54 protein-coding genes (2 of these 54 only partly in view) are annotated in these 56425 nt (G+C 68.6%); 20 read left to right on the forward strand and 34 right to left on the reverse strand.

The window, feature by feature from the left end; all coding sequences use genetic code 11:
* Together AC04ME_RS13985 and AC04ME_RS13990 are read left to right on the forward strand one after the other, a co-directional pair.
* Positions 1–694, forward strand: partial view of an aldehyde dehydrogenase family protein gene (locus AC04ME_RS13985; RefSeq protein ID WP_475435550.1) — the end only. The gene continues 752 nt to the left of window position 1, outside the view; 694 of the gene's 1446 nt are visible here — the last part of the coding sequence; the start codon falls outside the window, past its left edge; its stop codon occupies positions 692–694.
* Positions 691–2154, forward strand: coding sequence for a GMC family oxidoreductase (locus tag AC04ME_RS13990; RefSeq protein ID WP_475435552.1), 1464 nt, complete (start codon positions 691–693; stop codon positions 2152–2154). Before AC04ME_RS13985 ends, AC04ME_RS13990 begins: the two co-directional genes overlap by 4 nt.
* A gap of 78 nt (positions 2155–2232) precedes the next feature.
* Here the strand turns inward: AC04ME_RS13990 and AC04ME_RS13995 are convergent, their stop codons facing one another.
* The 3 genes from AC04ME_RS13995 to AC04ME_RS14005 are packed head-to-tail and all read right to left on the reverse strand — an operon-like array spanning position 2233 to position 6211.
* A complete protein-coding gene (locus tag AC04ME_RS13995) occupies positions 2233–3876 on the reverse strand; it encodes an amidohydrolase (RefSeq protein ID WP_475435553.1) in 1644 nt (547 codons plus the stop codon).
* A gap of 1 nt (position 3877) precedes the next feature.
* Positions 3878–4717, reverse strand: a complete 840-nt coding sequence (locus AC04ME_RS14000) for a molybdenum cofactor biosynthesis F family protein (protein WP_079112447.1) — start codon at positions 4715–4717, stop codon at positions 3878–3880.
* Positions 4718–4753: 36 nt separating this feature from the next.
* Complete coding sequence (locus AC04ME_RS14005) at positions 4754–6211, reverse strand: APC family permease (RefSeq protein ID WP_079112448.1); 1458 nt, start codon at positions 6209–6211, stop codon at positions 4754–4756.
* Between the two features lie 185 nt (positions 6212–6396).
* On the opposite strand from AC04ME_RS14005, the gene AC04ME_RS14010 reads away from it, so the two are divergent.
* The 3 genes from AC04ME_RS14010 to AC04ME_RS14020 all read left to right on the forward strand — a co-directional run bounded on the left by AC04ME_RS14010 (position 6397) and on the right by AC04ME_RS14020 (position 10170).
* Positions 6397–7203, forward strand: a complete 807-nt coding sequence (locus AC04ME_RS14010; protein WP_228385663.1) for an SDR family NAD(P)-dependent oxidoreductase — start codon at positions 6397–6399, stop codon at positions 7201–7203.
* Between the two features lie 110 nt (positions 7204–7313).
* The gene (locus tag AC04ME_RS14015) at positions 7314–8129 is read left to right on the forward strand and encodes an SDR family NAD(P)-dependent oxidoreductase (protein WP_042541621.1); all 816 of its coding nucleotides are present in this window, start codon (positions 7314–7316) and stop codon (positions 8127–8129) included.
* Positions 8130–8505: 376 nt separating this feature from the next.
* Positions 8506–10170, forward strand: a complete 1665-nt coding sequence (locus AC04ME_RS14020; RefSeq protein WP_475435556.1) for an HNH endonuclease signature motif containing protein — start codon at positions 8506–8508, stop codon at positions 10168–10170.
* Between the two features lie 296 nt (positions 10171–10466).
* Here the strand turns inward: AC04ME_RS14020 and AC04ME_RS14025 are convergent, their stop codons facing one another.
* The 7 genes from AC04ME_RS14025 to AC04ME_RS14055 form a co-directional block, all read right to left on the reverse strand.
* Entirely contained in the window at positions 10467–11117 is a 651-nt protein-coding gene (locus AC04ME_RS14025; RefSeq protein WP_367821309.1) for an HAD-IA family hydrolase, read from the reverse strand.
* A 46-nt stretch (positions 11118–11163) separates the two neighbouring features.
* Positions 11164–11856, reverse strand: a complete 693-nt coding sequence (locus AC04ME_RS14030; RefSeq protein WP_042542124.1) for an ABC transporter ATP-binding protein — start codon at positions 11854–11856, stop codon at positions 11164–11166.
* Entirely contained in the window at positions 11853–13625 is a 1773-nt protein-coding gene (locus tag AC04ME_RS14035) for a branched-chain amino acid ABC transporter ATP-binding protein/permease (protein WP_475435558.1), read from the reverse strand. The genes AC04ME_RS14030 and AC04ME_RS14035 overlap by 4 nt, the downstream gene beginning before the upstream one ends.
* Positions 13612–14472, reverse strand: a complete 861-nt coding sequence (locus tag AC04ME_RS14040; RefSeq protein WP_079112453.1) for a branched-chain amino acid ABC transporter permease — start codon at positions 14470–14472, stop codon at positions 13612–13614. The genes AC04ME_RS14035 and AC04ME_RS14040 overlap by 14 nt, the downstream gene beginning before the upstream one ends.
* Positions 14473–14545: 73 nt before the next feature.
* The gene (locus AC04ME_RS14045) at positions 14546–15715 is read right to left on the reverse strand and encodes an ABC transporter substrate-binding protein (protein ID WP_475435560.1); all 1170 of its coding nucleotides are present in this window, start codon (positions 15713–15715) and stop codon (positions 14546–14548) included.
* A 38-nt stretch (positions 15716–15753) separates the two neighbouring features.
* Entirely contained in the window at positions 15754–16143 is a 390-nt protein-coding gene (locus AC04ME_RS14050; protein WP_042542120.1) for a nuclear transport factor 2 family protein, read from the reverse strand.
* Between the two features lie 25 nt (positions 16144–16168).
* On the reverse strand, positions 16169–16960 hold the full coding sequence (locus tag AC04ME_RS14055) for a MoaF C-terminal domain-containing protein (RefSeq protein WP_079112456.1): 792 nt from the start codon (positions 16958–16960) through the stop codon (positions 16169–16171).
* A gap of 216 nt (positions 16961–17176) precedes the next feature.
* On the opposite strand from AC04ME_RS14055, the gene AC04ME_RS14060 reads away from it, so the two are divergent.
* A complete protein-coding gene (locus tag AC04ME_RS14060; RefSeq protein ID WP_052493024.1) occupies positions 17177–17569 on the forward strand; it encodes a hypothetical protein in 393 nt (130 codons plus the stop codon).
* Between the two features lie 45 nt (positions 17570–17614).
* Here the strand turns inward: AC04ME_RS14060 and AC04ME_RS14065 are convergent, their stop codons facing one another.
* The gene (locus AC04ME_RS14065) at positions 17615–18571 is read right to left on the reverse strand and encodes an AraC-like ligand-binding domain-containing protein (RefSeq protein ID WP_309686824.1); all 957 of its coding nucleotides are present in this window, start codon (positions 18569–18571) and stop codon (positions 17615–17617) included.
* A gap of 112 nt (positions 18572–18683) precedes the next feature.
* On the opposite strand from AC04ME_RS14065, the gene AC04ME_RS14070 reads away from it, so the two are divergent.
* Entirely contained in the window at positions 18684–19790 is a 1107-nt protein-coding gene (locus tag AC04ME_RS14070; protein WP_042542117.1) for a DUF998 domain-containing protein, read from the forward strand.
* Between the two features lie 11 nt (positions 19791–19801).
* Here AC04ME_RS14070 and AC04ME_RS14075 read toward each other — a convergent pair whose 3' ends face one another.
* Positions 19802–20656, reverse strand: coding sequence for a MurR/RpiR family transcriptional regulator (locus tag AC04ME_RS14075; protein ID WP_042542116.1), 855 nt, complete (start codon positions 20654–20656; stop codon positions 19802–19804).
* A gap of 78 nt (positions 20657–20734) precedes the next feature.
* Between AC04ME_RS14075 and AC04ME_RS14080 the strand changes: the two genes are divergently transcribed.
* Positions 20735–21661, forward strand: coding sequence for a BadF/BadG/BcrA/BcrD ATPase family protein (locus AC04ME_RS14080; protein WP_042542115.1), 927 nt, complete (start codon positions 20735–20737; stop codon positions 21659–21661).
* Positions 21651–22586, forward strand: coding sequence for an N-acetylmuramic acid 6-phosphate etherase (murQ, locus tag AC04ME_RS14085; RefSeq protein WP_042542114.1), 936 nt, complete (start codon positions 21651–21653; stop codon positions 22584–22586). Before AC04ME_RS14080 ends, murQ begins: the two co-directional genes overlap by 11 nt.
* 100 nt (positions 22587–22686) lie before the next feature.
* Here the strand turns inward: murQ and AC04ME_RS14090 are convergent, their stop codons facing one another.
* Complete coding sequence (locus AC04ME_RS14090) at positions 22687–24666, reverse strand: primary-amine oxidase (RefSeq protein ID WP_475435565.1); 1980 nt, start codon at positions 24664–24666, stop codon at positions 22687–22689.
* Between the two features lie 149 nt (positions 24667–24815).
* Positions 24816–25400: a TetR/AcrR family transcriptional regulator gene (locus AC04ME_RS14095; protein WP_475435567.1), complete on the reverse strand. Its 585-nt coding sequence runs from the start codon at positions 25398–25400 to the stop codon at positions 24816–24818.
* Positions 25401–25466: 66 nt separating this feature from the next.
* On the opposite strand from AC04ME_RS14095, the gene AC04ME_RS14100 reads away from it, so the two are divergent.
* Positions 25467–25997 (forward strand): hypothetical protein, encoded by a 531-nt coding sequence (locus AC04ME_RS14100; RefSeq protein WP_475435569.1) that lies wholly within the window; start codon positions 25467–25469, stop codon positions 25995–25997.
* Between the two features lie 218 nt (positions 25998–26215).
* Here the strand turns inward: AC04ME_RS14100 and AC04ME_RS14105 are convergent, their stop codons facing one another.
* The gene (locus AC04ME_RS14105; RefSeq protein WP_231567670.1) at positions 26216–26440 is read right to left on the reverse strand and encodes a DMT family transporter; all 225 of its coding nucleotides are present in this window, start codon (positions 26438–26440) and stop codon (positions 26216–26218) included.
* Between the two features lie 163 nt (positions 26441–26603).
* Here AC04ME_RS14105 and AC04ME_RS14110 point away from each other — a divergent pair, with 163 nt between their 5' ends.
* Both AC04ME_RS14110 and AC04ME_RS14115 read left to right on the forward strand, forming a co-directional pair.
* Positions 26604–28052 (forward strand): glyceraldehyde-3-phosphate dehydrogenase, encoded by a 1449-nt coding sequence (locus AC04ME_RS14110; RefSeq protein ID WP_475435571.1) that lies wholly within the window; start codon positions 26604–26606, stop codon positions 28050–28052.
* 34 nt (positions 28053–28086) lie between these two features.
* The gene (locus AC04ME_RS14115; RefSeq protein WP_475435573.1) at positions 28087–29133 is read left to right on the forward strand and encodes a winged helix DNA-binding domain-containing protein; all 1047 of its coding nucleotides are present in this window, start codon (positions 28087–28089) and stop codon (positions 29131–29133) included.
* A 21-nt stretch (positions 29134–29154) separates the two neighbouring features.
* On the opposite strand, the gene AC04ME_RS14120 is transcribed toward AC04ME_RS14115, so the two are convergent.
* Positions 29155–30597, reverse strand: coding sequence for an XRE family transcriptional regulator (locus AC04ME_RS14120; protein WP_079112465.1), 1443 nt, complete (start codon positions 30595–30597; stop codon positions 29155–29157).
* Positions 30598–30706: 109 nt separating this feature from the next.
* On the opposite strand from AC04ME_RS14120, the gene AC04ME_RS14125 reads away from it, so the two are divergent.
* Positions 30707–32569, forward strand: coding sequence for a phosphoenolpyruvate carboxykinase (GTP) (locus AC04ME_RS14125; RefSeq protein ID WP_475123525.1), 1863 nt, complete (start codon positions 30707–30709; stop codon positions 32567–32569).
* A gap of 151 nt (positions 32570–32720) precedes the next feature.
* On the opposite strand, the gene AC04ME_RS14130 is transcribed toward AC04ME_RS14125, so the two are convergent.
* Positions 32721–34604, reverse strand: coding sequence for an ABC transporter ATP-binding protein (locus tag AC04ME_RS14130; protein WP_475435575.1), 1884 nt, complete (start codon positions 34602–34604; stop codon positions 32721–32723).
* Between the two features lie 78 nt (positions 34605–34682).
* Positions 34683–34889 (reverse strand): transcriptional regulator, encoded by a 207-nt coding sequence (locus AC04ME_RS14135; RefSeq protein WP_079112468.1) that lies wholly within the window; start codon positions 34887–34889, stop codon positions 34683–34685.
* 93 nt (positions 34890–34982) lie between these two features.
* Between AC04ME_RS14135 and AC04ME_RS14140 the strand changes: the two genes are divergently transcribed.
* Positions 34983–36014 carry a S66 family peptidase gene (locus AC04ME_RS14140; protein ID WP_475435578.1) on the forward strand — a complete coding sequence of 344 codons (1032 nt, stop codon included), beginning with the start codon at positions 34983–34985 and terminating at the stop codon, positions 36012–36014.
* A 75-nt stretch (positions 36015–36089) separates the two neighbouring features.
* On the opposite strand, the gene AC04ME_RS14145 is transcribed toward AC04ME_RS14140, so the two are convergent.
* Positions 36090–37550 carry an MFS transporter gene (locus AC04ME_RS14145; RefSeq protein ID WP_056376002.1) on the reverse strand — a complete coding sequence of 487 codons (1461 nt, stop codon included), beginning with the start codon at positions 37548–37550 and terminating at the stop codon, positions 36090–36092.
* Between the two features lie 147 nt (positions 37551–37697).
* On the opposite strand from AC04ME_RS14145, the gene AC04ME_RS14150 reads away from it, so the two are divergent.
* On the forward strand, positions 37698–38195 hold the full coding sequence (locus AC04ME_RS14150) for a metallophosphoesterase family protein (RefSeq protein WP_455904464.1): 498 nt from the start codon (positions 37698–37700) through the stop codon (positions 38193–38195).
* Entirely contained in the window at positions 38192–38716 is a 525-nt protein-coding gene (locus AC04ME_RS14155) for a GAF domain-containing protein (RefSeq protein WP_475435580.1), read from the forward strand. The genes AC04ME_RS14150 and AC04ME_RS14155 overlap by 4 nt, the downstream gene beginning before the upstream one ends.
* Before the next feature lie 5 nt (positions 38717–38721).
* On the opposite strand, the gene AC04ME_RS14160 is transcribed toward AC04ME_RS14155, so the two are convergent.
* The 5 genes from AC04ME_RS14160 to AC04ME_RS14180 all read right to left on the reverse strand — a co-directional run bounded on the left by AC04ME_RS14160 (position 38722) and on the right by AC04ME_RS14180 (position 44167).
* Positions 38722–39087 carry an HNH endonuclease gene (locus AC04ME_RS14160; RefSeq protein WP_079113930.1) on the reverse strand — a complete coding sequence of 122 codons (366 nt, stop codon included), beginning with the start codon at positions 39085–39087 and terminating at the stop codon, positions 38722–38724.
* A 36-nt stretch (positions 39088–39123) separates the two neighbouring features.
* Positions 39124–40866 (reverse strand): glycoside hydrolase family 35 protein, encoded by a 1743-nt coding sequence (locus AC04ME_RS14165; protein ID WP_475435582.1) that lies wholly within the window; start codon positions 40864–40866, stop codon positions 39124–39126.
* Positions 40867–40930: 64 nt separating this feature from the next.
* Positions 40931–42289 carry an ABC transporter substrate-binding protein gene (locus AC04ME_RS14170; RefSeq protein WP_475435584.1) on the reverse strand — a complete coding sequence of 453 codons (1359 nt, stop codon included), beginning with the start codon at positions 42287–42289 and terminating at the stop codon, positions 40931–40933.
* A gap of 68 nt (positions 42290–42357) precedes the next feature.
* The gene (locus tag AC04ME_RS14175) at positions 42358–43203 is read right to left on the reverse strand and encodes a carbohydrate ABC transporter permease (RefSeq protein WP_042542215.1); all 846 of its coding nucleotides are present in this window, start codon (positions 43201–43203) and stop codon (positions 42358–42360) included.
* A 46-nt stretch (positions 43204–43249) separates the two neighbouring features.
* Positions 43250–44167, reverse strand: coding sequence for a carbohydrate ABC transporter permease (locus AC04ME_RS14180; RefSeq protein ID WP_475435586.1), 918 nt, complete (start codon positions 44165–44167; stop codon positions 43250–43252).
* A 160-nt stretch (positions 44168–44327) separates the two neighbouring features.
* On the opposite strand from AC04ME_RS14180, the gene AC04ME_RS14185 reads away from it, so the two are divergent.
* Positions 44328–45311 (forward strand): LacI family DNA-binding transcriptional regulator, encoded by a 984-nt coding sequence (locus AC04ME_RS14185; RefSeq protein ID WP_376708836.1) that lies wholly within the window; start codon positions 44328–44330, stop codon positions 45309–45311.
* Between the two features lie 25 nt (positions 45312–45336).
* On the opposite strand, the gene AC04ME_RS14190 is transcribed toward AC04ME_RS14185, so the two are convergent.
* The 6 genes from AC04ME_RS14190 to AC04ME_RS14215 form a co-directional block, all read right to left on the reverse strand.
* A complete protein-coding gene (locus AC04ME_RS14190; RefSeq protein ID WP_475435588.1) occupies positions 45337–46959 on the reverse strand; it encodes an MFS transporter in 1623 nt (540 codons plus the stop codon).
* Positions 46956–47720 carry an ion channel gene (locus AC04ME_RS14195; protein ID WP_475435590.1) on the reverse strand — a complete coding sequence of 255 codons (765 nt, stop codon included), beginning with the start codon at positions 47718–47720 and terminating at the stop codon, positions 46956–46958. Before AC04ME_RS14195 ends, AC04ME_RS14190 begins: the two co-directional genes overlap by 4 nt.
* A gap of 93 nt (positions 47721–47813) precedes the next feature.
* Positions 47814–49154, reverse strand: a complete 1341-nt coding sequence (locus tag AC04ME_RS14200) for a DUF2252 domain-containing protein (RefSeq protein WP_475435592.1) — start codon at positions 49152–49154, stop codon at positions 47814–47816.
* Complete coding sequence (locus tag AC04ME_RS14205) at positions 49151–50599, reverse strand: hypothetical protein (protein WP_475435594.1); 1449 nt, start codon at positions 50597–50599, stop codon at positions 49151–49153. The genes AC04ME_RS14200 and AC04ME_RS14205 overlap by 4 nt, the downstream gene beginning before the upstream one ends.
* A gap of 15 nt (positions 50600–50614) precedes the next feature.
* Positions 50615–50770, reverse strand: coding sequence for a hypothetical protein (locus AC04ME_RS14210; RefSeq protein ID WP_475435596.1), 156 nt, complete (start codon positions 50768–50770; stop codon positions 50615–50617).
* Between the two features lie 34 nt (positions 50771–50804).
* Positions 50805–52130, reverse strand: a complete 1326-nt coding sequence (locus AC04ME_RS14215) for a winged helix-turn-helix domain-containing protein (protein ID WP_475435598.1) — start codon at positions 52128–52130, stop codon at positions 50805–50807.
* 203 nt (positions 52131–52333) lie between these two features.
* Here AC04ME_RS14215 and AC04ME_RS14220 point away from each other — a divergent pair, with 203 nt between their 5' ends.
* The 3 genes from AC04ME_RS14220 to AC04ME_RS14230 all read left to right on the forward strand — a co-directional run bounded on the left by AC04ME_RS14220 (position 52334) and on the right by AC04ME_RS14230 (position 54236).
* A complete protein-coding gene (locus AC04ME_RS14220) occupies positions 52334–52591 on the forward strand; it encodes a hypothetical protein (RefSeq protein ID WP_079112478.1) in 258 nt (85 codons plus the stop codon).
* Between the two features lie 44 nt (positions 52592–52635).
* On the forward strand, positions 52636–53013 hold the full coding sequence (locus AC04ME_RS14225) for an SHOCT domain-containing protein (RefSeq protein WP_042542094.1): 378 nt from the start codon (positions 52636–52638) through the stop codon (positions 53011–53013).
* A gap of 137 nt (positions 53014–53150) precedes the next feature.
* Positions 53151–54236 carry an ATP-binding protein gene (locus tag AC04ME_RS14230; protein WP_309686905.1) on the forward strand — a complete coding sequence of 362 codons (1086 nt, stop codon included), beginning with the start codon at positions 53151–53153 and terminating at the stop codon, positions 54234–54236.
* Positions 54237–54252: 16 nt separating this feature from the next.
* On the opposite strand, the gene AC04ME_RS14235 is transcribed toward AC04ME_RS14230, so the two are convergent.
* The 4 genes in view from AC04ME_RS14235 to AC04ME_RS14250 are tightly spaced (at most 55 nt apart) and all read right to left on the reverse strand, a layout consistent with a single transcriptional unit that may run on beyond the window.
* Complete coding sequence (locus AC04ME_RS14235) at positions 54253–54612, reverse strand: Fe-S protein (protein ID WP_079112480.1); 360 nt, start codon at positions 54610–54612, stop codon at positions 54253–54255.
* 55 nt (positions 54613–54667) lie between these two features.
* Positions 54668–55141, reverse strand: a complete 474-nt coding sequence (ribH, locus tag AC04ME_RS14240; protein ID WP_056376023.1) for a 6,7-dimethyl-8-ribityllumazine synthase — start codon at positions 55139–55141, stop codon at positions 54668–54670.
* A complete protein-coding gene (gene ribA / locus AC04ME_RS14245) occupies positions 55138–56406 on the reverse strand; it encodes a GTP cyclohydrolase II (protein ID WP_475435600.1) in 1269 nt (422 codons plus the stop codon). Before ribA ends, ribH begins: the two co-directional genes overlap by 4 nt.
* A protein-coding gene (locus AC04ME_RS14250) for a riboflavin synthase (RefSeq protein ID WP_475435602.1) crosses the window boundary here: on the reverse strand, positions 56403–56425 show its final stretch. 607 nt of this gene lie beyond the right edge of the window; the window shows 23 of its 630 coding nt (coding positions 608–630); its start codon lies beyond the right edge, outside the window; it ends in the stop codon at positions 56403–56405. The genes ribA and AC04ME_RS14250 overlap by 4 nt, the downstream gene beginning before the upstream one ends.

Raw genomic sequence — 56425 nt, forward strand, 5'->3', positions numbered from 1 at the left:
CAACGATGCAGGCATCGTGCTGCCCGGCACCGAGGTGTCGGCGATCGCCCAGGATCTCTTCTGGGGGGCGTTCATCAACACCGGTCAGACGTGCGCGGCGATGAAGCGCCTCTACGTGCACGACTCGGTCTACGACGAGGTCGTCGACGCGCTCGCCGAGATCGCGGCATCCGTGCCGATGGGCAACGGGCTCGACGAGAACAACGTGCTGGGTCCGCTGCAGAATCGCGCCCAGTTCGACATCGTGTCGAGGCTGGTGGAGGACGCGAAGGGCCGCGGCGCCCGTGTCGTCACCGGCGGCGAGGCGGCGCCCGAACTCGGCGAGCTGTTCTACCGGCCCACGATCGTCGCCGACATCGACAACGGCGCGGCCCTCGTGCAGGAGGAGCAGTTCGGACCCGCGCTTCCCGTGATCAGGTACAGCGACGTCGACGAGGCGTTCGCCTTCGCCAACTCGGTCGACGTCGGTCTCGGCGCATCGGTCTGGGCGAGCGACCCCGAGGCCGCTCGCGAGGCGGCGACGCGCATGGAGTCGGGCACGGTGTGGGTCAACTCGCACGGCGGGCTGCATCCCATGGTGCCGTTCGGCGGGGTGAAGAGTTCGGGCTACGGCCTCGAGTTCGGCGTCGAGGGGCTCAAGTCCGTCGCCGTGACCCAGGTCGTCTCGGGTCCGGGGCGGAAGGCTCAGGCATGAAGTCCGCGATCGTCGTCGGGGCAGGGACCTCGGGAGCGATCGTCGCACGACGGCTGGTGGATGCGGGAGTCGAGGTCACGCTGATCGAGGCCGGAGGGTACGACTCGAACCCCGCGATCCACGACCCGTCGAGGGCGGGGGAGCTCTGGCACTCGGCCGATGACTGGGACTTCTTCACCGTGCCGCAGGAGCACGCCGGCGGTCGCCGGCTGCATCTTCCGCGCGGAAAGGTCACCGGTGGGTCTCACGCGCTCAACGCCATGATCTGGGTGCGCGGCGCGGCCTCCGACTACGACGCATGGGAGCGCGCGGGCGCGACCGGGTGGGGGTGGAGCACCGTCGAACCCGTCTTCGACGCGCTCGAGCACGACGTGCTGCCCGTCACCGACAAGTACGAGCTCTCGCCGATCCAGGCGTCGATCATCGACGCGGCGGTCGAAGAAGGGCTGCCCCGCAATCCCGACTACAACGGCGGCACCCTCGACGGCGTCTCCCAGCAGCAGGTGACCATCCGCGACGGACGCCGGGTGAACACGTGGATGGCTTACGCCCAGCCCGTCGCCGACAGGCTCACGATCCTCACCGGACGCGAGGTGCATTCGGTGATCGTCGAGGAGGGTCGTGCCGTCGGCGTCCGGCTCGGATCCGGGGTCGACTCCGAGGATGTCTTCGCCGACGAGGTCGTGCTGTCCGCCGGTGCGATCGGATCGCCCGTGATCCTCCTCCGCTCCGGCATCGGCCCCGCCGACGAGCTCGCAGCCCTCGGCATCCCGGTCGTGGTCGATGCGCCCGGCGTGGGCAGGAACCTGCACGACCACCTGCTCTCTCCGGTCGTCTTCACGACGGAGCGGCCGGTGGGGCCGCCGCAGCCCGGCGTCTCGGTCACCCAGTCGCACCTCTTCTGGCGCAGTCACGACGACCTCGCAGAGCCCGACACGCAGCCGATCCACTTCTCGGTGCCGATGTGGGGCGACCTCGAACCTCGCGGAGACGACGGATTCACGCTCATGGCCGGCCTCGTGACGCCGCACAGCCGGGGCACGCTCACCCTGTCTGGTCCCGACCTCGCCGACCCTCCGCTGATCGACCTCGCTGCGCTCGCGGACGAGAGGGATGTCGCCTCGCTCGCGGCATCCGTGCGTCAGTGCCGTCGGATCGGCGGGCAGCCGGCGCTCGCCGACGCGTGGGGAGCGACCGAGGTGTATCCAGGCCCCGACGTGCCGGACGAGGGGATCGAGGACTGGGTGCGGCGCACCGCCATCACCTACCACCACCAGGTGGGCACCTGCCGGATGGGGTCGGATGCCGACGCGGTCGTCGATCCACTGCTGCGCGTCCGCGGCCTCGAGGGGCTGAGCGTGATCGATGCCTCGGTGATCCCGACCGTTCCGACGGGCAACACCAATGCGCCCGCCGCGATGATCGGCGAGCTCGGGGCGAGGTTGCTGCTCGGACGCTGACGGGGGTGCACGCGCGAAGAGCCCCCTCCTGCGAAGTGCAGGAGGGGGCTTCGGCGTCTCGTCGGGCGTGCGTGTCTGTCAGCCCGCGGTGTAGACCTCGCGACCGGCGAACCACGTCGAGCGCACCGGGGTGTGCACGATCTCGTCGGCGGGGCCGGCGATCGCATCACGGGCCAGCACGACGAAGTCCGCCGACTTGCCCGGCACGAGCGACCCGGTCTCCGATCCGAGACCCATCGCGGTCGCGGCGTTGATCGTGAAGACCTCCAGCGCTTCTTCGGCGGTGATCGCCTGCTCGGGCCAGAGGACGCCGGGTGCGCGACCGAGGGGGTCGGCGCGCGTCACGAGTCCCTGCAGTCCTTCGAGCGTGTTCGGAGACTCGCTCACCGGCCAGTCGGAACCGCCGGCGACCAGCGCTCCTGCATCGATCAGGGCGCGGTTGGGCTGCGAATGCTCGGCTCGATCACCGAGCACCTCGGCCAGCGCCTGGGGGATCACACCGGGGAACCAGATGAACGGCGAGATGTCGGCCGATACATCGAGGGCTCGCAACCGGGGGATGTCGTCCGCGGCGAGGAACTGGCCGTGCGCGATCTGGATCGGGGTGGTGAAGCCGTCGGCGCGGATGCGTGCGGCGACGTCCAGCACGAGTCGTGCCGACCCGTCACCCGTGCAGTGCACCTTGGCGCCGAGTCCGCGCTCCGCGACCGAGCGCAGCCATGTGTGCAGCTCGTCGAAGTCCATCGTCGTCTCACCGTGGAAGTGGGCGCCGTGCACGGCATCCGCCACGTACGGCTCGAGGAACGACGCCGTCCGCGCGGGAGGCACCCCGTCGAGGAAGATCTTCACGAAGTCCGGTCGATGGTGCGGAGTCCGGTACTGCTCGCCGAGGTCGATGAGCGCCGCGCCGATCGGATCGAACCCGAAGATCTCGTCGTTGATCAGCAGCGACGACACGACCCAGGCGCTGAGCTCCTGAGACCGGTCGAGTGCCGCGAGCGCGGCGAGGATGTCTGTCGACACCCCGGCATCCTGGAACGTCGTGATGCCGAAGGAGTTGAGGATCTCGACGCCGCGGCGCGACGCCGCGATGTGCTGCTCGGCCGTCAGCCCGCCACTGCGGTCGTAGGCCTCCTGCACCGGGATGCCCGCGGCCTCGAGCAGCACCCCGGTCGGTGTCCCGTCGTCGGGATCGAGCAGGGTGACGCCGGCGGAGGGGATGCCGTCGGCGGTGATGCCGGCGAGCTGGAGTGCCCGGGTGCTCGCCCACCTGTTGTGCCTCGAGTCCTCGACCAGCACCACCGGTCGCCCTCCGGCCGCCTCATCGAGACGTTGCCTGGTCGCAGTGTTGGCGAGGGTCGGCAGCAGCGTGGTCGACACCGGGCCGCCCACGATCCACGCGTCAGGCGGCAGCGTCTGCGCCTTGTCGCGCACGAGGTCGAGGATGTCGTCGAGAGCGAGCGACGGCGGCAGCGAGAGCTCGAACAGCTCGGTGCGGCCGGCCATGGCGTGATGGTTGTGCACATCGACGAAACCGGGGTAGACCGCGGCGTCGCCGACGTCCAGCATCCGCGTGTCCGGCCCGCGGTGCGCCTGCATCTCGGCCCTGGTCCCGACGCCGAGGATCCGGCCGTCGCGCACGGCGAACGCCTCCACGACCGGCTTCCGGCGATCCGCCGTGCGGATCACCGAGCCCGTGACGATCAGCTCGGCCGACACCATCTCAGACGGCTCCGAACAGGGCGGGTTCGAGACCCTCTGCGTGATGCGTCGTCGAGAGCAGCCTGCCGTGCGCGCCGAACGTGAAGTGCGTCGGCACCTCGCCCGACTCGTCGAGTCCGAACAGCACGCCGTGCGAGCGGATCGCGTTCACATCGCGGTGGTCGGCGATCGTGACGGACGCGCACGGGATGACCTTCTCGCGCCACGCGAAGATGTAGATGCCGGGGCGCACCTCCCAGACGCTGTTCTCGTCGGTGTCGGCGAGACCTCGTTCGGGGCCGGCGAGGCACTGCCACGAGTACCAGCGCTCCGAGAGGTAGACGTGCTCGTATGCGTGCTCCTCGCTGTAGACCCACTCGACCCGCCGCCCGATGAGAGTCGTCGCCGGGGCGGGCTCGGCGCCCGTCACGGTCGCGCCTTCGATGATGCTCGGCGCGAACACGTGCTGCACGCGGGTGCGCCCCTGTTCCGGCGCAGGCAGGATCACCGAGATGACGGCGAGGGCGCGCCCGTGGCGGAGGTCGACGACGAGCGACACGGCCTCGTTCGGCAGGTACCTGTGGTGGAACTGCACGAAGTACAGGTCGTCATCGACCTCGAAGGCCTCGTAGTCGTCGGTGTCGGATGCCGGCGCTGTCGAATCCTCGGCACCGGGGCGGTAGTCCCACGTGACCGTGGTGTCGGCGAATCGGTGCGAGATGCGGGTTCCGCGCGCATCCACGACCGTGATCTCCCGACCGCTCAGCGCGGTCGTGTGCGGGGCCTTGTTGGCGTCGAACCCGGGGGCGAGGCCCTCGAGCGGAAGCCAGGTGGACGTGTCGGCGGGGTTCAGAGTCGTCATGTCTCTCCTCGAGATGGGGTGCGGGTCGGGTGAGCGTCAGCGGTCGCTGAATCGCTCGAGGTCGGATGCGAGGCCCTCGTACACGGCGGGCCTCGAGCGCTTCAGATAGGCGCCGTAGGCGATCCCGCCGATGAGAGCCACCACGAGCAGCAGCGGCATGAGGCGGATGGCGAGCTCTTCGGATCCGGCGACGATGTTGAAGTTCACGATCGCGAGCACCGAGATCGCGGCGATGCCGAGGAATCCGATGCCCGGAGCGATGAACGTGCTCCACCACCTCGGGTCACGGGAACGACGGAAGTACACGACGATCGAGATCGCTGCGAGTCCCTGCAGGATCAACACGCTCAGGGTGCCGAAGCCGAGCATCGCCGGCACCAGGGTGAGGATCGGGTCGGCACCGGCGATCGCGAAGATGATCGCCACGATCGCGGCGAATGAGGCCTGCACGATCCCCGCGATCTGCGGGGCGCCGTTGCGTCGCGTGCGGGCCAGTGCATGCGGAAGGATCCGCGCGCGCCCAAGGGAGTAGAGGTAGCGCGTGGCGGAGTTGTGGAACGCGAGCATCGCCGCGAACAGGCTGACGAGCAGCAGGATCATCATCACCGTGGTCAGCGGACCGCCGAGGTACTGCTGCGAGAGGGTGAAGATGAGGTCGCCCGTCGGCAGGTGCTCGAGAGCCGTGGTCTGTGCCTGCGCGACGCCGGTCGCGCTCACGACGGCCCACGTGGTGACGCCCAGGATCACGCCGATCGCGATGATCGAGGTGTAGGTCGCGCGCGGGATGGTGCGCAGCGGCTGCTTCGCCTCCTCGCTGAACAGGGCGGTCGCCTCGAAACCGAGGAAGCCTGTCGCGGCCAGGAGCAGGCCGATCGGCAGGGAGCCCGAGAACACGGCTTCGGGGCTGAAGGCGGCCACGTCGTATCCCGTCTGCACGAGCACCGAGACGTCGAAGACCACGAGCATCAGCACCTCGAGCACGAGGCACACCCCGAGGATCTTGGAGCTGAAGTCGACGCCGACCCTCGCCAGCACGAAGCAGACGACGATCGACAGCAGACCCCAGATCAGCCAGTGCACGTCGAGGCCCGTGAGGTCACGGATGATGTTCTGCATGAAGAAGCCGCTGGTGCCGATCGTGCCGACCACGAAGAAGTTGTAGCCGAGCGTGGCGATGAGGCCCGCGACGAGACCGCCCGTGCGGCCGAGACCCTTCACGACGAAGGCATAGAAGCCGCCGGCGTTCACGAGCTGCTTCGACATCTGCGCGTATCCCACGGCGAACAGCAGCAGGATCGCGGCGACCAGGAAGAAGGCCATCGGTGTGCCGCCACCGTTTCCGAGGGCGATCGCCAGGGAGGCGACGACCACGATGCCCGTCAGCGGTGCGACGGCGGCGAGCACGAGGAAGACGATCCCGGCGACGCCGAGCGCGCCGGGTCGAAGAGAGGTGTGGTCCTGCTGCGTCGTGGACGCAGATATCGGGTCTGCCACGTCGGCTCCTTTGCTGGGTGACGGCCGTGTCGAACGGCATCGAGGATGAGGGGGATCGTCGATAGAGCGAGTCTGCTCGCGCCGCGAGTCCGGCGGTTGACCCTGAGCGAAGGACGATGGTGCCAGCGCGCACAGCCGTCCATGCCGTGTTCCCGGCTTGCGCACGGCGGAGCAGGATGACCGTGATGACACCGCCGTCCTTGAGGAGCGCCGCCCGGCGCTGCCGCGGAGTCTCGGGGGAGATCATGGACCTGCAGCTGAGCGGCACGACCGCGCTGATCACGGGAGCAGCGAGCGGCATCGGGCGTGCGACGGCGCTCGCGCTCGCCGCGGAAGGGGTGCGTGTGGCCCTGCTCGATCGCGACGGTGCTGCGCTCGCTGAGACGGCACGCGGATGCCATGACGCCGTGGTGCGCGTGGCTGATGTCACCGACCAGGCACAGGTCGCGGATGCGGTCTCGACCTCCGTCGAAGAGCTCGGTGGGTTGGATGCTGTCGTCTGCTGCGCCGGGATCTCGGGCCCGGTCGGGTCGCCCATCGATGAGATCTCGCTGCTCGAGTGGAACACGGTGTTCGCCGTCAACGTCACGGGCGCGTTCCTCGTGCTGGCGCAGGCGCTCCCCGCGCTGCGCGCTTCGGCCACCGCATCCGTCGTGCTGCTCGCGAGCGACTCCGCGTTCGTGTCATCGCCGGGCATGGCGCCGTACTGCGCGTCGAAAGCGGCGCTCGTCCAATTGGGCCGGTCGCTGTCGGTGGATCTCGCCCGAGACGGCATCAGAGTGAACACGGTGGCGCCGTCGATCGTCGACACGCCGATGAGTCGGGGCGACCTCGGCGCCGATGCGTTCGTCGATCCATCGTTCGCGGTGCAGACGCCCGAAGACGTCGCCTCTCACGTGCTCTACCTCGTGTCACGACGCAGTGGAGCGATCAACGGCACGACGATCGTCAGCGACTTCGGGTATTCGGCCCGATCAGGATTCCCCGCCTGATGACCTCGGGGGCAGCGGATGGTGCGTGAGCGCGTGGACTTGCGCGTGAGCGCGTGAACTGCGCGGGAGCGCGTTAACTGCGCGGGAGCGCATCAGGAACAGGAGCAGACATGGGCATTGCAGTCGGATCGACGGTCTCGGGGCACGTCGTCGTCATCACCGGCGGCGGAACCGGCATCGGCGCGGCGGTCGCCGAACGGTATGCCGCAGAGGGCGCTCACGTCGTCGTGGTCGGGCGGCGGCCTGAGCCGCTGCGCGCCGTGGCGGATGCGGTGGGCGCTCATCCGATCGTCGCGGACGCCGCCGACACGGCATCCGCGCAGGCTGCGGTGGCTGAGGTGCTCGCGACCTTCGGGCGGCTCGACGTGCTGGTCGCGAACGCCGGCGGACACGGGTTCTCACCCGTCGCCGACACCGACGACGACAGCTGGGACGCGGCGATCCGCGCCAACCTCACCACGGCGTTCGTCATGGCGCGGGAGGCATTGCCGTCGCTGATCGAGGCGAAGGGGCAGATCGTGATCGTGTCGTCGCTCGCCGGTCTCTTCGCCGGGCCGTCTGTGGCCGGATACACGGTGGGCAAGCATGCTCTGATCGGTCTGACGCGGACCCTCGCCCGCGACTACGGACGACGGGGTGTGCGCGTGAACGCGGTGTGCCCCGGGTGGGTGCAGACGCCGATGGCGGACGACGAGATGGACGAGTTCGCCACGCAGGCGGGCCTCGGGTCGCGCGAGGAGGCATATGCGACCGTGACGGCGGACGTGCCGCTGCAGCGACCGGCTCGCCCCGCCGAGATCGCGTCGGTCGTGCGGTTCCTCGGGTCGGGGGAGTCGTCGTACGTCACGGGTGCCGTGATCGTGGCGGACGGCGGATCCCACGTGGTGGATGTGCCGACGATCGCGTTCGATCGGGCGGGGATGTAGGGAGCATCTGTTCGGTGTTCGGTGCTGGGCTGGGTTGGGCTGGGTTGGGCTGGGTTGGGTTGGGTTGGGTTGGGTTGGGTTGGGTTGGACGGGGCAGGGCAGGGTTGGGTCGGCCGTGCCATGTGGCGTCGTGCAATGCCGTGCAATGCCGTGCAGTGTCGTGCCGTGCCGTGCCGTGTCGTGCCGTGTCGTGCCGTGTCGTGCCGGCCGTGCGTGCCGTGCCGGCTGTGCGTGCCGACCTGTGTCGGGCGAGCGGTGCTATGCCGCCCCCTGTCGTTGAGCAGCATCCCGGAAGACTGGAATTCCCTCCTGACCTAGGAAAAATTCGGGACTGTGCGGGTCTCGAATGTCGGTGGTCCCCGGTTGACTGGGGGGTATGAACAGCACTGCGGAGCTTCTGGATCGGGTCGTCGCCGACCTCGACGCGGTGCTGTCCGACGACGCTCTGGCGGGGTTGTCGGATGCGGAGCGGGTTGCGGTGTTGCAGGGGGCGGGGGCGGTGTTCCGGCGTGCCGAGGCGGTGATCGTGGAGACGATCGCGACGGGGGATCCGGGCGACTTTCCGCATTCGGCGGGGTGCCGGGGGCTGAATGAGCTGTTGCAGCGGACGGTGGGTGTGGATGTGCGGGGTGCGACCCGGGTCGACAGGGTGGTCGATCTGGTGCGGCGGCCGATGAGTCTGGCGGGGGAGAGGATGCCGGCGCAGTGGGCGGAGATGCGGCTCGCCCTGCTGGACGGGGTGGTCGGGGTCGCGGGGTTTCTCGCCGCGACGGCACCGATCGAGAAGGTGTGGGATCGGCTCACGGTCGATCAGCGGTTGGCGGCGGATGTCGCGTTGGCGGGGTGCGCCCGCGGTCACAGCCTCGAGGCGGAACCCGGCGACGACTCGACCGGGGACGACCCGGACGTGGACGAGCATGCGGCGGGTCCGTCTCCGACGGCGCAGGATCTGAAGGCTCTGGCGGAGGATCTCGCGTCGATGTTCGATCCGGATGGTGAGGAACCGAAAGACGAGGACGCGCGGCGTCGTCGGGGGATCACGATCGGCCGGGTGAAGGACGGCATGCATGCGATCCGCGGCTACCTGACCCCGGACGCCGCGGCCCAGTTGCAGCTCATCCTGGACGCGATCCTCAACCCCAAGGGCGACGGGCCGCCGATGCCCGGGGTGTTCTTCGCCCCGACCGGGGGCACCGATGCCGACACCGATTCTCCCGACGCCGACTCTTCTCCTGGTCCTGGTCCTGGTCCTGGTGCTGGTGCGAGCTCGAACGCTGACACGGATGCGGGGGAGGACCCGTTCAACTCCGACCCGCGGTCTGTGCTCGACGACCGCACCGCGGCCCAGAAACGCCACGACGCCCTGACCGCAGCGCTCGGGATCGCGGCCCGGCACAAGGACATGCCCACCCTCGGCGGTGCATCACCGGTCGTCGTCGTCACCGTCGACGCGAACGACCTCGCCACCCACTCCACTCATGCCCCCGGCCCCACAGGCGCCGCGTTCGGAGGAGCCGCCTTCGGGGGTGCCGCTTCCGAAGGTGTCGCCGCCGGGGGCGCTGGGTCTGGAGCGAGTGGCAATGGTGGGTGGGCGACGATCCCAGGATCCGGCGCCCATGTTCCCGTCTCTGTCGCCGCGCAGATCGCATGCTCAGGAGCGATCCAGCGCGTGCTCATGGACGAGGGGCGGATCATCGGGATCACGACCACGGATCGGATCTTCACCGTGCACCAACGGCGGGCGATCATCGCCCGCGACAAGGAGTGCCTGATCCCCGGATGCCACGTCCCCGCCTCATGGTGCGAGATCCACCACGTCACCGAACACGCCAGGGGCGGCCCCACGCACACGGATAACGGTGTGCCGTTGTGCTGGTGGCACCACCGCTCCCTCGGCACCTCCGGATGGGAGATCCGGATGAACGACGGCCTCCCACAGGTCCGCGGCCCGGCATGGTGGGACCCCGGCCAGCGATGGCGCACCCCACGACTCAGTGCAGCGCAATTCAAAGTTTCCGCGCGCTTCGCCCGCGCCGGATGATATGGGCGAAATCAACCACACCGCCACGAACGGTCAGAGCACGCCTCAACGGTGCTCCGCCGAGGAGCTACTCGCGCGCCTCCGACGTGTCGGGTCTCAGCGCGTCGTCGGAGCGGCGTCACGCCGCACTGCCGATGCGATGATCTCCCGATGTGATGGTCTCGCCGCAGCGCCGCAGCGCCGCAGGCCGCAGCGCCGCAGCGCCGCAGTCCGGCAGTCCGGCAGTCCCGCAGTCCTGCACTCGCCGCAGCAGCGTCAGCGGGTCACTGCGTCACCGCCGTGCCCACGCCACCGCATCATCGAACGGTGAGCTCGAACCCGTCAGCGGTGGGAACCACGGCCACCTGCGTGAGGTCGTCGACGTGGAAGGTCGGCTGATGAGACGTCGCGTGAGAGCCCACGCCGATGACCCGCATCCCTGCAGCATGGGCGGCCTGGATACCCGCGCCGGAGTCCTCGAACACGACGCAGTCGGCGGGGTCGATGCCGAGCAGCTTCGCACCCAGCAGGAAGCCTTCAGGGTCCGGCTTCGATGCCGACACGCTCTCTGCGGTCACGGTCAGCGAGGGCACCGTGAGCCCCGCCTGGCCCATGCGGGCGTTCATCAGCGTCACGTCGGCGGACGTCACGATCGCATGCGGATAGGGGCGCAGAGCCTCGAGGAGCACGTCGGCGCCCTCGATCGCGATGACGCCATCGACGTCTTTGCTCTCGTTCGCCAGCATCACGGCGTTCTCTCGGATGTTGATCTCGTGATCCCGCTCCGGAAGCATGATCGCCATGCTCTGATGTCCCTGGCGACCGTGCACGACATGCAGCACCGTCGCCGGGTCGATTCCGTGCGGCGCGGCCCACTCCAGCCACAGCCGTTCCACGACGGCGGTCGAATCGACGAGAGTGCCGTCCATGTCGAGCAGGACGGCGCGGGCGCTGATGGTCTCAGTCATCCCCTCAGGCTACTGCGCAGCAGCCGGAGTCCGAGGCGACCGACCATCACCCGCCGAGGTACGCGCGATGCAGCAGCTGCGAGTCCTCTTTCAACTCCTCTGCGGTGCCCTGGAAAGAGACGCGGCCGCCGGCGACCACGACGGCCTCCCGAGCGAGCCCGAGGGCGAGCTGCGTGAACTGCTCCACGAGCAGCACGCCGACGCCGGATTCGGCGATCGACTTCACGATCGGCATGAGCCGCATGAAGACCACCGGCGCGAGCCCGAGCGACATCTCATCGATCAACAGGATCCGGGGCTTCGCGGCGAACGCACGGGCGAGCACCACCATCTGCTGCTCGCCACCGGACAGCAGCGCGGTGGGGGAGTCGATGCGCTTCTCGAGTTCGGGGAACTGCGCGAGCGCAGCATCCAGTTCCGCAGGCGTCCGCGCAGTGAGCGAGATGTTCTCGCGCACCGTCAGCGACGGGAACACGGCTCGCCCCTGCTCGATGTGCACGATGCCGCGGCGCGCCCTCGACACCCGGGACAGCTTGTCGATCGGCTCGCCGTCGAGCATCAGCGACCCCGAGGAGTGCGGGGTCACGCCGGACACCGATTCGATCAGGCTCGTCTTGCCCGCTCCGTTCGGTCCGACCAGGGCCAGCACCTCTCCACCTCTGACCGTCAGGCTCACGTCCGAGATCACGGGTCCTGCGCCGCGACTCACGGTCACCGAATTCAGCACGAGTTCGCTCACTTCAGCAGCTCCGTCTCTCCCATGTAGGCCTTCACGACCTCGGGGTTCGCGAGCACTTCTGCCTGCGGCCCACTCGCGAGCACCCGACCGAAGTCGAGCACGGTGAGCGTCGGGCACACCGAGCGCACCAGATCCAGGTCGTGCTCGATGATGATCAGCGCAACGCCGTAGCGAGCGGGCAGCTCACGCAGTCTCGCGGCGAGAGCGAGGTGCTCATCGTGCGACAGGCCGGCCGCCGGCTCGTCGAGGATCAGCAGTCGCGGCCGCGAGATCACGTTCGCCGCCACCTCGACGAGCCGTCTGGTGCCGACATCGATGCTCGAGAGACGCGCACGCGCCGGGGGGCATCCGAAGAACTCCAGCACCTCGTCGATGTCGGAGGCAGCCAGTCGCCGCCGCGCCACGAACCTGACGTATGCGCCGACGGTGAGCGCCGGCGGCACCCTGTCCTGCTGGAAGGTGCGGCGCAGACCGAGTCGTGCGCGACGCGTGGGCGAGAGGCCGGCCAGGTCTCGATCTCCGAGCAGCACCCGCCCTCCGTGCTTCGGCAGGAACCCGCTGATCGCATCGACGAAGGTGGACTTGCCCGCTCCGTTCGGGCCGATGAGCCCCATGATCGACGCCGCGGGCACCTGGAACGACACGTCGTCGAGTGCCTTGAGCGCGCCGAACTGCACCGTGAGCCCCTCGACCGTCAGCACGGGTGCGCCGTCCAGCGTGCGCTCGTCGACGGTCGCGGTGGTCGTGGTCGTGATGACCATGTCGCCCGCTTCGGCATCCGGAGGCAGCGCCGTCAGGGTCGCCGACGCCGTCTTGCGATCCGCGCGTTTCCAGAGGAGGGTGCGGATGCCCTGCCCGAGGTTGGTTCCGCTGGTGATCGCCTGCACGCCGAGCACTCCGAAGACGACGAATGCCCAGTCCTGCGGCACTCCCCAGCGCTTCAGAAGTTCGGGGACCAGCACCCAGAGGATGCCGCCGAGGATCGCCATGTCGATCAGATGCGCTCCCGACATGACGGCGAGCACGTAGAGGGCGAGGGACTGCAGCGGGGTGAAGCTCGATGCGAACGGAAGCTGCACCTGACCGGCGAGCAGCCCGCCGGCGATGCCGCCGAGTGCGGCCGAGACAGCGAACGCGGTGAGCTTCGCGCTCTGCACGCTCTGGCCGGCAGCCGCGGTGCCGCGTTCCGAGAAGGCGACGGCCTTCCAGCTCGAGCCCCAGCGTCCGCGCTGCAGGAAGAACACGCCCAATGCGCAGACGGCGAGCACCACCACCGAGAGGAAGAAGAACTCTCGGTCGTTCGAGAACAACGTGGGGCGCTCGACGGCCGTGCCGTCGGCGGAGCCCGGGAACTGGATCTGCACGAGGGTGACGTCTGCGGCAGCGGCGAATCCCAGGGTGACGACGGCGAGGTTGACACCGCGCAGCCGCAGCGCCGGAAGACCGACGAGGATGCCGACGAGGCCCGCCGCGATGCCGCCCACCACGAGCCAGACGACGAACCCGCCCGGGGCCTGCATGACGTTCAGCAGGGACACGATCCAGGCACCCACCGCGGCGAAGGTGAGTTGGCACAGCGCGATCATTCCGGCAGACCCGGTGACGATGCCGAGTCCCAGGATCGCGATGGCCGCGACGACCGCGCTGATCGCGAGGAAGACGAAGTAGCCGGGAAGCGCCGTGCTCAGGACGGCACCCGCCCCGACCGCGACGGCGGCGACGGCGAGAGGCCAGGACAGACGGAACCAGGGACGATCAGCGAGCGGCATCCCACACCTCCTTGCGCTGCGTCCACAGGAGCAGGACGACGATGAACAGGAACGGGAGGAAGTTGCGCACGAGCGCGACCTCGTCGATCTGCGCGACGAGACCGCCGAGCACACCGAGCACGACTCCGCCGACGACGGCGAGATCGAGTCGGCGGAAGCCCCCGAGCAGCGCGGCGGCTGCGGCGGGGACGATGAGCATCGCGAGGCTGGTCGCGTCGTTCGACTGCGACGGCGCGACGATCATGATCGCGATCGCGCTGATCACGCCGGTGACGAACCACACGGCGATCGACAGCGGGCGCGATCGGATGCCGAGGAGTTCGGCGGTCGTCGGGCGTTCCGACAGCGCGCGCAGCTGCGTGCCGACCCTCGTTCGGCGCAGGACGATCCGCACCGCGACCGCCGTCACGATCGCCATGACGACTGTGGCGATGGTCACCTGACTGATCACGACCCCGCCGAAGGAGAACGCAGGACCGGCGATGATCGGCGTGAAGGGCTGCGGCTTGTTGCCGAACAGGATGAACGACATCGAGATCAGCAGCAGCAGGGGACCGACGGTCATCGCCGATCGGGTGGTGGTGGAGGCCTCGGAGAGCCAGGTCGCGGCGATCCATCCGATCGCGGCTGAGAGCACCCCGCCGATGAGGACGCCGAGCGCGGAGCCGAGCCAGATCGGCAGCCCCAGTTCGCTGACGAACCATACGGCGCTGAAGGCGCCGAACATCCCGGTCGCGGCCTGGGCGAAGTTGACGACACGAACGAGACGTGACATCAGAGTCAGGCACACTCCGATGACCGCATAGAGACCGCCGGCGGCGAGACCGGCGATGGCGCCTTGCAGCATGAGGCGTCCTTTCTGGTGTGAGGGGGAGGAGGACCTGCCGCCGAGAATGCGCTCGGCGGCAGGCGAGGGGCGGCTACTCGCCGATGCGGAGCCAGTCGTCGGCGACCTTCTCCCAGGCGTTCGTGCCGGATTCGAGGATGATCGGCCAGCCGGCGGTGTTCTGCGTGCCGAAGGCATAGGGCGTTCCGACCATGGGGTTCTCGATCGGTTCCATCCCTCGCAGCGCCTCGGTGACGGTCTCGCGCGTGATGTCGCCGTCGATGCCCTCGAGCACCTCGATGAAGTAGGTCGCCGCGAGGTATCCGCCCTGACTGAAGGAGGTGAGGGGGATGTCGTTCGCTTCCATCAGCTCCCGCCAGTCGGCGTTGATCTCGTCGTCGTCCGTGAACGGGTAGAACTCGGCGGGGACGTAGATGCCGGCGCCCGCATCGTCGATCGCGTCGGCGAAGTTCTCGCTGTAGACGCTGGTCAGGTAGAGCCAGGTCACGTCATCCCATCCCTGGGCGTTCGCAGCCTTGACCTGGCCGATCGCGTCGGGTTCGACCGGATTGATCGCGAGTGCCTTGCACCCCTGCTCGCGGGCCTTCACGATGTAGGGCGTGTAGTCCGACGCGCCGTAGGGCACGGTGTCGTCGACGTACTTCGGCTCCTTGCCGGTGATCTCGGTCCATTTGTCGATCGCGGCCTGGTAGGTCGGGCGCGTGGAACCTGCGATCTCCAGCAGGATGCAGATGTCATCGAGCCTGAGCACCTCGGAGCCGTACTGCAGGGTGAGGGTCATGTCGTTGAACGGGCCGACGTTCGCGGGCGAGATGTTGTCGCTGGCGAAGCAGCCGGTGTCCACCCCGATGCCGGGAAGCGACAGGATGTCCTCCTGCTCGTAGTACTTCGCGTTGATCTCGCACTCGATCAGGCTCGCCGATCCGACCAGGGCGACGGCCCCGTCGCTGCCGACGAGCTCGCGGGCGGATGCCGTCGCGGTCGCCGGGTCTCCCTTGTCATCGAGGGTCTTGTACTCGATGGTGCGTCCGTCGAGGCCGCCGGCCTCGTTGAACGCGTCGAACACGGCGGCGGCCGCGAGGGATGCCTCGGGGAACGTCGCCGGGCCGCTGATCGTGTTCACGGAGCCGACGACGATGGGGGAGCCTTCGCCGCCCCCGCTGCCGTCTCCGCCGGCGCAGCCGGCCAGGGTGAGGGCCGCCACGGCGATGAGCGCCGCAGTGCCGGATACTCGCTTGTTCATGTGATTCCTGCCTCTCGTGTGCTTCGGGACTGCTGCGGTCAGTCGCGCAACGCGCGGTTGACCAGTTCGGTGTCGGTGAACTGCTCGAAAGCGACGACCCTGTGATCGATCAGGCGCCAGACGTGCGCGACGCGGGCGGCGAAGAATCGGCCGGTCGCTCGGTACGTACCCGAGTAGGTGCCGATGCCCACGACCACGTCTCCGCCGTCGATGACCTCGTCGATGGCGACCGTGTAGTCGTCCCACTCGTCGTGGATGCGCTGGAAGACACCCGCAGCCACCGCATCCGGTCCCAGGTATGTGCCGGCGTAGGGGAAGCCGGCGGCCTCGGTCCAGCTCACGTCGTCGGCGAGCGGTGCGAGCATGCCGTCGAGGTCGCCGCGGTCGCTCGCCGCGTAGTGCGCGGTGATGATGTCTGCGTTGCTCATCGGAGTCCTTCCTGAAAGTCGTCGGTCAGACGGGCTGAGCGTCGGGGTACTCGACGGACCCGAGCGGATAGATGTGGCCGCCGCCTCGTGAGTGCTCGGCGTCGCCGTCGCCGTTCAGGCCGAGGAAGATCCCGGTCGTCATCAGCTGGTAGCCGAGGTCGTGCAGCCAGACACTCGCGACCGCGATGCGGAACTCACGGAAGCAGAACAGGTAGAGCCCGTCGGCGAACTTCCAGACCGTCGAGAGGTCCATGTCCCCGTGCCCGCGCTGCACACCCTCCAGGCACTGCCATGCATAGCGGCGGCTCGAGATGTACACGTGCTCGTAGAGGTGGTGCGGGCTGTATCGGTAGACGTTGCGCTTGCCGATGAGGTCTCGGCTCGGCCCGGGCACTGAGCCCGTCGCGGTGCCGCCGTCGGTGGTCGCCGCCCAGAAGTCCTGCCCGACCTGCGGGATGCCCTCGACGGCCTCGGCCGCGATCCGCGACCGCACGACGGTCGCCCGGTGCGTCGTCGTCGAGTACACGACGGTGATGGCCTCGCGCTCGCGGCTCTCGAGCGGGATGTTCACGAACACCACATCGTCGCGCACGGCCACGGCGTCGTACGGGTCGGTGCCGTCTGCTCCCAGGCCCGACCAGGTGACGGCGATCGCGTCGAACGTCAACGAGAGCGTCGAGCCGTCATCGAGGGCGAGCGCCAGCGCGGTGCCCGACAGCGAGGCGTTCGGCAGTCGGAAGGTGTCGATGCCCGCGGCGAACTCGTCGTAGGTGCGCCATTCGTCGAGGGCGGAATCGGTCGTGACAGGGGCGATCATAGGGGTCCTGACGTCGCATCCAGCGGAGCATCGTCGCTCCGGGCATCGCGTCATCGCGGTGCGCTTGCCCCATGCTCCGGCCGGGCACGGCATCCGCTCAAGGGAGGCGGTGCCATCGCGCGCCGACAGTCAACCGGCGTGCCCTGCAGAGCAAGGATGAGGCGGGAGTATGCCGTGCCGTCGTCCTCGCCGCACTCTCGGGTGTCAGGATGAGGCATGCGAACAGAACCTCGGCCAGCCCTGTCGCCGGCGGTCAAGGCAGTCGCCTGGACGGCATCCGTCTTCTTCGCTCTGCTCCTCTTCGCCGTGGCGTGGGTGTGGTGCGGAATGTCCTACGAGGAGCAGTTCAGCGAGCAGTCCAAGGCCGTCAGCGCCGGGTCGACGATGGAGGGCTGGGGATTCACCGTCGGCCTCGTGCCGGTGCTGGTGTTCCATGCCCTGGTCGCGATCGGAGCGTTCTTCGCCGTCCACGACGGTGGACGGCGCGGAGTGCCGGCAAGTCTGGCGCTGGCGGTGGTGCTCGTCGTTGCGGTTTCGCTGCCGGGTTTCGTCGCGGTGCAGCTGCTCTACGGAGGCACGATGTTCGCACCGCCGGTCTACGTTCCCTGACAGGCCGTACGCCGAGCGCCGTTCGACGGGCCGAACGGTCCCGGGTCAGTGCGCTGCGCGGTACTCGCTGGGGGAGATGCCGAAGGCGGTTTTGAATGCGCGACTGAAGTGCGCCGCATCGACGAAGCCCCACCGGGCGGCGATCGCGGCGACGGGACGGTCGGCGAGCATCGGGTCGAGCAGATCACGACGGCACTGCTCGAGGCGGCGTGTGCGGATCCACGTCGAGACGGTCACGCCCTGCTCCTGGAACAGTCCGTGCAGGTGGCGGGTCGAGATGAAATGCGCCGACGCGATGGTCGCAGGTCCGAGGTCGGTCGAGGCGAGGTTGCGGTCGATGTACGAGCGGATGCGCTGCACGAGAGCGCGATGAGGATCGGCCGACACTTCGTCGAGGCCGAGTTCGCGGGTGAACACCGTCGTGACGAGGTCGAGCGCGCTGTGCGCCAGCCGGGCTCCCGTCGTTCCGGCGAGCTGATCGAGGTTGCCGGCGAGCTGCGTCAGATAGGGCACGACCATCCCGCCGAGACCGCCCTGACCCGAGATCCGCACAGCGGTGAGCTGCCCGATCATGTCGGAGGGGAGGCTGATCAGATGCTTCGGGAACATGACGACCATCGTGCGGAAGTCGTCGTCGAAGACCAGGGAGTAGGGACGATCGGTGTCGTAGACGGCGAGATCCCCGGCCTGGAGCACGGCTTCCCGGTCGTCCTGGATCAGCATCCCGGTGCCTGCGAGCATGAGGCTGAGCTTGAAGTACGACCGGTCGCTGCGCGCGATGAGCTCGGGCGTCCGCTCCACGACGTGCGACGTGGCGCGCACCTCGTTCACGTGCACCTCATCGACCGACGCGCCGCGGATGATCCCGCGGAAGTGGTCGGGCCCGGCGGTCGAGACCTGCAGCGGCACGAAGGACTCCGAGACGGCGGCGCGGAATTCGCTGATGTTGCGCGCGACGAGCGTCGACACCGATTCGGCGGGGGCGGCGAGTGCACCGTTCATGACTGATCACCTCGGGTGGTGGAACGACGACGTTGTATACGATCCGTGCCGTGATGTTATCACCGGCACCGTCCAGAGGGCGAGGCTTCTATGATGTGGGCGGAGGCCAGCGATGCGATATCTCGGTGACAAGGTCATGCAGGTCCTGCGTCAGCTGCGGGGACCCGACACGGCGGATGCGGTGTTCGAAGCCACCGCGCTGATCGTCGGGGCGGTGTTCTTCGTGCTCGGGTTCGCGATCGGGTGGCCGGTCTTCTGGGGCCAGGAGATGGCGATCAGCGGCACCGGCTCGATCGGAGCGTTCGCAGCTTATGGGGGTGCGATCACCGCGGTGCTCGCCTTCGCGCTCGGCCGCCTCGTCGTCAGGCCCGCGACGATCGCGCCGGACGGCACCCGCGACGGATTCAGCGTTCCGGGGGATCGGTTGCGCTGGTACGACCTGGCCGCGATCGCCTTCGCGCATGCAGCCATCGCCTACCTGGGGTGGCTCGGCATCGCCGAGCTGCTCGAGCGCAGCTTCACCGACGCCCCGGTCTTCGCGTTTCCGGGCGCGGTCCTGGTGGCTGTGGCGTTCGCCCTCACCGCCTATGTGACATTCCTCAGCGCCGTGGCGCTGACGCCGACAGTGCTGTCGCTCGTGCTCGCGGTGTTCCTCGTGGTCGGCGCATTCGCCGCGATGCTCGCCTCCAGCGATGTGCACTGGTGGCAGGACAACCTCTCGGCGCTCGGTATGAGCACCAACAGCGCTTCGGCCGCCTTCAACATCACACTGATCATCGCCGGCGTCATGGTCACGACGATCGCGCGCTACGCCACGGCGGGGCTGCCGGTGGACGACCCGATCGATCGGCGCGGCCGCTTCATCGTGCGCGGCGGTCTGATCCTGATGGGCATCTTCCTCGCGTGCGTCGGGATCTTCCCCGTCGACGAGTTCTTCCTCGTGCACAACACGGTGGCCACCGGCATGGTCGTCGTGTTCGCGGTCGTCGTGGTGGGTCTGCCGTGGTTCCTGCGCACGATCCCTCGGGTCTTCGTGGCGTTCGGCTGGGCCTACGTGCTGGTGATCATCCTGCTCGCGTCGTTCTTCGCCGTCGGCTACTACAACCTCACAGCGGTCGAGCTGATCGCCGCCGTGCTGATCTTCAGCTGGATCATCGTGTTCCTGCGGACGGCTGGATCGGTCGATCCGGAGCGTCGGCACGAGCCGGTTCCGGCCTGAGAGCCGCCTGTTCAGCGCAACGGCTGCGTGGCGTCGGCGGTGCGCTGGAGGGCGTGGATCGTGTGCGCATGTCGGCGCTGCGCGACGCCGACGAACAGGCAGTCCACGACGGCGAGCTGCGCGATCCGGCTGACCATCGCCCCGGCGCGGAGTCGCGGCTCGCGGGCACGAGTCAGCAGGGCGTGATCACAGCTCTCGGTGACGGGTGATGATGATCCTCCCGTGACACCGATCGTGACGCCGGCCGCGGCGCGCGCGGTCTGCAGGAAGTGCACGGTCTCGCGGGTCGTCCCCGAGTGCGAGAAGCCGATGGCGACCGTCTTCCTCGCTCCGAGCGATGCGGCGGCGCTCGCCTCGTGAGAGTCGGTGAGCACGATCGCCGCGTGTCCGATGCGGAGCAGCTTGCGGCCGAGGTCGGCAGCTGCCTGCCCGCTCGCTCCGATGCCGAACAGCAGCACGCGATCGGCGTCGTCGATCGCTTCGACCGCAGCGGCGAGGCTGTCGTAATCGAGGTTCGCGATCGTCTCCTCGATGGCCAGCAGCTCCAGCGCCGCGAGCTTCGCCGTCGCTTCGCGCAGCGTGTCGGCCGCGGAGATCTCGGAACCGAAACCGGATGCCGCAGGGAACTGCACCGACTCGCGGCCGAGCTCGGTGGCCAGCGCCATTCTCAACGCGGCGTAGCCGTTCACCCCGATCGTGCGGCAGAAGCGGACGACCGAGGCCACCGAGGTGTCGCACCTCGCAGCGATCTCGGTGATCGTGCTGTCGACGACGAGGGTGGGATCGTCGGCGATCGTCCGAGCGATGCGCGCCAGCGACGGCGGCAGCTTCTCGGCCGCTGTCGCGATGGTCGTCTGGATGCTCATGGCTCTCCTGGCGGGGGGCGGGTTTCGGTCGTGTGAACAATTCTTTCATGCGCGACCGCTGGTGCGTAGACTATTTCCATGTCTGCTTCGCGAGCCCATGTCGCCGTCGACCTCGGCAAATCGCGATGCCGTGCGGTGATCTCGGGGCCGTGGGGCGCGAACGATCTCCGCCCTCAGCGCCGGCCCGTGTACGACGGCATCGGGGCACCCGGTCTTGCGGCCGCAGACGGTGTCGCCGCAGCACTCGCCGCGATCCTCCCGTTGAGAGAGCGACTCGATGAGCCGATCTCAGACGTCTCGGTGGGCGCTGCGGGAGCCTGGGCGGCCCCCGAGGCCGCATCCGAGCTCGCACACGGGCTCGCCCGAGCGATGCGGGTGCCGGTGTCCGTGACCTCTGACGTCGTGTCCGCCCACGCAGGAGCGCTCGGTGGCGGGGCAGGCGTGCTCCTGATCGCCGGGACCGGCGCAGCGGCCCTCGGCATCGACGGCGAGGTGGCCACCCTCGTCGACGGGTGGGGACCCGAGCTGGGGGATTTCGGCAGCGGATCCTGGTTCGGGCGAGAGGCGCTGCGCGCTGTCCTGCGTGCCTCGGTCGGCCTCGCACCCACGACAGTGCTCACGGATGCCGTGGGCGCGACGATCGGCGGCCCTGCGGCGATTCCCGCCTGGCTCGCGACCGATGGCCCGCTGCCCCGTCGCCTCGCGGCACTCGCACCGCTGGTGCTCGATGCGGCAGAGAGCGGCGACCCCGTCTCGGTGGAGATCGTCGCCGAGGGCGTCCGTCTCCTGGTCGCATCGGCGGTCGCCGCGTCTGCGGACAGCCGAGATGTCGCCCTCCACGGCGGACTCACCGCACATGTCTGGTTCCGCTCGGCACTCGACCGGGCGCTGGGCGCCGCGGGCCGCGCTGTCGCCGCCTCAGCCGGTGACGCCATCGACGGAGCGCTCCTGCTCGCGGAGCGCACTGATCTTCCCCATGAAAGGTTCGTGCATCGTGCCGAATGAACACGCCAGACTGACCGCCCTCCTCGACGTCCTCTCGACGCTCGGCACGGAGGCGTCGACGACGGAGCGGGGCGATCTCGACCTGCTCGAGACAGCCGAGCTCGTGCGGCGCATGAACGCCGAGGATCACCGTGTCCCGACCGCGGTCGGAGAGCGCAGCGCGGAGATCGCTGCAGCCGTCGACGGCATCACCGAACGCTTCCGCGCCGGCGGGCGCCTCATCTACCTCGGGGCGGGCACCGCGGGCCGCGTCGGAGTGCTCGACGCCAGCGAATGCCCGCCGACCTTCGGTACGGACCCCTCGATGGTCGTGGGGTTGATCGCCGGCGGGGAGACGGCTATCCGCGCTGCGGTCGAGAACGCCGAGGACGACGACGAAGCCGCGGCGGCCTCGCTGCAGGAGCTCGGGCTCACCGAGCGCGACACGGTCGTCGGCATCTCGGCGTCCGGTCGCACCCCCTACGTCGTGGGCGGCCTCGAGTTCGCGCGGAAAGTCGGCGCGCTCACCGTCGCGATCGCCTCGAACCCGGCATCCGAGATCGGGGCTGTCGCCGAGATCGCGATCGAGGTCGTCACCGGGCCGGAGTTCATCTCGGGGTCGACGCGTCTGAAGTCGGGAACCGCGCAGAAGCTCGTCGTGAACATGCTCACCACCCTGTCGATGATCAAGCTCGGCAAGACGCACCACGGCGTGATGGTGGACCTTCTGGCCACGAACGAGAAGCTGCACGCGCGCTCGATCCGCACGGTGACCGAGCTCACCGGCGCCGGGGTCGACGAAGCCTCGGCCGCGCTGGACGCGGCCGGCGGCTCCGTCAAGCTGGCGATCCTGATGATCTCCACGGGGGCATCGGCGGATGACTCGGCTCAGGCGCTCGACGAGGCTGACGGAATCCTGCGCGTCGCGATCGCCCGACTCTCTTGAGGGGCACGTTCGCCGCGTGCTTCCGCCAGGGGCTGCCGGATGACGACGACGCGCTGACCTCCGACGACGACGCGCTGACCTACGACAGCGACGCCGAGGGTCAGTGGTCGCAGGTGCAGGATCCGCCGCCTCCGCAGCATCCTGCATCCGCAGAGACGTGCGCCTGAGACGACTCCGGGACGTCCATCGCGGGGTTCTGATCGAGGAACCCGTTGGGCTTGAACCAGAATCCGGCGTAGTCGACGGGCATGATCGGCCAGTCCTCGGGGCGTGGGAAGTGCGTCAGGCCGAACGTGTGCCACAGCACGATGTCCTCGCCGTCGAGCGATCGGTCTCCGGCGGTGTATTCGGGCAGGCCGGAGCCGCCCTGATGCGCGTTCGGATACCGGCCGGCGGGCCAGATCTGCCCCTGCTCGTGCTGTGTCGCCCACAGGTGCCTGGTCGCGAAGGCTGCTCGCGCCGCCACGGATGACTCGGGGTCGGCCATCAGCAGTGCGGTCGGCTGGGGGATCAGGTGGTACGCGGTCGGGCGCCCGACATGGTTCGTGCGCGATGTGCTCTGCACCTCCCAGGCGCGCGCGACGGACGAATCGGCATCGCGCTGAGCGGTGGACTCGGAGGAGAGCTGAGTCTCCGACCAGGTGAACGCGTTGCCGAACGGGTTGTCGGGCCCCATGGGGATGCGCTGAGCGTCGATCTCGAACAGGCGGTTCTCGTCGCCGTCGATCGCGACGTCGAGTCGAGCGCAGAACAGGTGCTGGTGCACGGGGGCGAACACCCCTGGGGCGAGCTCGGTGGCGTGCTTCTGACGCACGCCGGGTTCGCCGGCACCTGCGAACACGATTCCCGTCGCCTTGGCCACGACCTCGATCGAGCCGTCGAGGTAGAAGTGCCAGTAGAAGCCGTAGTCGTAGTTGCCGATCGTCGAGAAGTACGACACCACGAAGCGTCGCGAGCGGCGCACATCCGAGCGTCCCGCGAGGTCGGTGTGCTTCCAGAGGATGCCGTAGTCCTCCTCGTGCATGCAGACGACGTTGGGGATGCACACGGGGTGACCGTGATCGTCGGCGACGTAGCCGTCGAGGTAGCGGATCACGCCCAGGCAGTCGCAACCCAGCTCGAGGTGGTTCGCGTTCTTGCCGAGCAGGTACTCACCGGCATCGAAGTAGCTGATCCAGAAGCGACCTGGCGCGGTGTCGCCGTAGGGCACGACCATCTCGGGCACGCTCGCTCTGCTGAGCACCGAGCGTCCGTCGAACGCGACGTCGTGCAGCACGAGCCCCTCGCGCGCATTGAAGCTGACCCGCATCGACCAGTTCTCCCACTCGACCAGAGATCCGGTGACGGCGAAGCTCGGCCCCTCCGGCTGGGTGATCTCGATGGGCTTGAGCGTCGTGCGCGCCGCGCCCTGCACCTCGGGGTAGTAGTTGCCGTGACCCGCGGGCACCGGCACATCGCCCTCGTCGTCGATGCGGATGACGCTGCCCGCGGTCAGATCGATGTGCACCACGAGGCCTTCGACCGGATGCGCCCAGGGGGAGTCGTTCTCGTCGTACTTCAGGAAGGTGAGCGAGCGGATGACGCGGCGACCCACCTCGTCGGCACGGCCGGTGTAGCCCGGGGCGAGCGGGCCGCAGAACGCGAGCTCCATGTGATCTGCGAGTCCGCGGCGCGTCATCGCCGCCTGCCACTCGGGCGAGGCCTTCGCGATCGCCTCCGCGCGCTCGTACTCCTCGAAGAGGTACTGCGGCTGGCCGTAAGGGGGCGCGTCGTTGGGCACCCTTTCGTTGCGCAGGACCTCGCCGCGGGTGATCGAGACGACCACCTCGGTGGCGACCCCGGTCGCGGTGTCGAGCAGGGTCGCGTCGACCCGCCGGTCGATGGGGGAGCCGGGCGTCCACGCGGCGAGCTCCTGCTTGGTGGGCTCGTCCGGCAGGAGCATCGGCACGCGAACCGTCTCGCCGAGCAGCCCGGCGGATTCGAGCACGGCGCGGGCTGCGGCGATCTCGGCGCCGGTGAGCGGGTCGAGCGGATGCGGCGTCGGGATCCGGTCGATGGAGACGGGCTGGGGGTGGGACATCGTCGTACCTCACTATTTCGAGCGAGCGCTCAATAAACGGATTGGCTCGATGGTACGACGGTGTGGCGGGGTGCACAAGAGCCTGCTGACGATCGACTCTGCGCAGGGTGCGGAGCGCGAGCGCGGGGTGCGGGGTGGGCGCGCGGGGTTCAGGCGCGCCAGGGCGAGAGGATGCTGTCGAGCACTGCGAGATGCGCCTCGGCGCCGCGCGGCTCGGTGACCTCGAGCACCTGCTGCCCGTATGTGATCGATCGGAGCAGCGACATCACCGCCTGCTTCGGCGTGGCAGCCGACAGCTCGCCGTCGACGATCGCCTCATCGATGGCCTCGCTGATGCGGTCCTGCCAGGTCGCGAGCGTGGGGGAGCCGGCGTCCGGGGAGGACGCGAGCGTCGCGAGGCGTCCCCAGAATCCGACGACCACGTACGCCTCGGTGCGTGTCTCCGCCTCGACGGGAAGGACTTCCCGCATCAGGGCGTCGAGTCTGGTCAGCCCGCGGAGCCCCGCGGTCACCGATCGGATGCGCTCGTCCGTGCGCCGGGTGATCTCCGCCGCCGCCGCGCGGATCACGTCGTCGAATCCGTCGAAGTAGTGCCAGAGTGAGCCGGTCGCGACGCCGAGCTCCTTGGCCACGGCGCGAGACGACACCGCCTCGTGCCCGTCGCGGGCGGCCACGGCGAGCAGCGCCTCGGCGATCTGCCGGCGGCGCTCATCGTGGTCTACGACGCGGGGCACACGCCCATCCTGGCGCATCCGACGCAGGTATCGCTATTTTGAGCAGTTGATCAATATGATGCGTGTGTGGATCACCTCCTCCCCGCAGCACCGTGGCTGATGGCGCTCGCCGCCGTCGTCTCGGCCGCGGCGTGCGTCGCGGTCTGGCGGGCCGTGCCGTGGCAGGGGAGGCAGAGCGCGCTGATCATGGCCGGCGCGATGATCGTCATCGCAGTGAGCGGCGGCGACGCGATGATCGGTCTCGTGCTCGGGACCGTCCTTCTCGCGTCTGCGATGCTCGGCACGGCAGGCGTGCGGGGAACGCCGGCGGCGGCCACCTGCTGCCACCGCGCGCTGGTGTCGCTTGTGATGGCGATCTGCTCGTTCGAGAGCCTGTCGACGGGCGAGGCGCTGGTCGAGTCGGGCGGCCACGGCGGCCACGGTCTCGACGGACTCCTGTCGGTGCTCGTGGTGGCCGGGGTCATCGGAGTGGTGCTCTGGACGGTCGTCTCCGAGTGGGTGATCGTGCCCGTGCATCAGGGTCGGACCGCCCGCCTGCTCACGGTCGAGTCGTGGGCGATGGCGGCGGGAGTCAGCGTGATGTGCGTGGGGTTCTGACGTCGTAGATGCTCCGTTAGCCTCGCACCATGGACGGATCGCTGCCCACCGCTGCAGAATTCGCAACAGGCATCCTCGCGGTTGCCGCCGATGGCACCGCGAGCGGGCTGTTGATGGCTGCGGTGCTGGGCGTCTTCCTCGGAATCATCGCGGTGTTCGTGACGTGGTACCTGATCATCGACCGCCGTCTTGACGCGCAGCGCCGCAGGCGGGAAGCGTCAGTGCGATCCGCCGAATTCGATCAGCAGCACACCCAGAGCGATCAGGGCGACGCCGATCGCCATCAGCACCGAGAAGTGGTCCTTGAAGATCACACGGCCGAGGATCGCCGTGATGGCGACGCCGGCCGCTGACCACACGCCGTAGGCGACGCCCACAGGCATGCCCATGGCGAGGATGGTTCCGAGCAGGGTGAAGGCGGCGAGGTAGCCGACGACGATCACGGGGATCCACCGCAGGATTCCCTGTCGCGCAGGTGAACGGCGGGCGGAGGCCGCGATTTCTGAACCCCGCAGCGCGGCGCGTACCCTGGAGGCATCCCCCGAAGCTCACCCGGCAATCTCGCGCGCCGGCGACCTCGGCGCGCTCACACATGCAAGGACGCAGATGAACGTAACCGCCGCACCCCATGACGACTGGACGGCGAGAGAAGAGCTGGCCGAGCGGATGATCCCGCTCATCGGCGCACTCAAGCGCGAGCGTGACGTGGTCACCTCGCTCCACGGACACCGACTGCTGGGACTCTCCGCCACCGGCATCGTCGAGGTGCACGACCGAGTGGCGCAGCTCGGGCACGAACGGCTCGCAGTGGATGAGACCCTCGCGGTGCTCGAGGGCGTTCATGACCTCGCCCCGGGTGCATCGTCGCTCGACCTGGCGCGCCTCGCCGCAGGTCACGCCGACAGCGACCTGCCTCTCGACGTCTATCTGGCCGACGCACTCGCGCCCGCGGTCGGTGCGGTCGCTGCGGCGCCCACCGATGTCGTGCTCTACGGCTTCGGACGCATCGGGCGCCTGCTGGCCCGCATCCTCATCGCGCACAACGGCGGCGGCAGCGGTCTGCGGCTGCGTGCCATCGTCGTGCGCCGAGGCTCGGAGAACGACCTCGTCAAGCGCGCATCGCTGCTGCTGCGCGACTCGGTGCACGGCCGCTTCGCCGGTTCCGTCACGGTCGACGAGGACGCCGACCAGATCATCGCGAACGGCACCCGCATCCAGGTGATCTACTCCGACGACCCCGCGACGATCGATTACACGGCGTACGACATCCACGACGCGATCGTCGTCGACAACACCGGGCGCTGGCGCGACGAGGCGGGTCTCAGCCGCCACCTCGAATCCACGGGCGTCGCACGCGTGCTGCTCACCGCCCCGGGCAAGGGTGCACTGAAGAACATCGTGCACGGCATCAACGACGGCACGATCGAGCCCGACGACCGCATCATCACGGCGGCCTCGTGCACCACGAACGCGATCACGCCCGTGCTCAAGGCGGTCGACGAGGCGTACGGAATCGTCCGTGGACATGTCGAGACGGTGCACTCGTTCACCAACGACCAGAACCTCATCGACAACTTCCACAGCGGTGATCGCCGGGGTCGCTCTGCGGTGCTGAACATGGTGATCACCGAGACCGGAGCAGCGAAAGCCGTCGCACGAGCGCTCCCCGAGCTCGAGGGCAAGCTCACCGGTTCCGCGATCCGGGTGCCTACGCCCGACGTCTCGCTGGCCGTGCTGCACCTGAGCCTCGAGCGCCCTGCGGTCAAGGACGAGCTCAACGACTACCTGCGTCGGGTCTCGCTGCACTCGAAGCTGCGTCAGCAGATCGACTACGTCGAGAGCCCGGAGGTCGTGTCGACGGACTTCGTCGGCTCGCACCGCGCGGGCATCGTCGACGGCCTCGCGACCATCGCCAACGAGACGGACGTCGTCCTCTACGTCTGGTACGACAACGAGTACGGATACTCGTGCCAGGTGATCCGCGTGCTCGAGGTCATGGCCGGCTCGCATCCGATCGTGCTCCCCGAGCGCCGAGAGGTGACGCTGCACGGGTGAGAGCGCTGTCGGCGGCACCGGGCATGATGAGGGCATGAAGTCCGCATCCCTTCTGTCCGAGCGTCTGCGCTCGCATCGACTCACGGCTCCCGCGGCCTCGGTGACCGACGCCGCGTCGCACATGCTCGCGGTGCAGAGCCAGGACTTCACCGCCGGACGCTGGGCGCTCGCTGCGCGCACACGCAGAGAGCCCACGCTGCACCTGGTCGATCGCGCCTTCGACAGGGGAGAGCTGGTGCGGGCGTGGACGATGCGCGGAACCCTGCACATCATCCCGGCCCGCGATCTGCGCTGGGTGCTGTCGGTGACCGGCGACCGACAGCGCCAGCAGGCGGCAGGCAGGCGACGCGATCTCGGGATCGACCGGACGATGGTCGACGTCGCCGTGGCTGCAGTGGTGCCGCGGCTGAGCGACGGCGGCCTCACGCGCGCCGAGATGTTCGAGGTCTTCTCCGGTATCGGCATCGACCCGAGCGGGCAGCGCGGCATCCACCTGCTGAGCGAACTGACCCTCGACGGCCTGATCTGCCAGGGACCGGTCGTCACTCGAGAGCGGGTGAGCCGCGAGCAGCGCTTCGTGCTCGTCGACCAGCACATCCGCGAGCATGCGGCGCCGGACGACCCACTCGCAGAGCTCTTCGTGCGCTACGTCGACGGGCACGGCCCGGCCGGGGTCGCCGACTTCGCCTGGTGGTCGGGGCTCACGCTCGGCCGGTCGCGAGAAGCGCGYGACAGAGCCGCGGGCAGGGTGGTCGAGATCGAGGAGGGCCTGTTCGTGTCGGGCGCTCGCCCCCGTCGCTCGCCCTCCGTCGCCGACGTGCTCGCGCTCGGAGCCTTCGACGAGTACTACATCTCGTATGCCGACCGCACGGCGGTGTGCGCGCCCGAGCATCTCGCGCTGGTCGGACCGGGCAAGAACGGCATGGTGCGGGCGACGATCATCGCTGACGGTCGGGTGATCGGATGCTGGACGCACGCGAGTGCCTCGCTCGGCTCGGCCCCCGAACTCTTCGTGGCGGACGCCGACGACGAAGCGGTGCGCAGCGCTCTCGCGCGATTCACCCGATTCCTCGGCGGCTGATCCGGCCTGCCGTGGCTCAGCTCACTCGCTCGCGTGGCGCCCGAGGAAGTTGTAGACCTCGTTGTCGTCGACGCCGGGGAACGCCCCACGGGGCAGCGGCGAGAACATGTGCGTGTGCACGCGGGCGCTGGGCCAGGCCTTGCCGTTCCACCGGTCGGTGAGGTCGGCGGAGGGGCGGCGGCAGCATGCCTCGTCAGGGCAGGTGGAGACCGCGCGGTCGGCGGTCTCGCGCCCGCGCCACCAGCGGGCGTCATCGAAGGGCACGCCCACCGTGATCGAGAACTCGCCGTCGGTCGATGCGCCGGTCTGCGTCGAGCACCAGAACGTGCCGGAGGGCGTGTCGGTGTACTGGTGGTGCTCGTTCGTGCGGTTCTGCTGCGTGAACGCCGCCCGTGCCTGGAACTTGCGACACACCCGCTGCCCCTCGACGGCGCCGGTGACATCCATCGGCAGGGGCAGATCGTCGTTCTCGTAGACGCGTGTGATCGCGCCGGTGGCATCGACGCGGAGGAAGTGCAGCGACATCCCCAGGTGCTGCGTGAGCAGGTTGGTCATTCGCATCCCGGCGGCTTCATGGGTCACGCCGAACGCATCGCGGAAGTCCTCGACTGCGAGGTTGCGGTCCTTCTTCGCCTGCTGCAGGAAGGCGACCGAGGCCGTCTCGGGCATCAGGCACGAGGCGGCGAAGTAATTGATCTCGAGCCGCTGCTGCAGGAAGTCGGCGTAGTCGGTCGGCGGCGTGTGGCCGAGCAGGCGGTGCGCCATGGCCTGCAGCGCCATGGAGCGCAGGCCGTGGCCCCCCGGGATCGACGCCGGAGGCAGGTAGATCCGCCCGTTCTCGAGGTCGGTGACCGAGCGCGTCGAGTGCGGCAGGTCGTTGACGTAGATCAGCTCGAAGCCGAGCTTCTCGGCCATGATGCTCACCGTGCGGTGGGTGAGGGCCCCCTGCACGTGACCGGCCGACCGCAGCTGCTTCTCAGCGAGCCTCTCGATGTCCGCGAGGTAGTTGTTCTGCGCGCGCATCCGCAGGCGCAGTTCGGTGTTCGCGCGCCTGGCCTCTTCGGGAGTCGCGATCGCCTCGCGCTCTCGGCGCTGCAGCTCGCGGTGCAGGCCGAGCAGCGACTCGATCGTCTCGTCGCTCATCCCCTTCGTGACGCGCACCGGGGCGATGCCGAGTTGCCGGAACACCGGGCTCTCCTGCGCGCGCTCGAGCTCGATCTCGAGAGCCGCGCGTCGGTTCGGCGGCTCGCCGGAGATGAGATCGGTGACCTCGGTGCCCGTGGCCAGCGCGATGGCCTGCAGCAGAGAGAGCTTCGGCTCTCGCTTGCCGTTCTCGATCAGGCTCAGCTGCGACCCCGCGACGCCGACGAGCGCGCCCAGCTCATCGAGCGTGAACCCCTTGTCGAGGCGGTGGTGCCTGATTCGGTGGCCGAGGGTCGCGAGGTGGATGCCGGAAGGAGCCATTCCTTGATCCTATCGAAAGAACTGCGATTCTTATCGCCAGAAATGACGAAAAGTCGGGTGCGAACCAGAAGAAGATGGAGGAAACGCCCCTCACTTCAAAGGAGTAGTCATGGCGATCGCCGAAGTCTTCACCCCCCGAGCATCATCTGTCGCACCTGTGCGCACCTTCGGGACGGCTCCGACGTATGACACCCCTGCGATGGCTGAGCTCGCCGCCTGGGTCGATGAGATCGCCGCTCTCACACAGCCGGCGTCCATCCACTGGGTCGACGGCTCGCGCGCCGAGAACGACTGGCTGCTGCGGGGGCTCGTCGACGAGGGCAAGCTGATCAAGCTCAACCCCGAGTGGCGTCCCGGTTCGTACCTCGCCCGCTCGCACCCCAGCGATGTCGCCCGCACCGAGGGCCGCACCTACATCTCGTCGGAGAACGAGGAGGATGCCGGTCCGACCAACAACTGGGCGCCTCCCGCGCAGATGCGCGAGAAGATGACCGAGATCTTCGAGGGCTCGATGCGAGGCCGCACGATGTTCGTCGTGCCGTTCTCGATGGGGCCGGTCGGCGGGCCGCTCTCGCACATCGGCGTCCAGGTCACCGACAGCGCCTACGCAGTGGCATCCATCGGCATCATGACCCGCGTCGGTGACGCGGTGACCCGTCAGATCGCCGAGGGCGCGCCCTGGGTCAAGACCGTGCACTCGGTCGGCGCACCGCTCGCCGAGGGAGAGCCCGATGTCGAGTGGCCGTGCAACGACGACAAGTACATCGTGCACTTCCCCGAGACGCTCGAGGTCTACTCGTTCGGCTCCGGCTACGGCGGCAACGCGATCCTCGCCAAGAAGTGCTTCGCATTGCGCATCGCCTCGGTCATCGCCCGTGACGAGGGCTGGCTGGCCGAGCACATGCTGCTCATCCGCGTGATCGATCCGGCGGGCAAGGCCTACCACGTGGCTGCGGCGTTCCCGTCGGCGTGCGGCAAGACGAACCTCGCCATGCTGCGCCCGACCATTCCGGGGTGGCGCGTCGAGACCCTCGGAGACGACATCGCGTGGATCCGACCGGGCGAAGACGGTCGCCTCTGGGCGATCAACCCCGAGGCAGGGTTCTTCGGCGTCGCGCCGGGCACGGGTGAGTCGACCAACGTCACGGCCGTCGAGACGCTCTGGGGCAACACGATCTTCACGAACGTCGCGCTCCGCCCCGACGGGGACGTGTGGTGGGAGGGCCTGACCGATCAGGCTCCGCCTCACCTCACCGACTGGGAGGGCAACGCATGGACGCCGGACTCCGGTCGCCCCGCCGCGCACCCGAACTCGCGCTTCACGGTCTCGGCCGCCCAGTGCCCGCAGATCTCGGAGGACTGGGAAGAGGCGGTGCCGCTCGACGTCATCCTCTTCGGCGGACGACGTGCGACCAACGTGCCGCTCGTGGTCGAGGCCACGGACTGGACTCATGGCGTGTTCCTCGGATCCAACATCTCGTCGGAGCGCACGGCGGCCGCCGAGGGCACGGTCGGCGAACTGCGTCGGGATCCGTTCGCGATGCTTCCGTTCTGCGGCTACAACATGGCCGACTACTTCGGCCACTGGCTGAAGGTCGGACGGGGCCTGCGGTTCGACCGCGCACCCCGCATCTTCCAGGTCAACTGGTTCCGTCGCGGTTCGGACGGGCGCTTCCTGTGGCCCGGATTCGGCGACAACTCGCGCGTCGTCGACTGGATCATCCGTCGCGTGTCGGGCGAGGTGTCGACGATCGACAGCCCGATCGGTCGCCTGCCGCTGGTCGAGGACCTCAATCTCGACGGCATCGACGTGCCGGAGGCCGACCTCGAGGAGCTCTTCTCGATCGACACCGAAGCCTGGAAGACCGAGGCCGACCTCACCGAGGAGTTCTACGACACCTTCGGAGACAAGGTGCCTGCCGCGCTGCGCGCCGAGCTCGCCTCGCTGCGCTACCGCCTCGACAAGGCCTGACAGACCGGGCGCCGGTTCGGGGGAGCCGGCGCTCTACACTCCAGATCCCCCTACCCCCAGACCGCGAAGGCGGGATGGCTGAGGCGAACCCATGGCTGAGTGGTCTCTGACATCCCGCCTTCGCGCATGTGTGTGCGCGAGGTGACCCTGGTCAGGCGAGGAGCTGGTGCCGCGCCAGATCGCGGTAGAGCGGCGTCGACTCGATCAGCTCGGCGTGAGTGCCCTGACCGACCACGGCGCCGTCCTGCAGCACCACGATGAGGTCGCTGTCGACGACGGTCGACAGCCGGTGAGCGATGACGATGAGCGTGCGATCGGTCGACACCGCGTCGATGGCTTCGCGCATGCGCTGCTCGTTCACGCCGTCGAGAGACGACGTCGACTCGTCGAGCAGCAGGATCGGCGCATCGGTGAGCAGGGCGCGGGCGATCGCCAGACGCTGACGTTCTCCGCCCGAGAGCATCACGCCGTCTTCTCCGACGGCGGCCTCGAGTCCCAGCGGGTCGCGTTCGAGCACGTCGCCCAGGTTCACGGCGCGAAGCACCTGCTCGCAGTCCTCATCCGAGGCGTTCGGCGAGGCGAGACGCAGGTTGTCGCCGAGGGTCCCGGCGAGCGTGGGGGCATCCTGCTCGACATAGCCGAACTGCGCGCGCAGCTCGTCGCGCGGATAGGTGCGCGAGTCGTGGCCGTAGAGGCGGATCAACCCGCCCGTCGGGTCGTAGAAGCGCTCGACGAGGGAGAGGATGGTGCTCTTGCCTGCACCGCTGGGGCCGACGAGCGCGACGCGAGCACCGCGGGGCACTGCGAACGAGACTCCGCGGAGGACCTCACGCTCTGCCGTGACAGCCGAGTCGTCCGTCGGCTCGAGGTGCGCATCGGCGAGAAGCGTCTGCGCCTCCTTCGCGGCCGCCAGGCGTGCGGCGACCACGTTCTCGGGGTAGCGGAAGCGCACGTCGCGGAACTCGATAGCGGGGGCGAGAGGGTCGGCGGTGTCGCGCGGGAAGGACGCGGCGATCTCCGCATCGTGCTGGGTCTCGATCGGCAGGTTCAGCACTTCCTGGATGCGACCGAGAGCACCGAGCGCCTGGTTCACCGAGGTGATCGCGCCGAACGTGGTCGCGAGCGGCATCACGAGCATGAACAGGAACAGGATGAACGTGATCAGCGACGCGATGGTGATGGTGCCGGCCGCGACCCTGAAGCCGCCGACGCCGAGCACGACGAGCAGTGAGACCTGCAGCGCGACTCCCGCGATCGGAACCACGAGCGAGGAGATCTTGGCGATGCGCACGCCGATGCCGTAGGCCTCGGAGGCGAGGGCCGACACCGTCTCGGTCTCGCGTTCCGTCGCCCCGGATGCGCGCACGGTGCGGATCGAGCCGACCGCGCGCTCGACGCCCGAGGCGAGCTCGCCGACCTTCTCCTGCTGGGCGGTGGATGCCGTGCGAATGCGGCCGCTGAGCGCGGTGACGACGACGACCGAGGCGCCGATCACGACGACGATGAGCAGCAGCAGCACGGGGTCGATCACGAGCATCGCGATGAGAGCGCCGAGGAAGAGGATCGCGCTGCCGACGGCATCCGCCAGTCCCTGCGTGAGCACGGCGTAGAGCAGCGTCGTGTCGGTGCCGACGCGTGACACCAGGTCGCCGGTGCGTCGGGCGTCGAACTCGCTGATCGGCAGGTGCAGGATGCGCGAGATCAGCTTGCGCCTGCTGGAGTACACGACCGCGGTGCCGGTGCGCTGCAGCAGGTAGTGCTGGTAGCCGGAGATGATCGAGGACACGATCACGAGACCGACGAGGGCCCAGACCAGGATGCCGAGTCCCTGATCGGACTGCACGGCTTCGATGAGCTGACCCACCAGCAGTGGTTGGGCGAGCGATGTGGCGGCACCGAAGACGCTGAGCACCGCGACGACGATGAGCGTGCGCTTGTGCTCGAAGAGGAAGGGGAGGAGCTGGCGGAAGGTGGCGCGCGGACCGTCGTGCTGCGCGCCGCGTCCGCGTCGGCGTGATGTCGCCGTGCTGGACATGCGGAACCTCGTTCTGAAAGGGGGTAGTTCGACCGTACTTCGTGCGAGGACGGATTCTGTGGATGGGCTGTATGCGTTTCAGTGCTTGCCGAATCGGCGGTGCGCCGCCTGCTTCGAGACGCCGAGTGAGCTCGCGATCGCCTGCCACGAGTACCCGAGATTGCGCGCGCGTCTCACCTGGGTCTCTTCGGCGCGGGCCAGTTCACTGCGCAGGGCGGCGAGGCGGTGGAGCTCGGACAGTGGCTCGCCGCCGTCATCCTGGGCGATCGCGGTCTTCATGGTCATCGTGAACCTCCTGCGTCAATATTGGTTGACGGTGCGGCAGATGTCAACATAGATTGACGGATCTCGCGGCGTGCGCGATGCGAGACTGGACCGATGCTGTCTGCATCGAAACCCGTCCCCGGCGACCGAGTCGCCGTCCTGTCGCCCGCCTTCGCCGCTCCTGCGGTCGCCCCTGAGATCCACGAGCAGGCTCTCCGACGACTCGAGCAGCTGACCGGACTGATCCCGGTGGAGTATCCGACCACCAGGCAGCTCGACGCGAGCCCTGAAGCCCGGGCCGCCGACGTCAACGCGGCCTTCGCCGACCCCGGCATCCGCGCGATCCTCGCGACGATCGGGGGCGATGACCAGATCCTGGTGGTGCCGCACCTCGACGCCGCACTCGCTCAGGCCGATCCCAAGCCGTTCCTGGGCTACAGCGACAACACCAACATCCTCAACTGGCTGTGGGGGCTCGGCATCCGCGGCTACTACGGAGGGTCCACGGCAGTGCACCTGGGGCCTGGGCCGGCGGTCGACGACGTGCATCTGCGCTCACTGCGCGCTGCGCTGCTCGACGGCGGCACGGTCGAGATCACCGAGCCAGGCGAGTCGGAGGACGTGGGACGGCGCTGGACAGACCCGCTTGCACTCACCGAATACGGCGACCGGATCGCGACCGATGAGTGGGCCTGGGCCGGGCCGGCATCGCGCGTCGAGGGACGCACGTGGGGCGGGTGCCTCGAGAGCATCGACGCGCTCGCGCTCGCAGACCGGCTGCCCACGACATACGACCTGCGCGGCGGCATCCTGCTGCTGGAGACCAGCGAGGAGCGTCCGCCGGCGAGCTGGGTGGCACGCTGGATGCGCGGGTTGGGAGAGCGCGGGATCCTCGATGCCGTCGCGGGCGTGGTCGTCGCGCGTCCGCCGGTGAGCGACTTCGAATTCCTCCCGTCGCCGGCAGAGGCCGATGCGCTGCGCGCGGCGCAGCGAGACGCCGTCATCGAGACGGTCTCGCGGTACAACCCCGACGCGGTCGTCTGCGTGGGCGTGCCGTTCGGTCACACGCGGCCCCAGTGGATCGTTCCCTACGGGGGGACGATGGCGCTCGACGGGTCGACGCGGACGATCACCGCCTCCTACTGAGCCCGACGACCACCCCGAGCACCCGAAAGGGCGGCACCCCCGAGGAGGTGCCGCCCTTTCGCGTGAAGTGACGTGTCAGAGTTCGACGGCCGCCGCGACTCCGAGGTCCTCTTCGTAGTCGTTGTCCTTCGTCTCCTTCGACAGGAGCAGCGCGATGAACGTCAGCACTCCCATCGCCGACAGGTAGAGACCGACGAGCCACGGGGCGCCGTCGCCGAGTTCCCAGAGCCACAGCGCGATGAGCGGGGCCACGGCGGCGCCGAGGATCGACGAGACGTTGTACGAGATCGCGGAGCCCGTGTAGCGGACGTTCGTCGGGAACAGCTCGGGAAGCAGCGCGCCCATCGGACCGAACGTCGCGCCCATGAGCATGAAACCGAACACGAGGAACGCCTGCGCGAGTGCGCCCGTGAACTTCGGGTCCATCGCAGGCAGCAGGAAGGCGTTGAACGTGAAGCCGAACACGATGATGAGCCCGGTGACCCACAGGAGCAGCTTGCGTCGGCCGATCGAATCGGCGATCGGCCCGGAGAGCAGGGTGAAGATGCCGAAGAACACCACGCCGACGATCTGCATCAGCACGAAGTCGGTGTAGGCGAATCCGAGACCCGGATAGAACTGCGCGGCGAAGGCCGACGCGTCGAAGTCCTTGCCCGTCGCCTCGGCGGCGGCCTGCGCGGCGGCGGACGCCGTCTCGAGCGTGGCCGGCTTGGTGCCGTACGCCAGGGTGAAGTTCGTCATCAGGTAGAACAGCACATAGGTCGCCAGCATGATGAACGTGCCGAGGATCAGCTGCTTCCAGTGGTGGCGGAACACGGTCGCGAGGGGCAGCTTGCGGATCGCCCCCTTCTTCTCGGCCTTCTTGAAGGTGTCGGACTCGACGAGCTTGAGTCGGACCCACAGGCCGATGATGACCATGACGGCAGAGAAGAGGAACGGGATGCGCCAGCCCCACGACAGGAAGGCTTCGGACTTGAGCGCGGGGTTCTCGGAGTGCGGCAGCAGCCAGTTGATGCCGAGGAAGAGGAAGTTCGCGATGATGAAGCCGAGCGGCGCTCCCAGCTGCGGGAACGTGCCGTACCAGGCGCGCTTGCCCCGGGGTGCGTTCTCGGTGGCGACCAGCGCGGCCCCCGACCACTCGCCGCCGAGCGCGAAACCCTGAGCGAGACGCAGGATGAGCAGCAGGAGAGCCGCCCACCAGCCGATCTGCTGGAACGTGGGCAGAAGCCCGATGATGAACGTCGCGATGCCCATCGTGAGCAGAGAGGCGACGAGCGTGGCCTTGCGGCCGAACTTGTCGCCGAAGTGACCGAAGACCACCGCGCCGATCGGGCGGGCGACCATCGCCGCACCGAACACCGCGAACGACGACAGCAGCGAAGTGGTGTCGTTGCCCGTGGGGAAGAAGAGCACCGGGAACACGAGCACGGCCGCTGTCGCATAGGCGTAGAAGTCGTAGAACTCGATCGTGGTGCCGACGAGGCTCGCCGTGATGACGCGCGAGCGCGGATTCGCGGGCGCTGTGGTCGTACTCATGCTGCTCCTTAGATCCATGGCCCGGTATACCAAGGCACCGAGAGATCCTACGCCTTCCTGAACGTTTGCTGGGTGCGTGTGACGTCCGCGGGGCGCGCGTGCGTAGAGTCGGAGACGGATGCTGATGCCCGGGGCGAGGGGAAGACCGTGACGACGAGACTGCTGCTGATCGCCGACACCCACGTTCCGAAGCGGGCCAAGCGGCTCCCCGACGCCGTGCTGCGGGCGGTCGACGACGCCGACATCGTGATCCACGCGGGGGACTGGGTCGACCTCGCGACGCTGGATCTGCTCGAATCCCGCTCGCGGGTCCTGCATGGCGTCTACGGCAACAACGACGGCCCCGAGCTGCGCGAGCGCCTGCCCGAGATCGCTCGCTTCACCGTCGAACAGGTCGACGTCGCGGTGGTGCACGAGACCGGCCAGCGGCAGAAGCGCGAGGAGCGGATGGATGTCGCGTTCCCCGGCGTGGATCTGCTCGTGTTCGGGCACTCGCACATCCCGTGGGACACGGTCGCCCCCTCCGGGATGCGCCTGGTGAATCCCGGGTCGCCGACCGATCGGCGCCGTCAGCCGGTCTGCACCATGATGCGGGTCACGATCGACGAGCGGCGGATCGATGCCACGCTGGTGCCGCTCGCATGAACGCCTCACCGGGCGGAAGCGACGACGCAGAGGTGCCCTCGGCATACCGCGCTCCGATGCGCTCGCGCGACGACGACGTGAGCGACGGCCCGGCTGTCGAGCGGGCACTGGAGCTCGGCGTGTGCGGAATGGGCGGCAGACTCGACGACGCACCGCACTCGATCGCCGATGCGCTCGCCGCGGTGGACGCGGTCTACGGAGAACGGATGGCACGCCGACTCGAGCGGTTCGCATCGGTCGCCGAGGGCGTCTTCGTCTGGACGCGCGACGCCGATGGCCTCCTCTGGCTGGGACGGATCACCGGACCGTGGCGCTACGACGCCTCGGCCGACGCACGGGATGTCGACCTCGTGCACGTGCGCGCGTGCGACTGGCTCGATCGTCCGATCGAGGCGGCCGCGGTGCCTCCCGGCGTGCACGAGGCCTTCGCGCGCGGCGGTCGCAACTGGCAGAGCATCACCCGAGCCGACGCCGCTCGTCTCACGGCAGCCGTCTGGAAGTCCCGACGCAGCCGGCAGTGAGCCGTTCAGTCGGCCTGGCGCAGGTCGCGGACGATCGCGTCGTATCGGGTGAGGAACGCCCGTTCGTCGAGTCGCTTGCGTCGCATCCACGACGTGACCTCGTCGTTGCGTTTGCTCGCGTTGCACGACCCGCATGCAGGAACGACGTTCTCGACGGTGTACCGCCCGCCTCGCGAGATCGGCATCACGCAGTCGCGTTGCAGTGCGATGTCGCCCGCTCCGCAATACGCGCATCCTCCCCAGGCCTCTCGCAGCGAAGCCCACTGCTCGACGGTGAGGTCGTTGTCCGCCCGCGCCACGCGGCCCTGGCGCCGCTTGGCATAGCGCGCGCGAGCGGCAGGTGAGGGAGTGGAGAACCTTCGACGCGGCACAGACACACGGTACCGGGTCGAGTCGCCCCCGGAGGGCTATTCCTCGGTGTCGCCGAGGTCGAGCGACGGGACGAAATCGGCGGTCGCGTCGAGCAGGTGCTCGAGTTCGAGGACGACGAGTCGGTTCGCTCCTGTCTTCGTGGCGGGCGCGGGCACGAAAAGGGTGCGCTGCGGGCCGTTTCGCCAGTATCGACCGAGGAAGAAGCCGTTGACGAACGCGTAGCCCTTGCTCCAGGCGGCGGTGTCGAGGAACAGGTCTGCGGGGGAGCCGAGGTCGAAGTCCGCCACCCATGCCGACGGACCGGTCGTCGCCGCGGCAGACGCCTCTGCGGCGCGGGAGCCGATCTCCGCAGCCAGCGCCGCGACGTCGAGCGGTGTCGAGTGCCAGCCGGTCAGCGCAGCACCGTCGAGTGCAGGAGCGCCGATGAGGCCCTTCTGCTCGCCGAGCCGGTGGTCGTAGTTCACCCTGCCGCCCTCTTCGACGAGGATGCTGAGCGTACGCCCCGCGGGGATCCGCAGAGAACGGTCATGACGGGTGCGCGAGAGGGTGCCGACGGGCCGGCCGTCGACGCTCACCCAGGCGAGGTCGCGAACCTCCTCGAGGACGAGCTGCCCGCCCCGGCCCTCGGGCAGGGAGACGTCGTAGCGGACCAGGGCGCTCAGGTGCTCCAGCTCGTCGAACGTGACGGGCCCTGATGACGAGGGAGCGCTCGCCGCAGCATCCGTCCATGCACCAGCCGCGCTCAGCGGCACCGAGAAGACCGGCGCGGGCTCGGCGGCGGCCGGAAGCTCATCCGGCACCGGGGCGTACTTCGCGATGACGTCGCGGAATGCGAAGAACTTCGCGGTCGGGTTCCCGGCCTCGTCCAGGGGCGCGTCATAGTCGTACGACGTGACGATGGGCAGGTAGCGGCCCTTGTGGTTGGCGCCGTTCGTGAGGCCGAAGTTCGTGCCGCCGTGGAACACGTAGATGTTGACCGACGCGCCGGCAGCGAGCAGCTCGTCGAGGTCGGCGGCGGCCGCGGTGACCTCGGTGGTGTGATGCACGCCGCCCCACCAGTCGAACCATCCGTCCCAGAACTCCGAGCACATCAGCGGACCCGTGGGCTGGTGGCGGCGCAGGGTCGCGAGGCGCTCCGCGCTGCGCGAGCCGAACGAACCGGTCTTGTGCAGCTCGGGAAGGCTGCCGTCGTCGAGCATCTGATCGGTGGGCTGGTCGACGGTGGTGAGGGGGACCGTGATGCCCGACTCGCGGGTCAGCGCGACGAGCGCCTGCAGGTACGCCTTGTCGGAGCCGTACGCGCCGTATTCGTTCTCGATCTGCACGAGCACGACCGAGCCGCCGCGGTCGATCTGCCGCGGAGCGACGATCTCGTAGACCCGACGGAGGTACTCGCTCACATCGGCCAGGAAGGTGGGCTCGGACGAGCGCAGCTCGCGCTCGCCCGCGGTGAGCCAGTTCGGCAGACCGCCGTTGTGCCATTCGGCGCAGATGTAGGGGCCGGGGCGGACGATCGCGTCCATGCCCTCGGCCTGGATGAGGTCGAGGAAGCGCCCCAGGTCGTTCCACCCCGTGGCATCCCACTCGCCCCGGCGGGGTTCGTGGGCGTTCCAGGCCACGTACGTCTCGATCGTGTTGAGCCCCATCAGGCGGGCCTTGCGGATGCGGTCCTGCCACTGGTCGGGGTGCACCCGGAAGTAGTGGATGGCGCCGGCGATCACCTGGTGGGGGAGCCCCGCGCGGAGGAAGTCGGTCTCGCCGATGGAGAAGGAGGTCACGATGTGGTGCTTTCGATGGGAGGGCCGGACGGGGAGGGAGTCCCCGTCCGGCCCGGACGTGCGATTACTGGTTGACGGCGAAGCCCTGCGAGTTGCCGTACTCGACCAGCGCGTCCTGCCAGGTCACCAGCCCCTCGTTCAGGTCGGTGCCGTTCTGGTACGACTGGCCCACGGTGTCGCCGAAGATGCTGTTGCCGTAGACCTGGTAGGGCAGGTAGCTCCAGCCTTCGACGACGTCGTCGGCCGCGGCCRCGAGGACCTCGTTGATCTTCTGGCCGCCGAAGTACTCGGGAGCGTCGGCGAGGAACTCCTCGCTCGAGAGCTCCGCCGTGGTCGACGGGAAGCCGCCCGACTCGAGGAAGGTCGAGATGCTGTCCTCCGAGTTGTTCAGCCACCACAGGAATCCGGCTGCGAGCTCCGGGTTCTTGCTCTGCGTCGTCACGGCCTGGCCGCCGCCGCCGTTCTCCGCCGTCGCAGGGGTGCCGTCGTAGGTCGGCATCGGCGCGACGCGCCAGTCGCCGGCTCCGTCGGGAGCGCCGGTGATCAGGTTGCCGGGCATCCAGGCGCCGATCACGAGGGTGGCGAGGCTGCCGTCGCCGAGGGCGCGGAACCACTCGTCGCTCCAGCTGCCGTACGGGGCGAGCAGATCCTCCTCGACGAGGCGGTTCCAGTTCTCGGTCCACTTCTTCGAGCCGTCGTCCTGCAGGTCGATCGTGACATCCGTGCCGGAGGTCTCGAACGGCTTGCCGCCGGCCTGCCAGATCATCGAGGTCGCGAAGCCGGCGTCGCCGGTGTCGTTCGTGATGTAGGCGTTCGGGTTCGCGGCGTGGATCGCCTTCGCGGCCTCGTAGTACTCGTCCCAGGTGGTGGGCACAGTGACGCCCGCGGCGTCGAACACGGCCTTGTTGTAGAACAGCGCCATGGGGCCGGAGTCCTGCGGCAGCCCGTAGATGGCGTCGCCGTCGGTGACGGAGTTCCACGTCGACGCCGTGTAGTCGTCCTCGAAGTCGGCGAAGCCGTACTGCGAGAGGTCGACGAACGCATCGGTGAGGGCGAACTGGGGGAAGGCGTAGTACTCGATCTGCACGACGTCGGGGGCGCCGGAGCCCGCCTTGATCGCATTCTGCAGCTTGGTGTACTCCTCGTTGTTGGTGCCCGCGTTGACCACGTTCACCGTGACGTTGGGGTACTCCTTCTCGAAGGCCTCGACCTGGGCTTCGGCCGAAGGGGTCCACGACCAGTACGTGATCTCGCCGCMCTTCTCGAGCGCCGCCTCCACGGAGTCGAACGAGCCGTCGCCGGCAGCGCTGCCGCCTGAGCCGGTGTCGCCGGTGCTGCAGCCGGCCAGCGCGAGCGCTGCCACGGTTCCGGCCGCGAGCACCGTGAGGGTGCGCCGTGCGGCGGGTGAGGGAAGGTGCTTCATTGCTGTGTCCTTTCGGGGGTGCGGTCCAGCATCGGACCGACGTGTGCGGTGCGGAGGGATGCCGGGGGCTACTGCTTGACGCTTCCGGCGGTGAGACCTGACTGCCAGAACCTCTGCAGCAGCAGGAAAGCGATGACGATCGGGATGATGGTGAGGAGCGAACCCATGATCACGAGGTTGTAGATCGGCTGCGACCCCGCGCCGATCGCCTGGTTGCTCCACTGGTTGAGGCCGACCGTGAGCGGGTACCAGTCGGGGTCGGACAGCATGATCAGCGGCAGGAAGTAGTTGTTCCAGGTCGCGACCACGGTGAAGAGGGTGACCGTCACGATTCCGGGTGCGAGCAGTCGCATCGAGATCGTGAAGAAGGTGCGGAACTCGCCGGCACCGTCGATGCGCGCCGCCTCGAGCAGCTCGGTCGGCACCGAATCCGAGGCGAAGACCCAGATCAGGTACAGGCCGAACGGGCTGATCAGCGAGGGGATGATCACGGCCCACGGCGTGTTCGTGAGGCCGAGCTCGCTGAAGAGCAGGAAGGTCGGCACGGCCAGTGCGGTGCCGGGCACGGCGACCGCGCCGAGCACGACGGCGAACACGGCGCGGCGACCGGGGAAGCGGTACTTCGCGAGTCCGTAGCCGGCCATGGTCGCCAGCAGGGTCGCGCCGCCGGCTCCGACGACCACGTACAGCAGCGTGTTGCCGAGCCAGCGCAGGAAGATGCCGTCCTGGTACGAGAACGTGGCCACGAGGTTGTCGAAGAACGCGAAGTCGTCGGAGAACCACAGACCGAACGAGCTGAAGAGTCCCGACTGCGTCTTCGTCGAGCTGAACAGCAGCCAGACGAGCGGCACGAGCGTGTACAGCGCGTACGCGACCATCACGATCAGCAGGATCTTCGACTTGCGCGGATTCATCAGATCGTGGCGCTTCTGCGAGGGGCGGGCGAGGGGGAGTGCCATGTCAGCGCACCTCCGACTTCGAGCCGCGCAGTTGCACGACGTAGGCGATCACTGCGGTGATGACGCCCATGATGATGGCGATCGTCGCGGCGTAGTTGAACTGCTGTCCGGCGAACGAGAGGTTGTACGCGTACATGTTGGGTGTGAAGTACGTCGTGATCACGTTCGGCGCCAGAGGTCGCAGGATGTTGGGCTCGTTGAAGAGCTGGAAGCTGCCGATGATCGAGAAGATCGTGGCGATCACGAGGGCGCCGCGGACGTTGGGGATCTTGATCGAGAAGATCGTGCGCCAGGCGCCGGCCCCGTCGAGCGATGCCGCCTCGTACATGTCGGTCGGGATCGTCTTCAGCGAGGAGTAGAAGATCAGCATGTTGTAGCCGACGAACTGCCACGTCACGATGTTGCCGATCGAGACCAGGATCCACTCCCGGGCGAAGGGGGTGATGAGGTCGCTGCCGAGCAGGTCGTTGAAGTTCGACGTCAGTCCGAACTGGTCGCCGTAGATGTAGCCCCACATGAGCACCGCCACGACGGCGGGCACCGCATAGGGCAGGAAGATCAGGATGCGGAAGAAGGATGCCCCGCGCAGTCGCGCGCTGTCGAGTGCCAGCGCCGCGGCGAGGGCCAGGACCAGCATGATCGGCACCTGCACGACGAGGAACAGCACGACGCGGCCGAACGCCTCCCAGAACTGCGGGTCGGTGAGGGCGCGCACGTAGTTGTCGAACCCGACGAACGCGGTGCCGCCGATCAGCTTCTCCTGGAAGAAGCTGAGGTACAGCGCATAGGCGAGCGGTGTGAGGAACACCAGGGCGAACACGACCATGAACGGGCCGACGAAGGCCCATCCCTTCCAGTCGCGCTTTTCACGCCGGCGGATGCCGTGGTGCGCCAGGGCTGCGGAGTCTTGAGTCGTCATTGACGAGAACCTTCTTAGAGATCGGGCGCTCACGGCGCCGTGTGTCAACGTCAACATATTCGATGCGCTGCTAGTGTGTCAACGTCAACACATGAATGGATGAGTGCTCGTGACCTCGGAACAGTCGGCAGAGCCGCCGCAGCGGCGGCGAGACCCCTCCATGGAGGACGTGGCCCGAGAGGCCGGCGTCTCCGGGCAGACCGTCTCGAGGGTCGTGAACGCGCGCGGCTACGTCGGCGCCGCCACCAGGGAGCGCGTCGAAGACGCCATGCAACGGCTCGGCTATCGGCCCAACAGCGCGGCCCGCGCCCTGCGCTCGGGCCGATTCCGCGCAATCGGCGTGATCATGTTCTCCTTCAGCTCATACGGCAATCAGCGCACGCTCGATGCGATCGCGGTGCGCGCGTCGCAGATGGGATACGCGTTGACTCTGATCCCCGTGGAGTCCAGCGCTCGTGACACCGTGGCAGGCGCCTTCCGCCGCCTCGAGGAGCATGCGGTCGACGGCATCATCATCGTGATCGAGGCGCACCAGCTCGATGAGGCCGAGGTCGAGATCCCCGACGGGCTGCCCGTCGTGCTGGTCGACTCCAACCGTGGAGCGAGTCATCCCTTCGTCGACACCGACCAGGCGCAGGGCGCGCGGCTCGCGACCGAGCATCTGCTCGACCTCGGACACCGGACCGTCTGGCATATCGCGGGTCCGGCGAAGTCGTACTCCGCCGAACGTCGTCGCGAATCCTGGCGGCGCACCCTCGAATCCCGCGGGGTCGTCGCGCCCGAGCCGCTGCAGGGCGACTGGTCCGCCGAGTCGGGCTACCGTGCGGGGCTCCGGCTGCGTGACGACGTCGCCGTCACTGCGGTCTTCGCCGCGAACGACCAGATGGCGATCGGCGTCGTGCGGGCCTTCCGTGAGGCCGGCCGTGATATTCCGAGCGACGTCAGCGTGGTCGGCTTCGATGGCCTGCCGGATGCCGCGCAGCTGTGGCCGCCCTTGACCACCGTGCAGCAGCATCCTGAGAAGGTCGGCGCGCTCGCGGTCGACGCGCTGCTCGCCGAGCTCGACGGGGGAGAGCGCATCCAGACCCCGCTCGTCGGCACGGAGCTCGTCGTCCGCGAGAGCACGGCGCCGCCTCGCGTCTGACCGCAGGCAGCGGGTGCGCCGGCGGTCAGGACCTCTCGGCCGCGCCGGCGCTTTCTCTTCGCCGGATCGACACGTGCGCCGGGATGCCGCGTGAGAACAGGATCGACAGCAGGCTGATCAGGATCAGTCCCACGAACGACACGCGCAGCGACGAGAGCTGCGACTCTCGGTAGATGTCGGCGAGTGCGCTCGAGTCGTCGTCGCTGAGGCCGGCCGCCTCGCTGATCCCGGCGACGTCCGCCGCGGGCACCACCGTGACGCCGCGGTCCGTCGCAGCGCTCACGGTCTCGCGCACGTCGCTCGGAAGATCGCTCACGGCGACGCCGGACGCGAACGAGGTCGACAGCGCTCCGATCAGCAGCGATCCGATCAGCGCGGTTCCGAGCGATGAGCCCAGATTCTGGAAGACGCCCTGCAGCCCGCCGACCTCGCTCGTGTCCTTCTCACTGACGCTCGACATGTTGACATTGCCGAGCTGCGAGGCGAGGAGCCCCAGGGCGCTGCCGGCGAGGAACATGCCGGCCGCGAACAGAACGCCGCGAAGGTCCTCGGTCACCGCACCGAGCAGCAGCACGGCGCTGAGCACGAGGGTCGACTGCCCGACTCTCACGATGCGGCGAGGGGACCACCTGCGGGACAGCGCGGTGCCGACGATCGAGAAGAGGATCAGCGAGACCGAGAGCGGGAAGATCTTGAGGCCCGTCTCGAGCGCGTCGTATCCGAGCGTCATCTGCAGGTACACCGGGACGATGAAGAACAGCCCGGCCGTCACGGCGTACTGGGCGCCGAGCACCGAGAGCCCGCTGCGCAGAGTCGTGATGGAGAACAGATCCGGCTGCATGAGAGGAGAGCGGCCGTCGCGTATCAGCCGTCGCTGCCAGCTGATGAAGAGCGCGATCAGAGCGGCTCCGAGCGCGATGCACCAGGTCGTCAGAGAGACTCCGAGGGGCGCGATGGGGACGCCCGCGATCTCCGGCGTGTACAGGGGGACCACCCATCCCCAGGTCTTGCTCTGCAGCATGCCGAAGACGATCAGGACGAGGCCGGCCGAAGACAGCAGGACGCTGCCGATATCGATGCGGATGCTCTGCCGTGGGGTGGAGTCGGTGATGATGCGAGCGCACAGGACGACGCCCAGCATGATCACCACCTCGGCGACGAAGACGAACCGCCAGCTGGAGTACGTGGTCACCGCCCCGCCGATGAGCGGACCGGCCGCGACCGCCGCACCCGACACGGCGCCGATGACGGCGAAGGCGGTGACGCGCTCAGCACCTCGGTAGTTGTCGGCGACGAGTGCGGCGATCGCGGGGATCACCAGCACCGCGCCCAGCCCCTCGATGATCGACCAGCCGAGGAAGAGGAACCCCACGGACGGACTCAGCGCGGTGATGAGGGAGCCTGCGGCGTAGACGCAGGAGCCGATCACGAAGGCGCGGCGTCGTCCCCACACATCGCCGAGCTTGGCGCCGAGGAGCATGAACGCCGCCATCGTCAGGGTGTAGAACGTGATCGCCGCCTGCATCGCCGTCACGGACGTGTCGAGATCGCTCACGACCGTCGAGATCGACACGTTCATGACCGTTCCGTCGAGCACCATGACGAACTGCGCGGCGCCGAGGACGATGACGACGTTCCACTTCTTCACGAGGTCTCCTCGGGCGCGGGCGCGGGTGCGGGTGCGGGTGCAGGTGCGGGTGCGGGAGCTGCCTCGTACGCGGGCCGGCGGTTGCCGCGCATGATCCGCGCCACGGCCGTGATCAGGAACAGCTGACCGGTGATCGMCTCGGCGACGGCGATCCCCTGCACAGTGGGGCTCGCCGGCACGATGTTGCCGTAGCCGGTGGTCGTGAGGGTGGTGAACGAGAAGAACAGCTGGCTCGAGAGCGAGTCGACGACCGTCGGGCCGAAGGTCGGCGCGACGGTCAGAAGTGCGACGAGGTTGTAGACCAGGGCGAAGAACATGCCCACCAGGGCGTACGCCGAGATCGCGGCGAGCAGAGCCTCGGCGTCCAGGCCCCGGCGCCGCACCTGGTGTCGGATGATCGCGACCGGCGCGATGAGGAAGGCGAGCATCGAAGCGGCGGACAGCGAGATGTCGAGGGCGTGTCCCTTGAGGTCGAACACCGACACCACGACCGCGGCGATGCCTGCCGCCGCGAGCACGATCCAGGCGATGCGCTGCACCCGAGTATGCGCCTCGGTCACTCGAAGCACGACGGCGACGGTGACCAGCTGCAGCACGAACGCCGGTGGGCTCGGGTCGGTCGTCCCCTGAGCGGCGCACAGCACATAGCTGAGCACGAGGAGTGCGAGCACGAGCCAGTACCCGGACGGCCGGCCGACCACCTGTCTCGCGACGTGTGAGCCGAGGGGCGAGGGCTCACGCATCGTGTCTCCGGATTCCATGGAGGCGCCTCACACGGTTCCGTGCTCGTTCGGCAGACGCCCCGACGCCAGAGCTGCCTTCAGCGCCAGGAAGTCACTGTGGTTCTGATCCGCTTAGGCGACGGCGAAGTCCGAGATCGCCTCCTCGAACGTGTCGCTCCGCCCCAGATACCCCGCGATCTGCACCCGGTCTCCGGATCGGGAGTGGGCTCGCGCCAGCGTCTCGCCGCAGATCCGCGCATACAGGGTCGCACCTCGCACGGTCATCGTCTCCGGATCGATGCCTCCTTTCCCGTCCTGCAGCTGCCGGATGTAGAAGTCACGGTGCTGCCCGTCGAGGCCGATCACGGATTGCCACCCGAGGAAGATGTCGCTGGATGCCTGCATCAGTCGCTGCCCCCGCACGACGCGCTCTGCGTGGTCGTCGAACTCGCTCGGACCGAGGAAGCGCTCGAGGACGGACGCCTGCGCCTCCTTGGCCTGAAGGAGCAGCGGGTCGTCGTCGTCGCGCCCGCTGAAGAGGATCACCCAGGCTCGCGTCCCGACGCTTCCGACCCCGACCACCTTTCGCGCCATATGACGGTACCGGTACTCGGCGAACGGATGGCGTTCGCCGACGAGCGTCGTCCGATACGCGCCGAGCACCTGATGCATGACATCCGCTTCGTCTGCGGCACGCCCCGCTTCGCGCAAGAGTTCCTCGACGGGGACGATCAACGGCGGCGCCGCGACGATGCGCAGGCGGCCGTCGACGACGCGCACCAGCTTCTTGAAGGCCTTCCGCTGATCGCGTCTTCGCGCCTTCTCGATCGTCGCGTCCAGCCGACGCACCTCCTCGTCTCCCACCAGCTGGTCGAGCTGCGCCTGGCGGATCGACACTCTCGCACGCTCTGCGTCGAGTCGGTCGTACCAGGCATCGAGCACGGTCGACGTCGCTGCCCTCCGCATCGCCGTCCGGTAGCCGTGCGCCGCGGCCACGACGCAGGCGCGCTCCTCGCCGGCGCTGAATCCACGGTGCCTGCCGGCCACCGCGAAGCTCGCGGCGAGCCGTTTCACATCCCATTCGAACGGGCCGGGGAGCGTCTCGTCGAAGTCGTTGATATCGAAGATCAGGTGCCGCTCCGGGGTGCTGAACAGGCCGAAGTTCGACAGGTGCGCGTCTCCGSAGAGCTGCGCGATGATCCCGGTGTGCTCGGAGGAGGCGAGATCCGATGCCATGATCAGAGCCGCGCCGCGGTAGAAGGCGAGCGGCGACACCGCCATCCGTGCGTACCGCACCGGCGTGAGCTCCTGAACCCGTGACCGTCCCTGCTCCTCCAGCAGAGCCACGGGGTCCGGGCGGTCCGGGGCAGGTGACCACGCACCGAGATGCGCCCGAGGCACCCGCGATCGAGCGGCGCGTCCTCTCTCGCGTCGCTCTGCGGATGGCTTCGCGACCTCAGCCGGCCGGGTCATGAGCTGGCCGGACCAAGGGGGTCGGCGGAGGTGAGGGCCGCCTTCTCACCCGCGACGTCGTGGAGCGCGTCGTCCTCGGACGGTACGACGTCGATGACATCGGCATCGGCATCATTCGACGGCGGACGTTCGACCACCTCCAGTGTCAGGACGGCGAGGAGCGACAGCGCCAGTGTCCACAGCACGAGCGCGGGGCTGAGCGGCCGCACGAGCAACACGACCGCCGCACCCGCCACGATGATCACGCCCCTCAAAAGAGAGCGTCGCGAGTACAGCCACGCGCCGACGCGCCCGGTGCTCAGGCCGCGCCGCTCCAGGGTGCCGCGTAGCGAGGCGGCGCCACCGTGGACGACGGCTCGAAGTCGTCGAGGAACGTCGGAGGGGCCGGCGAACCACGCGACCACGGCCGTGACGAGCGCGAGCACGAGCACGGCCACGGCGGTGTCGCGCATGGCGCCGCCGACCAGTTCGTAGATCGCGCCGCCGGCATCCGCGGGGATGCCGTTGCTGCGCAGGGCTGCGTCGAAGAACACCCTGCCGACGGCGAGGCCTGCGAGCACGATCAGCATCACGAGACCGAGGGAGAGTGCCGCGGTCACCAGCGCGACCGAGCGTCGTCGCGCGACGACCACCCCGGCGGCGAGGAAGAGGATCGCCACCCAGGGCAGCCACAGCCCGGCCGCCACCACCAGCTCGTAGGCGAGCTGGACGGAGGCGAGGGAGTCGACCTGTGCGACGGTGATGGTGCGATCGACCGTCGGGATCGATGCCGCGAACCCGACGCCCTGGTCGACGAGCACGTCCTTCGCGGCGTCGATGATCGGCGCCAGCTGGATCCCGATCGTGCCGTCGGACCCGAGTGCGATGGCCGCATCGGGATCGTTCTGCAGCGCGGACACCACCTGCGAGTGGCTGATGCGAAGCGCGGATGCCCAGACGTTCGCGAACGCCTCGGACTCGACGAAGCGCTCGACCACGGTGCCCACGAGCGATTGGAGTCCCTGGGCGGCTGGCCCCTTGAGCAGCTCCAGCGCGCGAGTCGCCGCGGGGCCGGTGCCGAGCTCGATGACGCCGTCGATCACGTCCGTGGTGAGGGTGGGTATGTCCACCTGCCCCTCGATCGCCTCGACCACCTGATCGGTGACCGCGGACTGCACCGCAGGATCGCTCGCGAGCACGGAGTAGCTCGCGACGAACCGGTCGGTGTCGGTGAGCTGCACGTTGCCCCAGGCGGCCACCAGGGCGACGGGTGCGATGAGCGCACCCAGCACGATGAGGACGGACGCCGAGAGGGTGCGTCCCCACCCGCGGGATCGGCGGCGCGACTCGACCGGACCGGGCGTCGGGGCGGGGGTGACCGCCGGGATGCCGCCGCGGAGCGCGCTGTTCTCGGCTTCGAGGGCAGCGAGGCGCCGCTGCAGCTCCTGTACCGTGGACCGTGCCATGAGGGTTCTCCTTCCTCAGACTTTTCGCGTTCTGACGGGGATAAGGACCTGCGTGATGACCAGCAGGATCGCTGCGGTGATCGGGATCGACACCAGAGCACCGAGCAGGGCCTCGCCGATGAGCGCCCCGATGATGAGGGGTGACTCCTCAGGCACGTTCGCATGGCTCACGGTGCCACTCTCGGGCTCAGGGCGTACGGCCGCGTCACCCTTTCAGGGCGATATACCGCGGCGTCAGATCAGTCCGAGATCCTGGGCGCGCGCGACGGCGGAGTTGCGGTTGGGGACCGCGAGCTTTCGGTAGATGTGAGTCCTCGGCTCGGGCCGCATCCCCGTTCATCATCATCAGCATCCCGCGCAGGATCTCGACGTCAGGACGGGTCGCACGGAACTCTCCCGGCAGCGCATCCAGCCACCGGCTGACCGACACGGTGTCGTTGCGTTCGAGCATCTCGCGGCCGCATCCGGAGATGACAGTCGCCGCACGCTCCCACGAGCCGGCTTCGAGAAGGTAGTCGATGGCCGACGACGCGTCGCCCCGTGCGATATGCCAGTCGGCCGCGGCCGTGAGGATCTCGGTCGCCGCTCCGGGGTGCTCTGCCTTCAAGCGGTAGCGCAGTAGCTCTCGGAACATCGGGTGGAAGCGGAACCACTCCCGATTCCGATCGAGGGCGACAAGGAACATCGACTCTCTCTCGAGCTCCTCGAAGAGCGACGTCGCGTCGTCGACGGAGAGGATCGACTCGACGAGTTCTGCGGACATCCGGTCGAGGACCGAGAGGCGCAGCAGCAGTGATCGGCGCTCGGGAGGCTGTTGGGCCAGAGCCTGTTCGCTCAGATACTCGGAGATGAGGCGATCGGTGCCGCGCAGCTCCCTCGCGAACTGCTCCGGATCGGCTTCGCTGCGCAGACCGAGACCGGTCAGCACCACGCCTGCGGCCCACCCCTCGGTGCGCTCCATGACTGCTGAGAGAGTGCGGGGGCTGACGGGAGCGCCGATGATCCGTTCGAGCAGCGTCGCACTCGCGGCCTCATCGAGCGCAAGGTCGCCCTGTCGCAGCTCGATCAGCGAGTGGCTCAGCCGGTGACGCCCCCAGCCGAGGCCGTAGTCGATGCGTGACGAGAAGATGAGGTGGGTGTGCTCGGGAACGTTGTCGGCGAGCCACCAGAGGTCTGGCAGCAGCGGCGACCCGGCGAGGTGATGCAGGTCGTCGAGCACGAGCACGACCGGGGGATGCTCGCGGAAGACTCCGACGAGAGACTCGAGGACGGGGCGCCCGAAGGCTCGCGCGGTGACTGCGTGCGGTCGTCCGAGATCCTTCGTCCCATGGCCGGGAGGCAGCACCGCGCTCAGGAGATGGTCGAGGAGACGGCGCGGATCGCTGTCCGCCTGCTCCAGCCCGATCCAGATGACACGCACGTCGGGGTGCGATGCCGCCCACTGCGACAGCAGCACCGTCTTGCCGGAGCCGGCCGGGGCGACGACGACGCTGAGGGGCGCGTTCAGCGTCGCGTCGAGTCGGCTACGCAATCGTGGTCGCTCGACGGCGTGGGCCGGCGGGGGAGGTATGGCTGTCATCGGCGATTCCGCTGTCAGTATGGCAGGGCGCGGTCGCATCATCCACAGCCGGTTCAGATCATCCGCAGAGGATGAGGACGGCTCCGATCCGCGCGTGCATCATGGGACGATCGCGCTTGCGCCGATGTTGCTCGTGCTCCAGAGAGGCTGCCGTCATGACCCGGGTCTTCGAAGTGCTCGTCCGAGGACGGATGAGCCCGCAGCTCGCACAGGCGCTGGACGGCTTCACGGTGCAGGACAGACCAGGCGGACTCACGAGCATCCTCGGACCGGTCGACGATCAGCCGCGTCTGCTGGGCCTTCTCGGGGCCTTCGACGACCTCCACATCGAGGTCATCTCGGTGAATCCCGTCCCCGCGGTGCAGGACGGGTCACCCGGGCAGGGTGACGCGGGCGCATCCGCACGTGGCTAGCTTCGGAGCTGGTACTCACCACCTCCGACCGAAAGGCATCGCGCATGTCCATCTGGGATCTCGTGGCCTGGTTCTTCTGGGCCTTCGTCTTCATCTCGTACCTCATGGTCGTCTTCACGATCATCGGCGACATCTTCCGAGACAGCTCTCTCAACGGGTGGCTGAAGGCGGTGTGGATCATCTTCCTCGTCTTCCTCCCGTTCCTGACATCACTCGTGTATCTCATCGCCCGCGGGCAGGGGATGGCGCAGCGGCGCGGCGAGCAGATCGCCGAACTGCAAGCGGCCCAGACCGCCTACATCCGGGAGACCGCAGGCTCTTCGCCGGCGGACGACATCACGAAGGCGCGGGGTCTGCTCGACTCGGGCGTGATCACCCAGGCCGAGTTCGAGACGCTCAAGGCGAAGGCGCTCGCGTCCTAGCCGATCCGGGGAGCGGCCGACGGGCGGAGGACGTCCGTCGACCACCTGGACGGGCGAGCCGCGTCACCCGAGAAGTGTGATGACCCCGTCGGGAGTCCGAGGCAAGCTGGAGGCCGACGAAGGGCGGGAGGCCGGGCATGACCGAACTGACCATAGGCACGATGACGGATGATGCGGGAACGTCTGTGCAGCTGGACGCACGCCGCTTCAACCGACACACGTTCTGGTGCGGCCAGAGCGGCAGCGGCAAGACATACGCGCTCGGCGTCGTGCTCGAGCAGCTCCTGCTGCACACCGAACTGCCGATGCTCATCCTCGATCCGAATGCCGACTTCGTGAGGCTGGCGGAGACGAGAGCAGGCGCTTCGACCGAGCATGCGGCCGCCATCGCCCAGACCGACATCCGCGTGTTCCGATCGGGTCACGGAGAGGGCGACAAGCTGCACGCCCGATACATCGATCTGTCTCCGGCCGCCAAAGCCGCGGTTCTGCAGATCGACCCGATCGCCGATGCCGAGGAGTACAACGTCCTGCTCCACTGGCCCGTCAGCACCACGGACTTCGACGCCGACGACATGCTGAGACAGTTCCGCGCGACAGGAGACCCGGCGCATATCCGGCTCGCGAATCGCATGGAGAACCTGCAGGTGCTCGAGTGGGACCTCTGGTCCAGAGGAGCCGGATCCGTCGTCGATGTGATCGCTGAACGGCCGAGGGCCACCGTCCTCGACCTCGGGGGATTCGACCACCCCGCGGAGCCGAAGGTGGCGGCGCTCGCCGTGCTCGAGGCGCTGTGGATGCAGCGAGAGAGCCGTCGGCCGCTCCTCATCGTGATCGACGAGGCGCACAACCTCTGCTCACCCGAGCCGCGCACCGCCGTCGAGAAGGCTGTCACCGAGAGGCTCGTTCAGATCGCGGCCGAGGGACGCAAGTTCGGCCTCTGGCTCCTCCTGTCGACGCAGCGCCCGACCAAGATCCACCCCAACGTGCTCTCGCAGTGCGACAACCTCGGCCTCATGCGCGTGAACGCCCCGCGGGACATCGCCGAACTGGCGGACGTGTTCGGCTTCGTCGGGGAGGACGACATCCGCCGGGCCCAGGGATTCGCTCAGGGACAGGCGCTGTTCGCCGGTGGGTTCATCGCGCAGCCGACGTTCGCGCAGATGGGGGAGCGGCTGACCGAGGAAGCGGGCGCAGACGTGCGAGTACCGCTGCGCTCGTGACCGAGTGATCCGCGGTTCAGCGCCAGATGACCGCGATGCCTGCGTTGAGCGCCGTCAGGATGCCGACGAGCCAGAACATCGCGACGGGCACGGATCCGGACTTGCGCTGCTTCGAGGTGCCGATGCCGAGGAGCGCACCGATCACGAGGAGCACGACGAGCTTCGTGCCGATCTTGGCGTAGTTCATCTCGACGCCCTCGGGGAGACCCCACGGTGCTGCGAGTGCGAGGCCCGCGACCGCGGCGATCGTCATGCCGATGCTCATCAGACGGGTGAACTCGCGCTTGCCGCCGAAGGCCTGCACCGCCCAGGCGCCGAAGAGCACGGCGAAGCCGATCAGGTGGACGAACAGAACGACATGACGCAGAGTCTCCATACCCTCACGCTAGGAGCACGCGAGGTGCGCGCGCCAGCAAGGGCAGGCTGACCTCTCAGCCCCGCAGCGCGCGCACGAGGAGCGCGGTGCGCAGCGCGGCATCCGCAGCCTCCGCGCCTTTGTCCTCCTTCGAGCCCTCGAGACCCGCGCGGTCGAGGCCCTGCTTCTCGTCGTCGAGCGTCAGCACGCCGAAGCCGACGGGCTTGCCCGCATCGAGCGAGACGCGGGTCAGTCCGTCGGTCGTCGCGGCCGAGACGTACTCGAAGTGCGGGGTTCCGCCGCGGATGATCACGCCGAGGGCGACGACGGCGTCCGCCCCGCCCGCGAACGCGGCCTGCGCGGCGAGAGCGAGCTCGAACGAACCCGGCACGCGCACGAGCCGGTATGCGGCGTCGGCCTCGTCGAGGACACGCTGCGCACCGGCGATCAGGCCGTCGGTGATCACGTCATGCCACGTGCCGGCCACGATGACGACCTTCAGTCCGCGTCCGTCGATCTTCTCGGTCTTGGGTGCTCCTGCGCCGCTCATGCGTCGTCCTTCCGTCCGTCGGCAAGAGCCTCTGCGAGCTCCGCCTCTCCGATGATGTGACCCATCCGGTCACGCTTGGTCTCGAGGTACTGGTGGTTGTTGGGTCCGACGCCGACGATCAGCGGCACCTGCTCGACGACATCCAGCCCGAGGCCGCGCAGCTGATTCACCTTGTCGGTGTTGTTCGTCAGCAGGCGCACCTTCGACACACCGAGGTCGGCGAGGATTCCCGCCGCAGCCGCATAGTCGCGGGCGTCGGCCGGGAGCCCCAGCGCGAGGTTCGCGTCGACCGTGTCGAGGCCCTCCTCCTGCAGGCTGTACGCGCGGAGCTTGTTGATCAGCCCGATGCCCCGGCCCTCATGGCCCCGCATGTAGATGACGACGCCGCCGTCCTGCTCGATCGCGTCGAGAGCGGCGTCGAGCTGGGGGCCGCACTCGCACTTGAGCGACCCGAACGCCTCGCCCGTCAGGCACTCCGAGTGCACCCGCACGAGAGCGGTCTCGCTCGGCTCGCCCGACACGACGGCGATGTGATCGGTGCCGGTCACCCTGTCTTTGTACGCCAGGAAGCGGAACGTGCCGTGCGTGGTGGGCACGGTCGCATCCGCGCGCAGGCTCACGCGCCTGCTGGCTCGTTCGGGAGACCAGCCGGTGGGGTCGGTCTCGTTGAGATGCGCGATGAGCTGCTCGATCGTGATGACCGGCACGCCGTCGCGCGCACCCAGCTCGATGAGCCCGGGAAGCCGCATCATGCTGCCGTCCTCGGCGACGACCTCGGCGATCGCGCCGACCGGGCGCAGACCCGCGAGCTTCATCAGGTCGACAGCAGCCTCGGTGTGACCGCTGCGCTCGCGTACGCCGCCGTCGACCGCGCGGAGAGGAAGCACATGTCCGGGGCGGATGATGCTCGTCGCGGTCGACTCGGGGTTCGCCAGGACGTTCAGCGTGTGGGCGCGGTCGTGAGCGCTGATGCCGGTGGTCACACCCTCTGCCGCGTCGACGCTCACCGTGTAGGCGGTCGAGCGTGCGTCCTCGGATGCCGCGACCATCGGCTGCAGGTTGAGGTTGTCGGCGAGGTCGGCGGGCATCGGCGCGCAGATGAAGCCGGATGACCAGCGAACCGTCCAGGCGACCCATTCGGGCGTGGCGAGCTCTGCCGAGAGGATGACGTCGCCCTCGTTCTCGCGGTTCTCGTCGTCTGCGACGAGGACCGGTCGCCCGGTGCGGAGGGCCTCGAGGGCCTCGGGGATGGTGGAAAGGCTCATCGCGAGCCTCCTTCCGGTG

It is taken from the genome of Microbacterium sp. LjRoot205 (assembly GCF_056175745.1).

Coding starts and splice junctions, on each gene's coding strand:
- AC04ME_RS14120 (WP_079112465.1), bottom strand. CDS start 30,597: ATGGCTCCTTCCGGCATCCACCTCGCGACCCTCGGCCACCGAATCAGG.
- ribH (WP_056376023.1), bottom strand. CDS start 55,141: ATGAGCGGCGCAGGAGCACCCAAGACCGAGAAGATCGACGGACGCGGA.
- AC04ME_RS14155 (WP_475435580.1), top strand. CDS start 38,192: ATGAACGCCTCACCGGGCGGAAGCGACGACGCAGAGGTGCCCTCGGCA.
- AC04ME_RS14140 (WP_475435578.1), top strand. CDS start 34,983: ATGCTGTCTGCATCGAAACCCGTCCCCGGCGACCGAGTCGCCGTCCTG.
- AC04ME_RS14130 (WP_475435575.1), bottom strand. CDS start 34,604: ATGTCCAGCACGGCGACATCACGCCGACGCGGACGCGGCGCGCAGCAC.
- AC04ME_RS14035 (WP_475435558.1), bottom strand. CDS start 13,625: ATGCCGCTCGCTGATCGTCCCTGGTTCCGTCTGTCCTGGCCTCTCGCC.
- AC04ME_RS14235 (WP_079112480.1), bottom strand. CDS start 54,612: ATGGAGACTCTGCGTCATGTCGTTCTGTTCGTCCACCTGATCGGCTTC.
- AC04ME_RS14230 (WP_309686905.1), top strand. CDS start 53,151: ATGACCGAACTGACCATAGGCACGATGACGGATGATGCGGGAACGTCT.
- AC04ME_RS14055 (WP_079112456.1), bottom strand. CDS start 16,960: ATGATCGCCCCTGTCACGACCGATTCCGCCCTCGACGAATGGCGCACC.
- AC04ME_RS14080 (WP_042542115.1), top strand. CDS start 20,735: ATGTCTGCTTCGCGAGCCCATGTCGCCGTCGACCTCGGCAAATCGCGA.
- AC04ME_RS14070 (WP_042542117.1), top strand. CDS start 18,684: ATGCGATATCTCGGTGACAAGGTCATGCAGGTCCTGCGTCAGCTGCGG.
- AC04ME_RS14015 (WP_042541621.1), top strand. CDS start 7,314: ATGGGCATTGCAGTCGGATCGACGGTCTCGGGGCACGTCGTCGTCATC.
- AC04ME_RS14090 (WP_475435565.1), bottom strand. CDS start 24,666: ATGTCCCACCCCCAGCCCGTCTCCATCGACCGGATCCCGACGCCGCAT.
- AC04ME_RS14185 (WP_376708836.1), top strand. CDS start 44,328: ATGGAGGACGTGGCCCGAGAGGCCGGCGTCTCCGGGCAGACCGTCTCG.
- ribA (WP_475435600.1), bottom strand. CDS start 56,406: ATGAGCCTTTCCACCATCCCCGAGGCCCTCGAGGCCCTCCGCACCGGG.
- AC04ME_RS14135 (WP_079112468.1), bottom strand. CDS start 34,889: ATGACCATGAAGACCGCGATCGCCCAGGATGACGGCGGCGAGCCACTG.
- AC04ME_RS14145 (WP_056376002.1), bottom strand. CDS start 37,550: ATGAGTACGACCACAGCGCCCGCGAATCCGCGCTCGCGCGTCATCACG.
- AC04ME_RS14175 (WP_042542215.1), bottom strand. CDS start 43,203: ATGAATCCGCGCAAGTCGAAGATCCTGCTGATCGTGATGGTCGCGTAC.
- AC04ME_RS14040 (WP_079112453.1), bottom strand. CDS start 14,472: ATGCTGCAAGGCGCCATCGCCGGTCTCGCCGCCGGCGGTCTCTATGCG.
- AC04ME_RS14075 (WP_042542116.1), bottom strand. CDS start 20,656: ATGAGCATCCAGACGACCATCGCGACAGCGGCCGAGAAGCTGCCGCCG.
- AC04ME_RS14060 (WP_052493024.1), top strand. CDS start 17,177: ATGCGAACAGAACCTCGGCCAGCCCTGTCGCCGGCGGTCAAGGCAGTC.
- AC04ME_RS13995 (WP_475435553.1), bottom strand. CDS start 3,876: ATGGTGTCGGCCGAGCTGATCGTCACGGGCTCGGTGATCCGCACGGCG.
- AC04ME_RS14045 (WP_475435560.1), bottom strand. CDS start 15,715: ATGAACAAGCGAGTATCCGGCACTGCGGCGCTCATCGCCGTGGCGGCC.
- AC04ME_RS13990 (WP_475435552.1), top strand. CDS start 691: ATGAAGTCCGCGATCGTCGTCGGGGCAGGGACCTCGGGAGCGATCGTC.
- AC04ME_RS14025 (WP_367821309.1), bottom strand. CDS start 11,117: ATGACTGAGACCATCAGCGCCCGCGCCGTCCTGCTCGACATGGACGGC.
- AC04ME_RS14010 (WP_228385663.1), top strand. CDS start 6,397: ATGACACCGCCGTCCTTGAGGAGCGCCGCCCGGCGCTGCCGCGGAGTC.
- AC04ME_RS14180 (WP_475435586.1), bottom strand. CDS start 44,167: ATGACGACTCAAGACTCCGCAGCCCTGGCGCACCACGGCATCCGCCGG.
- AC04ME_RS14110 (WP_475435571.1), top strand. CDS start 26,604: ATGAACGTAACCGCCGCACCCCATGACGACTGGACGGCGAGAGAAGAG.
- AC04ME_RS14225 (WP_042542094.1), top strand. CDS start 52,636: ATGTCCATCTGGGATCTCGTGGCCTGGTTCTTCTGGGCCTTCGTCTTC.
- AC04ME_RS14125 (WP_475123525.1), top strand. CDS start 30,707: ATGGCGATCGCCGAAGTCTTCACCCCCCGAGCATCATCTGTCGCACCT.
- AC04ME_RS14065 (WP_309686824.1), bottom strand. CDS start 18,571: ATGAACGGTGCACTCGCCGCCCCCGCCGAATCGGTGTCGACGCTCGTC.
- AC04ME_RS14020 (WP_475435556.1), top strand. CDS start 8,506: ATGAACAGCACTGCGGAGCTTCTGGATCGGGTCGTCGCCGACCTCGAC.
- AC04ME_RS14205 (WP_475435594.1), bottom strand. CDS start 50,599: ATGGCACGGTCCACGGTACAGGAGCTGCAGCGGCGCCTCGCTGCCCTC.
- AC04ME_RS14000 (WP_079112447.1), bottom strand. CDS start 4,717: ATGACGACTCTGAACCCCGCCGACACGTCCACCTGGCTTCCGCTCGAG.
- AC04ME_RS14050 (WP_042542120.1), bottom strand. CDS start 16,143: ATGAGCAACGCAGACATCATCACCGCGCACTACGCGGCGAGCGACCGC.
- AC04ME_RS14220 (WP_079112478.1), top strand. CDS start 52,334: ATGACCCGGGTCTTCGAAGTGCTCGTCCGAGGACGGATGAGCCCGCAG.